Raw genomic sequence first — 56,548 nt, forward strand, 5'->3', positions numbered from 1 at the left:
GATAGGGAAAGCCAAAAAAATAGTGGTACGGACCCCAGTGACGCAGTTTTCTCCTAATGATCAACAAATATGCTAATCCGGTATCTACTATGCTGGTTCCTGCTCGCCATAGTGGCAATTGCGAATGGCATCCTGCGGCAAGCGACATACGGAAATCAGGTATCTGAGCTTACAGCACATCAGATTTCAACAGTGACCGGTATACTGTTCACCGGGCTGGTTATGTGGGTGGTCAGCAGATTCTGGCCTATAGAATCTGCCGCGCAGGCCTGGTTGATAGGTGCTTGCTGGTTGGTGGCCACGATTGCGTTTGAATTCGGGTTCGGTCATTTTGTGGCCGGGCACGCCTGGAGCAGACTGTTGGCAGATTATAATCTATGCAATGGTAGGGTCTGGTCGCTGTTTCTGGTGTGGATTACGGTGATGCCCTATCTGTTTTACAGGTATGGTTGAGCCGTAATTATCCAGGGTCAGATCAAAAAACCGACATCGCACACGCAGTCCATGGATGGTCTTTCTTCTGACCCGATGCCTTGGCAACAGTCCATGGCTTAATCAAACTGCTCCTGGATGGAACTGGCACAATAGAATCCGGTCTTTGCGATAGCCGCTTCCCGCTCCATACAGCTTTTCCAGTCAGATATTCGCGTTATCTCTACTGGCACTGAATTGAAGTCGATCCAGTAGAAGTGGCGTTTGCTCGCCGATGAGGTGGCGTGCCCGAACTCGTTGAAATGGTGCTGTCCGGGAACGCAATGGCTTTCCAGAATATTAACCCGAGCCGTGGTAAAGATCCCTTCCACCAGTTTCTGCTTTACTTCGCACTGCTCCTGGTTAGCAGTCTCAACGAATGATGCACTGACGTTACCCGCCGCATTTTGAGTAAGCAGTATCAGGAGGAAAAATGTATTCATGACGCTATGTTACTGGAACGCCATCGGACCGGTACAGTGGATATGTGACACAGAGGGTAGCGAGCAAGCACGGTACGTCGTGCGTGTTCATACCGTTCTTGACCAGGGGGTAATAGGGGAGAGATCACGCTCTCCCAGCCGGGTTGAATAGAAACCGTGGTCTGTCCCGAATGGCACTTACTTAAGGCGAACTGCAGGATTTCCGTCATTCCATCCTTAGGTCCGTAAACGGTGCATCCCTGCACCACTCCTCCGGCCTGTGCCGGGATGACGGTGGTTCTTGGTTAAGCAAGTGACATTCTGGTCTGTCCCCCGATTTGTCTCATGTTGCAGCGATTTGTAAATCTCAACCACCCCGGATGATCGGCGCTACAGCCACGGTACTGTACAGACTGAGGCAAAATAGAAATTGCCGGAACTATAATTGAAAAGTGGCGTGACCGGCTGACCAATATCTCCCGGTTTCGGCCTATCCATCCACTTCTGAATGGTGAGTGCGGGGTGTCAGGCTAACCGCGGAAACTCTCGCGTACAGCTTGTACGGGCCGGTCAATGAATACATATATTCTGCTACTGAGAGGAATTAATGTCGGCGGGCGAAACTCGCTGCCCATGCGGGAGCTGGTTGTTCTCCTCGAAGACCTCGAATGCCGAAATGTCAGAACCTATATTCAGAGTGGGAACGTGGTGCTTCAAACAGGCAAAGGTGCGTCCAGCCTTGCAAAGCAAATCAGTTCTGAGGTCAAAAAGCACCATGGCTTTGAACCGCACGCTCTGGTACTACAGTTGCAAGAATTTGAAGCGGCAATTGCAACGAACCCGTTCCGTGAAGCGGAATCGGATCCCAAGGGCCTGCATTTGGGCTTTCTGGATTCAGTGCCACCAAATCCCGACTTGAGGAAACTGGAAGCCTTGAAAGCCAACAGTGAGCGGTTTCAACTGATCGACAAGGTGTTCTATCTGTACGCACCAGAAGGGGTAGGTAGGTCCAGGCTTGCGGCGAGCAGCGAGAGTTTACTCGGGGTAACAATGACTGATCGGAATTGGCGGACCGTCTGTAAAATCCACGACATGGTGGAGGAATCAGATCAATGACACCCAAAATGTCGTGGGAGAGAGACGTTTTTGCGTCACGCGCTACACTCCAAAGACACCCCGTCTACTCCAGCGTTGCGCGGTGCCGGTCCACTCTGGCTTCGCCCTCCGTCAGCCCCTGAACGCCCACGTCACGGCGTCTGCAGGCTGTACGTCGGGGTGAATTGATCGGAAAAAGGAGATTGTGATGTCCAGTGAAACAGGTACGGTTCGGCTACACCGGGTACTGCGGGCACCAGCCGAGCGGGTCTATAAGGCGTTTACGGATAAAAGTGCTTTGGAGCGTTGGCTCCCTCCGTTCGGATTTACCGGCACGATCCACGCTATTGATGTCCGGGTAGGTGGCGGCTATCGGATGTCTTTCACGAACTTTGGTACCGGAAGCAGTCATTCGTTTACGGTCGAATATGTCGAGCTGGTGCCGAATGAACGGATTCGACACACAGATCGCTTCGACGACGCAAACCTCCCTGGTGAAATGCTTGTTTCAATCGACCTCAACGCCGTCTCCTGTGGGACGGATATCAACATTGTTCAGGAAGGCATTCCCTCGGTAATCCCGGTGGAAATGTGCTACCTGGGGTGGCAAGAGTCACTTGAGCAGCTTGCCCGGCTCGTTGAGCCGGATATTCCTGACAATGGTTGAGCAAAATACAAAAAATGGTCCTCCAACTGTAAGCAGCTGGTATCGCGGGTGTCCTGGTACTTGCTAAGTCGAGCGGGCGGGTCTAGGCGGGCCACAAAAGCTACGCGCTGCTCAGCTTTTGCCCCGGCTAACCTTTAACGTCAGTCAAGCACAAAAAGGAAACTATATGACCTCTACAGAGATTGGCGATTTCCATGTCGCATCGAAGGACGTCCCATGGAAGATATTGCGCGATGGCTACCACTTCAAACTGCTGCGCACCTGTTCTGTTACGGGTAGTTGGGTTGCGTTGTTTCGAACAGTGGCAGGTGCTTCAGTGCCACCTCATAAGCATATTGGGGCCGCCGAGTATTTTGTCTTGAAGGGAAAAATAGAGATTCGAGGTGGTGTTGAGAATGGAGGTAGGACTATAGGGGACAGACCACGTTTTTCGAGTCGGGTTGACCAAGCAGGTAGGTTGGGGTGAGTGGAACGAACCCCAACGATCGATGGTTCCGTTAAGTGCCCCATGTTGGGGTTCGCAGGCTCACCCCAACCTACCAAGCTGGTTGGAGCCTGATGGGTGGGCATGTATTCCCTGCCCATGCGCATAAAGCAGCAGACAAGAGACTAACCAGCAGGATGACGGAAGAACGACATAACAGCCAAGCCCCCGAAGCCCTGATGCTAATCGGCACTCACTGTACACATTGTCCGGCGGTGTTGAACAGCCTTGCGGAACTGGTGAAGCAGGGTGTGCTGTCAAAACTCGAAGTGATCAATCTGGAGCAACGCCCCGAGGTTGTGCAACAACTGGGTGTGCGCTCGGTGCCCTGGATGCGTATCGGTCCCTTCGAACTCACCGGGCAGCGCAGCCTGGCGGAGTTGCGGCAGTGGGCGCAGACGTCTGCCTCAGCGGATGGAATCCGGGATTATATCGAGGCCATGCTGGCTGAAGGCGAGATGGAGCGGGTCTTGGCGATGATTGCCAAGGACGCCGGCGTCATGGCACGGGTGATCGAACTGCTTGATGATGCCGATGCCAGGATCAATGTGCGCCTGGGTATTGGTGTGATCATGGAGGAGTACCAAGGCCAGCCGCTGTTGCAGGAATATATTCCACAAATTGGAGAACTGACCCGACATGCGGATCCACGGGTGCGTGGCGATGCCTGTCACTACCTGGCGCTGAGTCACAGCCGCGATGCGAGGATCTTCATCGCCCCCTTGCTGAATGACGAGAACGCCGATGTGCGCGAGGTTGCCGGGGAGAGCCTGCTGGCTCTGGATGATTAGCCAGAGAGTTCGGCAGAGTTCGAGGTCAGCGTAACAACTACTTCCAATTGTTACTCTGACCCGAATGGCACTTACTTAAGGCGAATTGCAGGATTTTCGTCATTCCGGCGCAGGCCGGAATCCAGGAATACCGCCACCATCAAGCAGTCTGGATCCCGGCCTGCGCCGGGATGACGGTGGTTCTTGGCTTAATTAAGTGCCATTCCCCTCTGACCCGAATGCTACTTAGTTAAGCGATAACTGACTGTAATAGCAGAAAAAAGGCTGGTTCCGGTGATATGATGCAGTCACCAAACGAACACCTGTCACCGAAGGAACCAGCCTACATGCATCCTAGTCAACACGTCCGCCTACAGCAACAAAAAATTGTTAGCCGTCGAGCTAAAAACAGTGACTCCTATGAATTTTTCAACTTGATCACCGGCCCAGAGTTTCTGGATCGAGTCGAATCCTTGTTGCCTGAGCATCGCGAACGATTATTCCCGCCCACGGAGACCCTGTCGATGTTTCTGGCACAGGCAATGAGTGCGGACCGCTCTTGTCAAAAGGCCGTCGACGATGCCGCCATCAAGCGATTGGTAGGAGGATTGCCAACCTGCAGTACTCATACGGGGGCCTACTGCCAGGCACGATCACGCTTGCCATTGGAGATGATCTCGAGTTTGACTCTCCACACAGGGCGTCTAATGAGCAGATCAACACCCTTGAAATGGCGCTGGCAGGGTCGACCAATCCGCTTGGTGGATGGTACCACCGTTGCGCTACCCGACACCCAACGCAACCAGTCGGTTTATCCTCAGCCCAACAGTCAACAGCCCGGCCTTGGATTCCCCCAGTGTCGCTTGGTCGGCATGATCTGTTTGGGCAGTGGAGCCGTACTCAATGCCGCCCTGGGGCCTTGCCGGGGAAAGGGCAGCGACGAGCAAACTTTGCTCAGATCGATACTCGACACCTTGGAATCGGGCGATATTCTGCTCGGCGATGCCTTCTATGCCACCTATTTTCTGCTGTGTCAGTTACAGCAACTGGGCGTGGATGCGGTCTTTGAGCAACAGGGATCACGGCGGCGCAGCACAGACTTCAGGCGAGGCCACCGGCTGGGTGAGCGTGATCACCTGATCGAGCTGTGCAAGCCGAAGCGCAAACCTGATTGGATGAGTCAGACTGAGTATGATCTGGCTCCGGCGACGTTGAAAGTCCGCGAGTTGATGACTGGAGGCAAACTGTTGGTGACCACCCTGTGTTGTCCGAAACGTACGAGTAAAGCAGCGCTGAAGATACTCTATAGAGAGCGTTGGCATGTCGAGTTGGATTTCCGCAACATCAAGACAACACTGGGCATGGAAATGTTGAGTTGCCGCTCGCCAGAGATGGCGGAAAAAGAAATATGGGTCTATTTGCTGGCCTACAACCTGATTCGCTTACTGATGGCGCAGGCTGCTCTGTTAGCCGATATCCTACCTCGCCAACTCAGTTTTAAACACACTTTGCAGTTATGGGTTGGGTGGCGATGGAGTGAATATGGGAGTGATGACTATGAAAAATTATCCGTATTTTTCAGCCTGATCGCTCAGCAACGGACCGGAAAGCAGCCGGGTCGTGTTGAGCCTCGCGCGATAAAACGAAGACCTAAACCCTTCCCGTTGCTGACAAAATCACGTCAACTTGCGAGGGAAGAAATACGCCTATATGGCCATCCTAAAAAGCTTAACTAAGTAGCATTCCCCTCTGACCCCGAATTCCATCCGAATCCCCTCAGGCAGGATGTGCCCAGAGTTGACGCTCCGCGGTTTATTCATGGAGTGCGCGGCCGCCAAGGAGTCGGCGGGCGATCTCGGTGGTCTGGTAATTGGCGCGTTCGGTCGGGGAGTGGGCCGCCAGGTAACGGACCACCGCGACCAGGATGTGTCGGCCGGTGTCGTGGTTGCCCCACTCCTGGAACTGCCGCACCCCCGCTTCGAGTAACTGGTAGGCGTGGAAGCCGGCGTCCTCGCGCAACAGTGCCCGGCTCAGGGTCACGATGAGTGGATCGGGCGGGTGGCCGAGCAGCAGGTAACGGGCCACCAGTCGCGCCGCCGCGTCAACCTGGCGCTGGCGGTCAAAGCTATCCAGGAGTTGCGTCAGCAGGGTGCTGGGCTCCGTGGGTAGATCATCCAGTCGGTTGCCGTGCTCCCCGGGAAGCGCTGCCGGCGGCACATTGAGATAGCGGGTGAGATAGACCGCCATGGCACCGTGGAAGAGACCGCGCACCACCTCGGGATGCGTCGTCGCGTCGTTGGCTCCAGCTTCGATACGTTTGATCGCCTGATGCAGCGCGTGGCAGTAAGTGAAGGCATGGTGTGCGGTCTCCCAGTCGCCATGCTCGTTGGAGATGCCGAAGCGGGCGATGCGCAAGGCCGCGGCGTAGGCGAGCGCGCGCCCGAGGTCGGTGCCGGTGGCCCCCGCGCGGATCGCCGCCTTGAGCGCGTCCACGATGCCGGCCGGCTCGGCGTCGAGCAGTGTTTGTGCCAGGGCGGCGTGGTGGTGCCATGGTGCTTGGTCGCGCTTCATCGCCGCCCATGTCTGCAGTTCGCTTGTCTTCAGTTCGTTGGCAGCGCTCTCCAGCAGTAAAACCAGGTCTGTCGGCTGGCGCCATTCCGGGGATTCCTCGGCTCCGCGGGCGACCACCATCTGCCCGATGACGGTCGGCAGCACGGCCGCGGCGTGCTCCCAGCCGATCAGATCCAGGCATTCGAACGCCTTGTTGATGAAGTCGAGGGAGTGGCCGCCATCGGCGAAGATACGGTCGGTCTCGGCCGTGAACAGGAGGTCCGCCAGCGCCGTGGCCGAGGTGCCGGCGGCGATTGCCGTGTGTACCGTTCGCTCCGCCCCGGAGCGGTGACGCACCGCGTTCCAACGGCGCAGCCAGCGCTTCAGTTGGGTGGTCTCCGGCATGCTCGTCATCGGCGCGGGATCGCGGCGCGGGGCCCGGTCGGTGCAGTCACCCGCCACACGCCGCACGCCGTGGAACAGCGCCAGACAGGTCTCTTCCTCCGGCAGCAGGGGCAACAGATTGCCAAGGGCGGTGAGGATCGTCATGCCGGTTCCCCAGCCATCCCGGTTGCGGGCGCCGAACAGGGCCGCCTGACGCAGGATATCGACCGGAGCCACACCGGCCGCGAGCAGGCCGCGTATCGCCTTGGCGATAACCAGGCCGAGGTTATGGGCCATACCGTCGTCGAGCCTCCGGCGCCAGTGCGCCGTCGGGTCGGGATAGCCGAAGGCGGGCTTGACCCATACCTCGGCACCGCGTACCTCGACCGGACAGTTGGGCACATCGTCGGCCCACAAATCGAACGTGCAGCCGCTTGAGAGATCGAAGCGCGCATGGTGCCAGTGGCAAGTCAGGATGCCATCCTCGACGCTGCCGCGGTCCAGCGGGAAGCCCATGTGGGGACAACGGTTGTCCAGCGCAAAAACCTGACCACGATCATGGACGATGAGCACCGGGCGATGGCGGCCGGTAACCAGCAGGCGGCCCTTGGCCTCAAGCTCCTCCAGTGTGCAGGCAAGAATAAAATCGGACTTTCCGTCTTTCATGGCGCCTCCATCGAGGGTGGCGTGCGTTGCTGAATGCCGCTATGCAAGGGCTAAACCCACTAGCTGCATTCATCATGGTCCAATGATTTGTTTCGCCCGGTTATCCGCCGGATGAAACAGACATGTTGCATAGTTTCCTGGAATGCACCGCTGGTGAAGTCCAGCATTGCACCCGTAGGCGCGGCGCCCCGCCGCGATTTCGGCACGGGGTGGGCCTCCTACAGGTCGATTTTTGCAACGATCGGGTAAATGGATGATTACTGAGTTAGATCAGGACGCAGCGGCGAGGTTCGCGGTGGAACGCAAGAGTTCGGTCGGGGTAACAACTACTTCCAGTTGTTACCCCGACCGAACTCTTGCAGGCTCGCTAAATGCCCGTAATCAGAAACTCGATCGCCGCGAGGATCTCCTCGCGCGGCTGTTTCTTCCACGCTCTTCCCCCCGCTGACGCCCCATTGGGGCGTCAGGCCAGGAGGAAGCGCACTCAATACTCAGTGTTTGAGTTGCGTTTGATGCACGATGCGCATGTAGGGTTTGGGGGCCTTCCACCCCTCGGGGAAGTTCCGCTTGGCGTCTTCATCCGAGACGGCCGGAACAATGATGACGTCTTCACCCATATGCCAGTTCACCGGTGTGGCGACCTGGTATGCGGCGGTCAGTTGACAGGAGTCCAGGGTCCGCAGGATCTCATCGAAATTGCGTCCGGTGCTCATGGGATAGGTGAGCATCACCTTGATCTTCCTGTCCGGACCGACAATGAATACCGAGCGCACGGTTGCGTTGTCCACCGCGGTCCGGGAACGGGCGTCGTCGCCGGCATTGGGATGGATCATGTCGTAGAGCTTGGCCACCTTCAGGTTGGTGTCACCGATTAACGGATAGTTCAGGGCGTGACCCTGGGTTTCCTCGATATCCTTGGCCCAGCGCTGGTGGTCTTCCACCGGGTCCACGCTGAGACCGAGGATTTTGCAGTTGCGTTTGTCGAATTCGGGCTTCAGGCCCGCCAGATAGCCCAGTTCCGTGGTGCAGACCGGGGTGAAGTCCTTGGGATGGGAGAACAGGATTGCCCAGCCGTTGCCGAGCCATTGGTGAAACTTGATCTTCCCGTGGGTGGATTCCGCAACGAAATCAGGGGCTTCGTCGCCGAGTCGTAAAGTCATGGTATTCCTCCTCTGCCCGTCGGGGCTGACGCATTGCTCAATGCATCAAAAATAATAGTTGAGTATTTCACTGGGGCAAAGGTTTTACATGGATCCGATGATAAATTGCACGCCATACAGGGTCAGCATACCCGCCGCGATGGCGCCAATTACGTTGTTCCACCAGACACCCACGATCAACACGGCCAAGGCGGCCAGCAACCGGGACGGTTCGGGTTGACCGCCGGTGGCATTCGGCCAGATCACCAGCGGGGTGATCAGTGCCGGAATGACGCTGACCGCCACATAACGCAGATGACGCAACAGCCATTCCGGCAGCGGGCGCCCACCGATCAGGCCGAGAAAGGAGAGACGGATCAGGTAGGTGCCGATGCCAAGGCCGATGATAACGATCCAGATGGTGCCGTTGTCCGGGCTCATGCTGAGTGCTCCGTCAATGTGATAATTGCGAGTTCAGTGAGCTTGTCAGCGTTCATGGCAAGGCGCGCCTCGCCGGCAATGGCCGGCTCCCTTGGCAAGAGGCGCAACGCCGTCCATGGGCGCTGACAAGCTCACCCTTCGGGCGTCCCTGTGGCGTTCCGCAGCCGCGTTGCAGCGCTTGACAAGGAAACCCGACATTGCCGGCGCACTGCGCCTTGCTGCAAAACGCCACAGGGACGCTGAATCCGTAATTATCACGTTGACGGAGCACTAGTGCTCCTTCACCCACAGCTCGGTCCGCGCACCGGTCATCATCGCGCCCACCGCGGCCACCAGCAACCAGAGGTTGTAAGGCATCCAGGCCAGCAACAGCGCCAGGGTGACCGATGTCAGTGCCGCCGCCAGGTGGGGCAGGCTGCGCAGCATCGGCGCCACCAGGGAGATAAAGCAGATCGGGATGGCGAAGTCGAGCGCGTAGGATTCCGGAATCGACTTGCCGATCAGCGCACCCAGCAGGGAGAAACCGTACCAGAACGGGCAGATGCTGGCGGCGGCGCCGAAATAGTAGGCCAGCTTCTCTGTTATCGGTCGCTCGGGGGCGTGTTCGTACTGCCTGATGGAAACCGCAAAGGTCTGGTCGACCATGAAATAGGAGGCCAGCAGGCGGGTTCTCAGCGACGCCTTCCCGAGGTGGGGTACCAGCGCGGCGGAGTACATCGCCATACGCAGGTTTACCGCCAGGGAGACCAGAATGACGATGAAGGTGGGCGTGTGATCATCCAGCAGTGCCAGCGCGGTAAATTGCGCGGCCCCGGCGATCACCAGCACGGTCATCGACATGGTCTGGATCAGATCGAGACCGGTCTCCCCGGCCGCCACCCCGAACAGCAGGCCGAACGGGGCGACCACCAGGATGAAAGGGCTGCAATCGAGAAATCCCCTCCAGAAGGTGCGATGGGTGGTGGACATTGTTGTTGTTAATTCCGTTTAGGCGGCGAGCGATGATACCGGATTTTGTCGGCCGGATGTCGAGCGTTGGCGGCGCGGGTATGGCGGCCCGATCCGCCAGCATTCAAGGTTGCCATGCTACGCTTTGCGATCCCGCTCGTCGAGTGGCTGGGAAAGGCTGCGACGGGTTGATTAAACGGGGATAACGCGAGATCTTCAACCATGTAAACGCCGGGTTTTTCCATGGGTTCCCATCTTTATCGTCAATGCTCCCGCCGGGCTTTGGCATGCCGCTTGTATTGACTGCCCAACGGGGCGGCGTGTGTAAAACTCAGGTCAACAGGAGGGTTGATTTGGTGGCCACACGGCACAGGGCGGCCACACTTCAGAACGGAATTCAGACTACACTTGAGTCATTGATGGTCGGCAATCCGACGCGGCTTATCGGCTAATCCAAACCCACCCAAAATTCAGGCGGTGGCAGGGAAACAGATGGCAATGGAAAGTCAACGAGCCCGACAGGCAATCAACCGTTTTCTCGATCAATTGGCGCGCGCAAGCCCGGGCGAAAAACTGAGTGCGCGGGGACGACTCGAGCTGTTTCATACCATCGAGAATGCCCTGGCCACCCACCGGGTTATCGACAGCGAAGTCAGGACCCGGCAGGTGACTATTCTGTTCTCGGACCTGCGTGGTTTCACGCAGATTGCCGGGCAACTGCCGCCCACCGAGTTGATCGGTCTGCTGAACCGCTATTTTACGCGCATGAACCACATCATTCACGCGCATCATGGCCTGGTGGACAAGTTCATGGGCGATGCCATCATGGTGCTCTTCGGTCTGCCGGAGGCAGGTGACGATGATCTACTCAACGCCCTGCGCTGTGCCACCGAAATGCAGTGCGCGATGGACGAATTCAACCAGGTCAATCGCGATATGGGACTGCCGAGTCTCTACATGGGTATCGGTGTCAACACCGGTGAGGTGGTGGTGGGCAATGTCGGTTCGGAGTACCACAGTGAATTCACGGTCATTGGCGACCAGGTCAACCTCGCCTCGCGGGTGGAGGCGCATTCGCTACGCGGTCAGATCCTGCTCAGCGAGAACAGCTTCGGACTCGCCGAGCGGTCGATAGAGGTTGCCAGGCCGCGTCGGGTCTATATCAAGGGCATGCGCGACCCGGTGAATCTCTACGAGTTACGGGCGGTCACCCGGCCGGCACTGCTGCGGGTACCGAGCCGAGAAGTGCGCAGCGGTCCGCGCGTTGATGTCGACTTTCCGTTCCATTTCCATATCGTACGGGGCAAGGGGGTCTCCAGGAAACGCTATCTCGGTCACGCCCTCGACCTCAGCTACCACGGTCTGCGCGGCCGCGTGGCTTATCCAATGGAGCGGATACACGAAGTGAAACTCTCTTTCCTGGATAACTTGCTCTCCAGTGACGCGGAGGAGATCTACGCCAAGGTGCTTTCCACCACACCGCGTGATCATGGGTACGAGGTCACCGCCGAGTTCACCGCGTTGCCGCCGGCCGCGGAGAGCGTTATCCACCACTTCGTCGACCGCCTGGTGGAAGGCAGTTAAGGCGGTCCGCCTCGGCATGGGGCCGGGTAGCCGCGAACAGGCCTTTCAGTTCTCCCCTCCGGTGCTGGCCCCCTCCGCAATGGGGAAGTAAATCAGCGTCCTGCCGTTACTCGCTCAGCGACACCATAACCACACCGAGGAAGCGCCCCGCCTCGCCGCCGGTCACCGCCCGGTGGTCGAAGGTGAGCGACAGCGGCAGCAGCCGGTGCACCGCCGCTGTGCCGTTCACCGGGACCACGGCGTCGTAGCTGTGTCCGGCGCCGAGGATGGCCACGGTGGGTGGCACCACCACGGGATTGGCGTGGCGGCCGGCGATGGTGCCGAAGTTGGAGAGGGTGAAGGTGTTGCCGCGCAGCTTGTCCGGAGCGATGCTGCGTTCCTTGACCGCCTGTTTGAGGCGGTTCAGCTCCTCCCGCAGTTGGCCGGCGGCATACTGGCCGACATCTGCAATGACCGGGACAAACAGGCCGTCCGAGGTGTCGGTGGCGATGCCCAGGTGCACCTTTTTCAGCAGGCGTCGGCCGATGGCATGGGCGTCGTACCAGGCGTTCAGTGACGGCTCCGCCTCGCAGGCCGCCAGGATCGCCTGGATCAGCCGCACGGAGACGTCTTCATTCGCCTTCCAGTGCTGGATATCCACCACGTCGAACAGGGTCACCGGCACCACTTCGGCGTGCGCCTGGGCCATGCTGCGCGCCATGGAACGTCTAACCCCGCGCAGCAACTCCATGGGGCCGACCTCGGCGAGGATCCGGGCCACCCGCTGTACATCGGTGGCGGTGACCGTATCCTTGGGGCCAGTGGGGGTGACGATCGAGAGGTCCACATCCAGTTGCCTGGCCAGGGCCCGCACCGCCGGCGTCGTCTTGATCCCGCCGCCGCCGCGGCTGGTGATCTCGCTGGCCCGCTCCTTGATCACCCCGGTGCCGCTTTTGACCTCGCCCACCACCGTGCCGCTGTCCTCCCGGGCCGGTTTGGCCGATTCCGTCGCCGCGGCTTCGCCCGCGACCCGGAACTCCACCAGGGGATCACCCACCTGCACGATGTCGCCATCCTCGCCGTAACATTTGGCGATGACGCCGGCCTCGGGTGAGGGGATCTCAACAATCGCCTTGGCGGTCTCCACCGACAGCAGCAGCTGCCCCTGTTGGACAGTGTCGCCGGGTTTCACCTGCCAGGAGACGATCTCCGCCTCCTGCAGTCCTTCGCCCAGGTCGGGCAAGTTGAATAGCTTCATGCGGCACCTCCCTGTGCCGCACCCTGACGGGCGGCCTTCGGCCTTGAAAATCGGCTCTCCTGACGATTTTTCATGCGAACTCCATGGTCTGTCTGACCGCACTGAGAATACGTTCGGTACTCGGCATGTAGTGCCCCTCCAGGCGGAACATCGGCATCACCGTATCGAACCCGGTGACCCGGCGGATCGGCGCGAACAGGGACATCAGGCCCTCCTCGGCCAGGCGGGCGGCGATCTCGGCGCTGACGCTGCAGGTGCGGGCCGCCTCCTGCACGATGACACAGCGGCCGGTGCGGCCAACCGATTCCAGGATGGTCTGCATGTCGATCGGCTTGATGGTGGCCAGGTCGATCACCTCGGCATCGATCCCCTCGTCGGCCAGCTGCTCGGCCGCCTGCAGGGTCTCGTGCAGCATCGCTCCCCAGCTCACCAGGGTGATGTCGCTGCCCGGGCGCAGCACGAAACAGGTGTCCAGCGGCAGCGCCTCGCCATTGTCCTCCACCGCCTGTTTCATCAGCCGGTAGACCCGCTTCGGCTCCAGGAACACCACCGGGTCAGGATTGCGGATCGCCGCCAGCAGCAGGCCGTAGGCACGGGTGGGGGAGGAGGGGATCACCACGCGGAGGCCGGGGATGTGGGCGAACATCGCCTCGGTGCTCTCGGAGTGGTGTTCGGGGGCGTGGATACCGCCGCCGTAGGGGGCGCGCAGCACCATCGGGCAGGTGATGCGGCCGCGGGTGCGGTTGCGCAGGCGCGAGGCGTGGCTCACCATCTGGTCGATGGTGGGATAGATGAAGCCCATGAACTGGATCTCGGCCACCGGGTGCAGTCCCTGGGCGGCCATGCCCACCGCCGCGCCGACGATCATGTTCTCTGCCAGCGGGGTGTCCAGCACCCGCTCCTCGCCGTATTTCTCCAGCAGTCCGACGGTGGCGCGGAATACGCCGCCGTTGATGCCGATATCCTGTCCCAGGACCACCATGTCGGGATCCCGCGCCATCTCGTGCATGAGGGCCAGATTGACCGCCTCGACCAGGGTGATGTCAGTCATTGTTCGACTCCTTGCCCGCGACCCCGCTTTCGACCAGGCGGCGCTGGTCCCGCAGTTCCCCAGGCAGTTCGGCATAGAGGGAATCGAACATGCTGGTCGGTTTGGGGGGTTCGCTGTCGAGGTAATGGCGCACCTCCTGTTCGATCTCCTCCTTGCATGCCCGGATCAGTTCGTCCTCCTGTGACTCGCTCCACATGTCGGCATTCATCATGAACCGTTTCAGGCGGGCCACCGGCTCCAGTTTCCAGTGCGCCTGCAGCTCCTCGTCGGAGCGGTAGCGGGTGGCATCGTCGGCGGTGGTGTGGTGACAGAGCCGGTAGCTGAGCGCCTCGATGACCGTCGGGCCGCCGCCGTTGCGCGCGGTCTCGATCGCCTCGGCCACGAAGTGGCGCACCGCGAGGGCGTCGTTACCGTCGATCTGCAGGCCGGGGATGCCGGCGGCGATCGCCTTCTGCGCCAGGGTCTCCGACCGGGTCTGGATGGCGCGCGGCACCGAGATGGCCCACTGGTTGTTGTTGATGACGAACACCAGCGGCAGGTGCCACATGCCGGCCAGGTTGATCGCCTCGTAGAAGTCCCCCTTGGAGGTGCCGCCGTCCCCCAGCAGGCAGACCACCACCCGGGGCTGCTTGCGGTACTTGACCGCAAACGCCACGCCGGCGGCCTGGGTGGTGTGGGTGGAGATGGGGACGCAGATGGGGAAGTCGTCTCCCAGCTCCGGGTTGGCCATGCCGCGCTCGTCACCGCCCCAGTAGAGCAGCAGATCGCGGATGCGGAAGTGGCGGAACAGCAGGGCGCCGTTCTCGCGGAAGCTGGGGATGATGATGTCTTCCGGGCGCATGGCGTGGCCGACACCGGCGCCGATCGCCTCCTGCCCGAGGGAGGAGGCGAAGGTGCCGATCTGGCCGGTACGCTGCAGGGCAATGGCGCGCTCGTCGTAGAGACGGGTCAGCACCATGTTGCGATAGAGGGCGTGCAGGGCGTCCCGGTCCTCTGCCAGGGGGGGTAGATTACCTTCCGGCTGACCATCGGGTCCGAGGAATCGGTGTGATTCGATATTGAATGTGATTGCCTGATTCAAATCTGACCTCCTGTGCTGCAAGCACCCAAGCTGTGCCAGATGGAAGATCTGTGGCCCTGACGGGCTCCGGGTATTTCACGACAGATTCGACAGATCGTTTTGTTTATTCTCCCGCAGCTTGTCGCTTGCCGGTACGGGATGGACCCCGTGGGGCGGTTTGCCGGGGCGCTTCACGGTCGCATGCGCTGGTACCTGGCCGCATGGCGACTGAAAGATCACTACCCGAAAGTCTAGTACATCTGAACCAAAAGATTGTTGGCATATCGATGGATTTGAGCACGCGCCGCGGTGACGGTGCCTGTACAATGCGGCGATTGTCACTGGTCGCTCATTGCATTTATGGTTACACCCGAATCCGTTACCGTTTCCCTCTCCACCTTCACCCTGATCGCCCTGGCGGAGATCGGTGACAAGAGCCAACTGGTCTGCATGACGCTGGCCGCGCGGCACCGCCACTGGCCGGTTATCCTCGGGGCGTCGCTGGCCTTCGTGGTGCTCAATCTGCTGGCGGTGCTGTTCGGTGCCGGGGTGGCGGCCTGGGTGCCGGAACGGCTGATGGCCGGGATCGTAGCGCTGCTGTTCGGCGGCTTCGGCATCCATGCGCTGATGAGCCGGGAGTCGGACGATGACGAGGCGGTAGCCGAGCGGCCGGGACACGGCATTTTTTTCACCACCCTGCTGCTGATCCTGGTGGCCGAATTCGGCGACAAGACACAGATCGCGGTGGCGGGGCTGGCCGGCAGCCTGGCGCCGCTGCCGGTGTGGCTCGGTGCCACCACCGCACTGGTGCTGGTCTCGGCGCTCGGAGTTTGGGCCGGACGTACTTTGCTGCAGCGCCTGCCGCTGCACTGGCTGCACCGCATCGGCGGGGCGATCTTCCTGCTGTTCGGACTACTGGCCGCCTGGCGGGCGCTGATGGCGGGGTAATCCCGTCCCCCACAGGCGACGGCAGGGGGGTGCCCTGTGGCCGGCGGACTTAGGGCCCGGGCAAGGCAGGACAATCACCCCGTGAGTAGTTACCTTGCGCGAGCCCTCACCGGTGTGCTGCAAGCGGCTTGGCGTGGCGGTGGAACAGGGAGTAGACGGCCGGGATCAGCACCAGGGTGATTAGAGTGGAGACACTGAGCCCGCCGATCACCGCCCGCGCCAGCGGCGCCTGGGCATCGGCGCCCTCGCCGATACCGAACGCCAGCGGCAGCAGCGCCAGGATGGTGGTCAGGGTGGTCATCAGCACCGGCCGTAGACGGCGCCGTCCCGCCTCGGCCAGCGCCGCGTCGGTAGCCAACCCCGAGCGGCGCAGCCGGCCGGCCTGGTCCACCAGCAGGATGGCATTGTTGACCACGATTCCGCCGAGCATGATGCAGCCGATGGCCGACTGCAGATTCAGGGTGGTGTCGGTGAGGAACAGGGTGAGCAGGACGCCGATGGCCGCCAGCGGCACCGACAGCATCACCACCAGCGGATCGCCCAGTGATTCATACTGGGAGGCCAGCACCATGTAGACCAGCAGCAGCGCCAGCAGCAGGGAGACCAGCAGTTCGCCAAAAGCCTTCTGCTGCTCTTCGAAGTTGCCGGCGATCAGCAGGTCATAGCCCATGGGGCGCGGGATCTGGTTGAGCCGGGTCTGAATATCGGCGGCCACCGAACCCAGGTCCCGATCCGCCACGTTGGCGGTGACGGTGATCAGCCGCTGCTGGTCCTTGCGCTCGATGGTGGCCGGGCCCTCGCCCGGGGCGGTCTCCACCAGATTGCGCAGCACCACCAGCTCACCGCCGGGAGTGCGCAGGGTCAGGTCGAGGATCTCTTCCAGGGAGCGCTTTTCCGCATCCTCCAGTTGCACCAGGATCCGGTAGGAGTTCCCCTCGACGCGGAATTCGCCCGCCCGGGAACCGGCCACGGCGGTTTCGATCGCCTGGGTCACGTCGCGCACGCTGAGTCCCAGGTCGCTGATCTTGTCCCGTTTGACATGGATCTCCTGCTGTGGGATGCCCGCTTCGCGACTCAGCTCCACATCGGTCACACCGCTGACGTCGGCGACGGCCGAGGAGACCTGTTGTGCCAGCAGGGCGAGGGTGTCCAGGTCGAATCCGCGCACCTCCACCGTGACGCCCTCCACGCTCGCCAGCAGGCGTTCCAGCAGGAACTGTCCCTGGGGTGCGCGCACCCGGATCTTCAAGCCGGGGATCCGGTTCTCCAGCTGGCGGCGCAGGTCATTGGCGATCTCCTGGTTGGAACGGTCGCGTTGGGTGGCCGGCCGCAGGGAAAGGCGGATCTCGGCGATCGCCCTGGAGCTGCCCCGGGAGCCCGAGGTGACGATGCTGACCACCGAGGAGACGCTTTCCGGGACCGCGGCGTAGACGATCTCCTCCATCAATCGGCTCTGTCGGTCGATCAGGCCCAGACGGGTACCCACCTCCATCTCGCCGCTGATACGGACCTCGCCCTCATCGCTGGGCGGCATGAACTCGGTGCCGATCCAGGGTGCCAGAAACAGGCTGGCGACGAACAGTAACAGCGCCAGGAGTACGGTGACCAGGCGCAGGTGCAGCACCCGCGCCAGCAGGTCGCGATAGCCGTTCTCCATCGCCTCGAAACCGGCCCCGGCACGGGCCGCCAGGCGGGCCCGCCAGCCGGTCCCGCTGGCCACCGGATGTTGTTTGAGCAGCCGCGAACCGAGCATCGGCACCAGGCTCAGGGAGACCAGCAGGGAGCAGAACAGGGCGAACATGACCACATAGGCGAGTTCCTTGAACAGCACCCCGGAAACCCCGCGCACGAAGATCAGCGGCAGGAAGATCACCAGGGTGGTGACGGTACCGGCGACCACCGCCGAGGCCACTTCTCCGGTCCCCTTGATGGCCGCCGCCGTGGGAGAGTCGGCGGTCTCCTGCTGGCGCCGGAAGATGTTCTCCAGCACCACCACCGAGCTGTCCACCATCATGCCCACACCCAGTGCCAGGCCGCCCAGGGTCATCAGATTGAGGGTGAAGCCGCCGAAGTAGAGCAGGCCGAAGGTGGCGAGCATGGAGATCGGGATGGCCAGGGAGATCACCAGAGTACTGCGCAGGTTGCGCAGGAAGAACAGCAGAACCAGGATCGCCAGGGAGCCGCCGTACAGCACCGACCGGGCCACGTTGGCAATGGCACGCTCGATGAAGTTTCCCTGATTGATCACCGGGGTGATGTGGATCTGCGGGAAGGCCAGGTTGACCGCCGCCACCTCCTGCAGCACCCGGCGCGCCACCTCTACGGTATTTGCGCCGGACTGCTTGCGGATGGCGACGCGCACCCCCTGTTCGCCGTTGACGCGGATGACGCGGGTCGGTTTTTCATAGGTGTCGCGGACCCGCGCGATCTGGCCGAGGGTGATCACCGCCCCCTCGCGCTGGGCCACCACGGTATCGCGAATCTGCTCCAGATCGATAAACTCGGCCGGGGCGCGCAGCGTGACCTGATAGCGTCCCTGTTCTATCTTGCCGGCCGGCAGGTCGAGGTTGGCATCGCGGATGGTCGACAGCATGTCGTTCAGGGGCAGGCCCAGGGCGTTGAGCTTGGCCGGGTCCAGTTCCACCCGCACCTCGCGGTTGAAGCCGCCCCACGGGTCCACCTGGGCCACGCCCGGCACGCGGGCGAAACGGTAGCGGATCTGCTGCTCGATGATCTGGGTGAGTTCCACCGGGTCCAGTTTGCTGGAGATGCCCAGGATCACCACCGGATAGCTGTCGACGTCGAATTTGCTCACCCGGGGTCCGACAACGTCGTCGGGCAACTCGCTGACCTCATCCTCCAGGGTGGCTTGTACCTCGACCGCCGTGTTGTCGATATCGGTGCCCCAGCCGAAGCTGACCCTCACCCGGCTGTTGCCCTCGTAAGAGTTGGAGGTCATCTCCTCCACCCCCGGCACGGTGGCGATGATCTCTTCCACGATCTGGGTCACCAGCCGTTCCATGACCATCGGATCGGCCCCTTCATATTCGGTGCGGACGGTGAGGGTGGGTAGCTCTATGCTGGGCAACAGGTCGATCTGCAGGCGGCTCAGGGCCACGGAACCCAGCACCACCACGATCAACGCCAGCATGCTGGTGAAGACGGGACGGCGTACGCTTGCCCGGGCCAGGTTCATGGACGGGTACCCGTGGCTTCCCGGGCGATGCGGATAGGGGAACCGTCATCCAGCAGTTGCTGGCCCAGGACCACCACCTGTCCCGTGAGTGGCTCACCCGTGACTTGCACCCGGCTGCCTTGCTGAATGCCAAGCGTCACCGGTCGCCAGTTGACTGTTTCGCCATCAGTGGAGACGACAAACACACCGCTCCTGCCATCCCGGGTAATCAGCGCCTGTTCCGGAATGATAACGGCGTCGTCCGCCTGCTCCAGGGTCACCGTGACGCGCACAAACATGCCCGGTTTGAGTCTCAGCAGGGGGTTTGTAACCCGCAGTTCCACCTGCGCCTGGCGGGTGCTTTCACGAAACACCGGGGAGATGCGAACTACGGTACCGCTAAAGGATTCGCCCGGGTAAGCGTCGGTTGTCAGGTTGGCGCTCTGACCCTGTTGCAGCAAGGCGTAATCCCGTTCGGTGACAAAGAACACCACGGTGATCGGGTCGAGTTCCACGATGCGCAGCAGCGGGGTATTGGCGCTGACGGTTTCTCCTTCATCGACATAGCGCTCCGCTACCACCCGCTGTTCGCTGTCGCCACGCCAACTGGCGGTGACCGTGGTATAGCCGAGCCGGATGCGGGCACCTTCCAGCGCCGACTCTGCCCTGGTGACCTGCGCCCGGGTCACCTCCACGTGAACCTGTTTTGTCAGCTGGTCGGCCTTGGCGGCATCGCTCTGGGACTCGGAACTGACGCCACGCTGACGCAGCTTGTCTATCCGTTGCAGTTCACGCTCGGCTATTTTCAGCTGGCTCTGCGCCTCGGCCAGGTTGGCCCGCGCCACCGCCAGCTCCGCCTCTGCCTGGCGCACCAACTGCACATATTCATCATTGTCCAGCTGTGCCACCACCTGGCCGGGGGAGACCAGGTCGGCCAGATCCACGTTCAGCTGCTCTATGCGGCCGCTGACCTTGGGGGCCACCACGGTCTCGGTCTGTGCCTGAAGGGTGCCGGAGAAGGTACGCTGCTGCTGGATGCTGTCCTGTTGAACCGATGCCACCTCGACCGGAATTGGCCGGGTCGCCATGTCGCGCGAGGAGAATTTTTGGCCGGATTCCAACAGCCGCTGATAGACCTGCCAGCCGAGCGCGGCAGACAGGATCAATACCATCAGTATAAAAAAACCGCTTTTTTTTCCCATGGGGTCTTGCACCGGCAGCGTGTTGATAGGTGGCACAGAGGTCTACGCGGAGTTTATAGGAAAATGAAGACCGCCGAAGCCCCTCAGAAAGAATCGCTCGCTGCCGGTACCTCGACGATCGTCACCATGCCCCGCGCTGCCGTGCTACCGGGATTGTGATAGTTGTGATGGATGTTGCCGCGGAAATGGGCACTGTCACCCCGCTTCAGTGCGATTCGCTCTCCGGCCACCTCCAGGGTGACCGCTCCCTCGAGGATGAAGAGGTACTCCTCGCTTCCCGGGGGGTGGGGCTTGCCGATGTAGCTGGCTCCGGCCGCCAGGGTGAACAGTTGCTGGCTGTAGGCGGGGTTGCCCAGAGGGGAGACGGTGGTGGCGCGGTAGTTGCCGTCACCCGATTCGACCCGGCCCATGTCCGCGTGGTGGATCACCTCCACCCGGTCGTGCTGTTTCTCCAGCAGGTCATCAATGGTGCAGTGGAGCGCCACCGCGATCTTGTGGACGGCCGCCAGGCTGGGGTTGGACTCATCCTTCTCGATGGTCGCCAGGGTGGCACGGGGGATGTTGGCGCTGTCGGCCAGTTGTTGCTGAGTGATCTTGCGCCGGGCGCGTATCTCGCGGATCCGGTTACCGACCAGGTTGGTGATCATGGGACAGACCTCTATGCCCGAAAGGACAACATGAAAACATTAATGTTGCCATTTTGTTTTTTTTGTTGACAGAAGGCAAGTCACTAGACAGAATAACAACATAAATGATGATGTAAGAGATATTTTAAGCGTAACCAATCACTTGTCAGACCGGGTGAGTAGTTACTTTTAAGCACAAATACCCAAGCAGTAGATTCACAGAGGAATTAAGCCATGCCAGTAGTCAACCGCTATATCGATATCGATCAGGTAGAAAAAGAGGCCAAGAAAGACTATATCGATCGCCATTCTCCCTTCATCCACTGTGCCGCCAGCGCCAGCAAGGGCGAGGTGTTCAGCGTCACCGTGCGCATGGGCAATGAATATGCCCATCCGGATGACCATGATCACTACATCCGTTCGGTGCAGCTCTACAACGGCCAGACCCTGCTGGCGGAAGCCAGTTTTCCGCCCGGTACCCTGGGCGGGGAGGGGGCCAAGGGGAACGCCGAGGTGACGTTTAATGTCGTACCCAGTGGTAGCCGGCTGAAACTGAGCGCCATGGCCTACTGCACCAAGCACGGCCTGTGGGAGAGCAATCCGGTGGAAGTGGCTGTCGCCTGATCACCTCCCGGAATCCTGGGCGGTGTCTGTGAGCACCGCCCCTTAACTGCTACAAAACCAACCGATACCCGGAGATTTTTATAATGAGTGTACTCGTTACCAAGCCCGCCCCCGATTTCACCGCCACCGCCGTGATGCCGGACAACGCCTTCGCGGAGATTTCTCTCTCCAGCTACAAGGGCAAGTATGTGGTGTTGTTCTTCTATCCGCTGGACTTCACCTTTGTCTGTCCGTCCGAGCTGATCGCCTTTGATCACCGCCTGGAGGAGTTCAAGAAGCGCAATGTGGAGGTGATCGGCGTCTCGGTGGATTCACACTTCTCACATTTGGCGTGGAAGAATACCGCCATCAACAACGGCGGCATTGGCAACGTTCAATACCCGCTGGTGGCCGATATTTCCAAGGAGATCACCAACGCCTACGATCTGAACACCGGTCCCGGCATCGCCCTGCGTGGCTCGTTCCTGATCGACCGCGAGGGCGTGGTACAGCATCAGGTGGTCAACAACCTGCCGCTGGGACGCAATATCGACGAGATGCTGCGCATGGTGGATGCATTGCAGTTCACCGAGGAGCACGGCGAGGTCTGCCCGGCCGGCTGGCAGCAGGGCCAGGCGGGTATGAAGGGCTCCACCGAGGGAGTGGCTGAGTACCTGGCCGAGCACGCCAAATCCCTGTAACCCAAGCCGCCTGTCCCCGGGGCTTCTCCAGCGAGAGGTCCCGGGATTCACTCCGCCCCCCCTTATCATTAGTACCACTTCAATTTGATAAAGTACTTTTGTAGGTTGGCCAAGCCGGTAGGCGCATGCCATCATCAGGTCCGTAAACGGTACATTGCATCCTCGGCTCCGTTATCGGTACATCCCTGTACCACTCCTCACCGCGGCAATGATGGATGCGCTGTCACTTATCCACCCTACGAAACTGAATCAGCTTTACCCGGCAATATTAAATTGGATGCTTACAAGCAAGCTTCCCTCACGGGAGCGGCTCTGCCGGTTTTTCCCGGCGCCGTGATCGCCAAAAAACCCCGCGAAACCGCACAAGGAAACCGATGATGCAACCCGCGCACTCGTGTCCTGGCTCCCGGAAGAGAAGCCGATGAACCTACCCGATCTACTCGAAGGGCGGCTGCTCAGGCGCTACAAGCGCTTTCTGGCTGATGTCCGGCTTGCCGATGGCAGCGAGGTGACCGCGCACTGCCCCAACACCGGGTCGATGAAAAATTGTGCCGAGCCGGGAAGTCGCGTTTGGCTGCTTGACGTCAACTCACCGCAACGCAAACTGAGATACCGTTGGGAACTGGTGGAGGTGGCGCAGCGCTATCTGGCCTGCATCAATACCGGCCGGGCCAATGCCCTGGTTCGGGAGGCGATCATCGACCGCCGGATAGAGGCCCTGCGTGGCTACGCTACGGTGCTGAGTGAACGGCCGTATGGCGATGAGGGGAGCCGGATCGACCTGCTGTTGACGGAACCCGGTCTGCCTGACTGCTATATCGAGGTAAAAAACGTGACCCTGCTGGTGGGGGAGGGGCTGGGTATCTTTCCCGATGCCGTGACGGCGCGGGGTCGCAAACATTTGCGGGAGTTGATGGGCGTGGTGCGGCAGGGGGCAAGAGGGGTGTTGTTCTTTAATGTGGCCCACAGCGGTATCGAGAGAATTGAACCGGCCTGGGAAATCGATCCGGCCTATGCCGAGACCCTGGCCGAGGCACTGGATGCCGGAGTTGAGGTGCTGGCCCATGGTGTCGACATCAGCCCAGGCCACCTGTGTGTGGGGCGTCCGCTGCCTTTCAGGTTGGGGGGTATTAATATGAATAACCCGGGGAATAATATCGGCCTTATCTAATATGATATTTCATTGATGTAGGTCATTTCCCGCACATGGTCTATAAATATGTTATTAAACAATAGTTTATAGAGATAAAAATGCTGACAAAGCGCAGATTGGAGCTTGACAAATATCACTACTGGGTGTCTTATAGCCCCAATTTTTGCGAATAACCTGACTGATTGTCCGGTTTGAATATCAGTACCTGGTAATTTTTTTTAACTTTGTAAAAATAAGGGGGGTTCATGGACGCCGTAGCTGAACAGAAGTACGACCTGGGTGTTGTACGCTGGTTCACCGTCATGGCTGCAGTCTACTTGTTGGTAGGCGCTCTAGTCGGGGTGTATATCGCCTCAGAGTTGGCTTGGCCGGTGCTTAATTTCGATTTACCGTATATCACCTTCGGACGTCTGCGTCCGTTACATACCAACGCAGTGATTTTTGCCTTTGGCGGCTGCGTTCTCATGGCAACAGCCTTCTATTCGGTACAGCGCACCTGCGGCGTCCGTCTCTGGAGCAACAAGCTGGCCTGGTTCACCTTTATCGGCTGGAACCTGATCATCGTTTCGGCGGTTATCACCCTGCCGCTGGGTATCACCCAGGGTAAGGAGTACGCCGAGCTGGAGTGGCCGATCGATATCGCCATTGCCGTGGTATGGCTCTCCTACGCCATCAACTTCATCATGACCCTGGCCAACCGCAAGAGTTCGCACATCTACGTGTCGAACTGGTTCTTCCTCGGCATGATGGTGATGATCACTTACCTGCATGTGGTCAACAGCCTGGCCATTCCGGTCGGCCTGTTCTCGTCCTACTCGATCTTCTCGGGCGTGCAGGATGCGATGATCCAGTGGTGGTGGGGGCACAACGCCGTAGGTTTCTACCTGACCGCCGGCTTCCTCGGTATCATGTACTACTTCGTTCCCAAGCAGGCGGGTCGCCCCGTTTACTCCTACCGTTTGTCGGTGATCCACTTCTGGGCCCTGATGTTCGGTTATGTCTGGCTGGGTGCGCACCACCTGCAATACACCGCCCTGCCTGACTGGACCGGCTCGCTCGGTGCGGCCATCTCGCTTGCCATGATCATCCCCTCCTGGGGTGGCGCGGTGAACGGCATGATGACCCTCTCGGGTGCCTGGGACAAACTGCGTACCGATTATGTTCTGCGGTTCCTGATCATGTCCCTGGCCTTCTACGCCATGTCCACCTTTGAAGGGCCGGTGATGTCGATCAAGACCGTCAACGCGCTCTCCCATTACACGGACTGGACTGTTGGTCATGTGCATTCCGGTGCCCTGGGTTGGGTTGCCATGGTGGGTATCGGTGCCATCTACCATCTGATGGTCAACGTATTCCATGTGCAGATGTGGTCGGTAAAACTGATCAATGCACACTTCTGGACTGCCACCATCGGCACCGTGATCTATATCGTGGCCATGTGGGTATCCGGCATCATGCAGGGTCTGATGTGGCGCGCTTATGACGAGTACGGCACCCTGGCCTATACCTTCGCAGAGTCTGTTGAAGCGATGCACCCCTACTATGCCATGCGCGCCGTCGGCGGCATGGTCTTCCTGGCGGGTGCGGCGCTCATGGTGTTCAACATCATCATGACCGTAATACAGGCCAACGCTCAGGGCAGTGTGCGGCAGGCACGCTCCGTAACCGCTGCAGCGTCTGCATAAGGGGAGTTTAAAAAATGGCAATGCAAGAGAAAATGGAAAGAAACGTCTGGGGCCTGCTGATTGTGCTCGCCCTGGCACTCAGTGTGGGTGGTATTGTTGAGATCGTGCCGCTGTTCTATCTGGACAGCACCATGGAGCACAACAAAAACCCCGAGATCGTCTGGCAACGGCAGGCGGGTCAGGCCCTGGCCACCCACCAGCCGGGAGATGGCATGCGTCCTTACAGCGCGCTGGAGCTGGCCGGTCGTAAGGTCTACATCCGCGAAGGCTGCTATCTCTGTCACTCGCAGATGGTGCGTCCCTTCCGTGATGAGAAGGAGCGTTATGGCCACTACTCGCTGGCGTCCGAGTCTATGTACGACCACCCCTTCCAGTGGGGCTCCAAGCGTACTGGTCCGGATGTCGCCAGACTGGGTGGCAAATACTCCGATGACTGGCATCGCAAGCACCTGCGGGCACCCCGCTCCGTGGTACCCGAGTCGGTGATGCCCAACTATCCGTGGCTGCAGCACGCGGTGCTGGACGGTGCAACCGTGCAGTCCCATATGCGCGGCATGCAGCGAGTCGGTGTTCCCTATACCGAAGCGGATATCGAGGCGGCCCCGGAACTGTTGAGGGATAAGAGCGAAGAGGATGCGGTAGTCGCTTTCCTTCAGGTGCTCGGAACCATGGTCAAGCTGGACGAAAGCAAGGTCTACCGTGAATAGTCTCAAAGACTATTTCTCTATGGACTTTCAGGCGATGACCACCAACGACTGGGTGGGTACCATCCTTACCGTGGTCATCTTCCTGCTGATGCTTGGTCTTTATGTTTATGTCTTGCGTCCGAAGAAACGGGACCACTTCGAAAAACAGAAGCATATCCCGATGGATGACGAACAGATAAATAGCGGAGATAAAAATGGCGGATAACAATCCATTTCCTGGTGAAAACAATACCGGACATATTTGGGACGATAATCTGCGGGAGCTGGATAACCCGCCTCCACGCTGGTGGATGATCGCCTTCTGGGCCTCCATTATCTGGGTGGCGGGCTACGGGATCCTCTATCCCATGATTCCCGGTCTGACCGGTTACACAAAGGGGATTATGGGCTGGACCCAGATCGGCGAGTACCAGGAAGGCGTTGCCGAAGTTGAGAAGGTTCGCGGCGAGTTCGAGGCGCAGCTGCAAGGGATGACAGCCAAGGAGATCCTGGCCAATGAAGGGCTCTCCAGCTATACCATCGCCTCGGCAAAGGTGCTGTTCGGTGACAACTGCGCGGCCTGCCACGGCTCCAACGGTCAGGGTGGTCCCGGTTTCCCGGTGATCGCCGATGACGACTGGCTGTATGGTGGCGCCGTGGAAACCATCGAGCAGACCATCACCAACGGGCGGATGGGCGTCATGCCCGCACACGCCAAGCTGTTGAGCGAGGGCGAGGTCGACAAGCTGGCAGCGGCGGTGATGTCCGGTAATCCGGCCGCGGAACCGCTGTACATGGAGAAGGCGTGTTTCGCCTGCCACGGACCCGACGGTAGAGGCATGCAGGCACTGGGTTCCGCCAATCTGACCGACGCCGTCTGGCGCTTTAACGAAGCGGATCAGCAAGCCAGCGTCAAGCAGACCATCCGGCACGGTGTCAACGACACCTCCGATCCCATGAGCCGGGCGGCGGTGATGCCCAAGTTTGGCGACCGTCTGTCGGCGAATGAGATCAAGAAACTGGCGGTCTACGTGTACAAGCTGGGCGGTGGTCAGTAAGTCAGTGTGTCAAACCCGCCGCGCGGTGATCGCTCTCCGTGCGGCGGGAACTTAGGATCTGTCCATAAATAGCTATCGCATCTTGCTGGTCTTTTCGTCCACCTTCGGCGTTACGGCAAGACTTACATAAAATGACTATGCGCGCCTTGCCGTTCCTTGAAGGCAAACGAAAATCCGGCGCAATATGCGGTAGTTATTTCTTACCAGATCCTTACAGTTAATCTGTATCTGGGGAGGTATATGATGAATGTGGATACCGTAGTGATTGGATCCGCGGTTACCGTGGTACTTTGTGTGGTGATCGTGGGGTATATCGGCTTCAAGGTAAAGGCACTGATCAACAAGGATGCGAAAAGCCACAAGGAGTAACCCTCTATTTCATAAGTATATAAAAAAGGGGGGTGAACCCCCTTTTTTAATGGTGATATAATACGCCGCTGATATTGACAAATCGCATTTTTTTCGCCCCGCCCTTTCAGTAAACTGATACCCGATAAGTTGCGATTGATTGACGCATGGTTATGGGATATGCGTGGCAGTTCCCGCATGGTTTTAGAGGAGTGATTCCGTTGAGCGACAATCCACAATCAAGGCATGATGCTGTAGTCGATGAATTGTACGCGGAGGCGGTACACTGGGAAATCAATACCGGGGAAGAGACGATCCACGCGAAACGGGTTCCCGGCAAGTGGCGAATCTTGAAGTGGCTGGCGAGTCTGGTGTGGGTGCCGTTCTTTCTGGGACCCTACCTGCGCTGGGATGACCGTCAGGCGATTCTGTTTGACATCCCCAACCGCCAGTTTCATCTGCTGGGCATCACCATCCTGCCGCAGGATTTCTGGATGCTCTCCCTGCTGCTGCTGTTCTTTGCCATTCTGCTGGCGGTGGTGACCGCCCTGGCGGGCCGCGTTTGGTGTGGTTTTTTCTGCTTTCAGACGGTATGGACCGACGTGTTCACCTGGCTGGAAGAAAAGCTGGAAGGTCCGCCGCAAAAACGCAAGAAGCTGGACCAGGGGGCACTGACCTTCACCAAGGTGAGGATCAAGGTGACCAAACACACCCTGTGGCTGGTGATCGGAGCGCTGACCGGCATCTCTTTCGTGGCCTGGTTCACCGACGCCTACCAGCTCTGGGTCGACCTGTTCAGATTCAACCTGGGTGCCACCGCGGTGGTGACCATCCTGCTATTTATCGCCGGCACCTATGTCCTGGCCGGATACCTCCGGGAGCAGGCCTGCTTCTGGCTCTGTCCCTACGCCCGCATCCAGGGCGTGATGGTGGATAACACAACCGCCGTCCCTACCTATGATTTCCATCGCGGTGAGCCGCGTGGGCGGGTGAAGAAGGGGGGCGGTGAGGCGCAACGCACGACCGGCGACTGTGTCGACTGTAATCAGTGTGTGGCGGTCTGCCCCACAGGTGTGGATATCCGCCAGGGTCAGCAGGAGGGGTGTATCACCTGCGCCCTCTGTATTGACGCCTGCGACGCGGTGATGGAAAAACTGGACAGACCCAAAGGCCTGATCCGTTATGAATCGCTGGATGTGTTGAATGGCAAGGAGGAGCGGCCGCTGTATAAACGCCCCAGGGTCTGGGTCTACAGTTTGGTGCTGTTGCTGTCGCTGACCGGTATCGGCTACGGCATGGCGACCCTGGATGCGATCGAGATCAAGGTGATCCATTCCCGGCAGCCGCTGTATGTATTGCAGAGTGACGGCTCTATTCAGAACAAGTACACCATTAAAGTACTCAACAAGCTGACAGAGGATCTGCAGGTGACCATCACCGCTCCGGATGTTGAAGGGCTGGTGCTGGTGGGTGCGGATGAACCGGTGACGGCGCGTAAGGGCATGGTGACGGCCCGGACAGTGTTCGTGCGTATCCCACGTGAAAAAATAACCGCGGAGTCTCAACCGATGGTGTTTTTTGCCGAGACCACTGACAGCAGTGGTGAATTGCTGGTGAGTAAACGGGAGAGCGTATTCATCGCACCCAGGTAGTTAGTGGTGATGGCGCGCTAGAAATGGGAAAAACGTAACGGCTGCGGCGGTACTCGGGCGAGTGCCCGGGGTTCTGCCGCATGAGGTTCAAATGATCGAGATGACCGAGATGATCGAAAAACAGTCTCCCTGGCGCAACCCCTGGGTTCAGGGCTGGATCGGCTTGCTGGTGGTGTTCCTGGCTGCCAATATGGTGATGGTTTATCTGGCCGTGACCAGCGCCCCGGGCCTGGTGGTGGATGATTACTATGAGCGTGGTCAGGACTACGAAAATAACATGCTCAAGCGGCAGGCGCGAAACCCCGGCTGGCAGATGAAGGTCATTGCGCCGGAGCGTGTGGATGTGGCCATACCGGCACGCTATGGGGTCAGGATTACCGGCAAGGACGGCTACCCTGTGACGCCTGAGTCGGTTACGTTCTACGCCTACCGGCCTGCCGATGCCCAACAGGACTTCTCTGTCCCCATGCAGGTAACCGACTCCGGTGTGTATGAAGCCGATATCAGCTTTCCCATCCTGGGTGTGTGGGATATCCTTATCAGCGCAAAGCATGGGGACGATGAATACAATCTGTCGCACAGGGTAAGCGCGGGAGTCAATTGAGTCTGAAACCGTGTTTTCACTGCACCCTGCCGGTCCCGGCGGATGCGGAAGTGGTGTCGCCGATCAAGGGCGAGCAACGCAGCTTCTGCTGTATCGGCTGCAAATCGGTCTGTGAAGCGATTTATTCCGCCGGTCTTGAAGGGTTTTATCAGCGCATGTATGACGGTACGGCGCTGGCACCGCCGCCTGATCTGCCCAGGGAGCTGGCCCTCTACGACCTGGATGAGGTGCAGGAGGAGTTTGTCGACAGCCTGGGCGAGACCCGGGAGATCCATCTCCTGGTGGAGGGCATCCACTGTGCCGCCTGTGTCTGGTTGATCGAACACTCACTGCTGAATCTCGCCGGTGTCAGTCAGGCACGGGTCAACCTCTCCGGGCGTCGCTTGCATGTGGTCTGGGATAACGGCCGCCTGAAACTCTCGTCCATCATCCGCCGCCTGGGGCAGATCGGTTATGCCGCCGTTCCTTACGATCCCGACGCCGCGGAGGATCGCCTGAGGCGTGAGAACCGACATCTGCTCTATCGCATGGGCTTTGCCGGATTCACCATGATGAACCTGCTGTGGATCTCCATCGCGCTGTATAGCGGTGCCGACAGGGGAGAATTCCGCGGCCTGTTTCAGTGGGTCGGTTTCGCCCTGGCGACGCCGACCCTGGTCTATTCGGGCTATCCGTTCTTCAGGGGCGCCTGGTCCGGCATCCGCCATCTCCATCTGGGCATGGATGTGCCGATTGCCATCGGCGCCGGCATCACCTATCTCTACTCGACCTACGTGATGCTGAGTGGCTCGGTCACCGGCGAGGTCTATTATGACACGGTGGTCAATTTTATCTTTGTGATCCTGGTCGGGCGCTATCTGGAGGCGATATCCAAGCGTCAGGCGGTGGCCTCGACCCAGCGGCTGCTGGATCTGCAGCCGCGGGTGGCCACGCTGCTGTCGGATGCGGGGGAAAAAGTGGTCCCTATCCGCTCGGTGAAACAGGGTGACCGGGTGTTGGTCAGACCCGGTGAGCGTATCCCGGTCGATGGGGTGGTGTTGCAGGGGCAGAGCGCGGTGGATGAGGGGATGCTGACCGGCGAGTCGGTCCCGGTAGCGAAATCGCCCATGATGCCGGTCTCGGCCGGCACCATCAACGGACACGGTGCATTGCAGGTCGAGGTGACCGGCCTGCTGAAGGATAGCGCCCTCGGGCGCATCATCCGCCTGGTGGAGGAGGCGCAGGCGAGCAAGGCGCCGATCCAGTGTGTGGCGGATCGGATCGTGCCCTGGTTTGTCGCCATCACCATCGGCCTGGCCACGGCCACTTTCTTCTGGTGGCTGGATACCGATTTCGAGATCGCCTTGATGGCGGCGACGGCCGTGCTGATCATTACCTGTCCCTGCGCCTTTGGTCTGGCGACGCCCATGTCCATTGCGGTCGCCACCGGCCTGGGGGCACGCCACGGCATCCTGATCAGAAACGGCGACGTGCTGGAGCGTTTCTCATCCATCGATCATTTTGTGTTCGATAAAACGGGCACGTTGACGGAAGGGGCGATGCGGGTCACCGCGATCGGGAGCGGGACCTCGGAATGGCACCCGGGCGAACCGGTTAATGCGGAGATACACCAGCTGCTGGGGCAGCTCCTGGCGGTTGAGCAGTTCTCGGAACACCCGGTGGCGGCGGCCCTGACGGCGTGTGCCGAGTCGATCGGTTGGAAACCGCAACAGTTTAAGGTGGAGGATTTCGTCAACCGGCCCGGTTATGGTGTCTCGGCCCTGGTCGAGGGTGCGGCGGTTGTGGTCGGCAATGCCGCCTGGCTGCGCGAGCACGGTGTCACACCCGATCCCACCCACCGGCAACTGGCCGAGCGTCTGGACCGGAGCGGCAGCGGTTCTCTGCACTGTGCGGTGAACGGGGTGGAGGTTGCCCTGATCGGCGTGGAGGACCCGCTGCGGAAGGATGCGGCGGCACTGGTGGCCGATCTAAAACGTGAGGGCATGGCGCTCACCATGCTCAGCGGCGACCGCCAGGTAACGGCGGAGGCGATCGCCGACCGTCTGGGCGGCATGCCGGTGATTGCCGAGGTGCTGCCGGAGCAGAAGGATCAGGTGATTGACCGGCTGCAACGGAACGAGCACCGGGTGGCGATGGTGGGTGACGGGGTCAACGACGCCCCGGCACTGGTGCGGGCCGATGTGGGCATAGCGCTGGGTTCGGGTACCGATGTCTCCATCGCCAGTGCCGATATTGTGCTGATGAGCAGTGAATTGGATAAGGTGCGGCTGGCCTCGTCACTGTCCCGGCGGACCTTGCGCACCATTCGCCAGAATATCGCTATCTCCATCGCGTATAATCTGATTATGGTGCCGCTGGCGATGTCGGCATTGGTGACGCCACTGGTGGCTGCCATCTCGATGCCGATCAGCTCACTGCTGGTGATCGGGAATGCGGCGCGCATTCGCACCCTGTTCAAGGGCAGGCAATAATCCCGGAATAATGGCCGACTATAAGGGCTCGCGCAAAAATAAGTTTCGGTATTCGGTCGCCACTGGACCCCGCCGGCGGCGATACGCTTTTTGGCAAGGGAGCGGCCATTGCCTGCAAAGCGTGCCTTGCCGGCGTGGCCCAGTAACGCTCTCGGTACTACGAAATTATTCTTGCGCGAGCCCTAACGCAACTGGAGAAGCTGGATGGATGTGATCTACGGTTTGATTCCCGGCATGCTGATCCTCGGCCTGGTGGGGGTGGTGATTTTCTTCTGGGCCGCCAAAAGTGGGCAGTTCGAGGACCTGGAAGGAGAGGCCAATCGCATCCTGATGGATGAGGACCTGACTGAAACCCGGACTGAAATCAACACCTCCCCGGCGGAGGATGAGGAAGCGACGGACGGCACTCCGAACAAAACGGATAAACCAGCGGATAGCGCCTGATGTTGATACTTTTCATGCCGTACAGCGGACTCGCCCATGAACCTGAATGATCCGTTCGGACGCGTGCAACAGAAGCAGCAGCGCAGTTATGACTCCCTGCGACGCTCGCTGCTGGAGGCGGGGGTGAATACCCGTGCCGCTGCCGAGTCCGTGCTGCGCGACCTGATACGGCGCGCCGTGGTGGTAACGCTGATAACCGCGGCGGTGCTGCTGGTGCTGCCGCAGATGGGCGCGGCGGCGCTGATGCTGGCGTTTGTCATCCTCTTCTGGCTGCTGGCGACGACCATCAATGGCTACAGCCTGGTGAGGCGTTTCATCCGTGAGGAGTTATCCGGCCCGACATGATATTGCACGGTGTAACTACTCACCCGGTCTGTAAGTGATTGGCCTGCCTTGCCGGCCTCACACGATGGCGTGTCTCCTCGAATCCGGCCCCATTTTCAGCGCCTGCCCAAGCCGCTCCCGGCCATCCATGGCCTCCGCGGCATAAGTCCATCCCTGGACAAAACTCGCTTCGCTCAAACAAGGGCAGGCTTGAATCTGAAAAAGGGGCCGGATTCGAGGCGTCATCAAGATCGGCCAACAAGGCAGGCCAATCACCCCGTGAGTAGTTACTGCACGGTTACAGTTGGCCGGACTCCGACCCAGTGGCGCCTGATTCATTTTGTAGCGGCTTCAGCACCCGGTCGAAATCTGCCGGGTTGACATACTGAAACACCTCTTTCCCTTCGGGATTGACGGCAATGTCGAGACCCTTCGCCGGATAGAGCCAGTGTATTACCGGCGCGTCCGGTTCCGCTATCCTGCTTTCCGGTTCACCAAAACGAGTGCTGATCAGCGCCTCATCCAGATCGGCGCCGGGTATATAGGTAATGACGGCGATCTTCTCCCGGGTCAGTGCCTCCATGTCGCTGCTGGAGAGTTCCACCTTTTTGGTGCCACTGCCCATGTTGCTGATCCGTTCGCCCTGAGCGAACATCCGCGCCGCCGTACGCTCCGGGAGATCCAGGGTGAGCACGACATCGGCCTTGAGGCCGCTGAGATAGATGCGCTGGAAATAGACCTCGACCATATAACGGCTGTCCGGGGTCAGGAAGAGGTTGGCCTTGCCCTGGGACTGGAAGCTTTGACGGGCCTGCGCCAGGTCGCTTCTGCCCAGTTCGATCCCGAATACACTGAGCGTGCCCTGGTCATCCAGCCGCAGATTCCACGGCAGTTTGGGGTCCTCGTCGACGGTGCGCCCGCCCGGCAGCAGGATCGCCGCGGCCAGGGCGATCAGGGTCACTGCCAATATGCTAAGAATGATTTTGCGTTCCACCTATTGTACCTGCTTATGGACGGCTGTCATTGACTCAACAACAGGCTGAATATCCGTGGGGCGTTGTGAATTGTCATGTCGACCAACCACATCGGGCTGTTATTCTAACCGACAATGGTTGCGGATAATATGGGGTTGCGGTTATGGGTAATACACTCTGGTTTATCAGCCTGCTGAAGGATCATCCCTGGGCTGGTTTTCTGATCGGTTTTGCCTTTGTCACGGTCATGTTCGGGTCGAAGAATCTGATCGTCTACTTCTACTCCCGCTCCCAGGAGAAACAGCACAACAAGCCGAAATGAGGCTGGCCTACCCCCCCAGAAACAGCCGTTCCACCTCGGGGTTTTTCAACAACTCGTCGCCGCGACCGGCCAGCGCCACCTGACCGGAGACCAGCACGTATCCGATGTCGGCAAACTCCAGACCCTTGGTGGCGTTCTGCTCCACCAATACGATGGTTTTGCCATCCTGATGCTGCAGGTCGTCGAGGATCCCGAACACCATGTCGATATAGCGGGGTTCGAGTCCGATGGACGGCTCGTCCACCAGCAGCGCTTCGGGCTGCATGATCAAGGCGCGCGAGATCTCCAGCAGCCGCCGCTCGCCGCCGGACAGCACCCCGGCCCGTTGCTGTCGCCGCTCCGCCAGGCGGGGATATTTATCCAGTACCCGTTCGGTGGCCTCACGCACCGCCTGGCGGTCGTTCAACAGGTAGCCTCCCATGTTCAGATTTTCCTCCACCGTCATGTCGGGGAAGACCGAGTTGTCCTGCAGGATATAGGCGATGCGGGCGTGGCGCAGTTTATCCTTTGGGCTGAGATGGGTGATCTCGGTGTCGCCCATGTAAATGCGTCCGCCACGGATATTGGTGAAGCCGTAGACTGTATGCAACACGGTGGATTTGCCCGCGCCATTGGGGCCGATCAGGCAGAGCGATTGACCCTGGCCCACATAGAGATCGATCCGGTGCAGGATCTCCATGCGCCCATAGCCGGCCGTCAGCGACTCGATGCGCAACCGGGGTGCCCCGTCGGCCAATGCCATCATCGCCTCACGCTTCGGCCCCCGAGCGGCGATGCGCCCGGCTGCACGTGCCACCTCATCGACCGACAACGCGCTCTCCACGCGACCCAGTGCGGCGTCGGTTTTTACCCGATTCCCGCTCATTGGACCCCCAGATAGGCGTCAATGACCCGTTGGTCGGTACGGATCTGCTCCGGGGTTCCCGAGGCCAGCAGCCGGCCGCGGGACAGGCAATGCAGCTCCTGGGCCAGATTCATGATCACGCTCATATTGTGTTCGATCACCAGGAGAGTGATGCCGAGGCGTTCGTTGACCCGCTGCAGCCGCTCGATGATGCCGTTGATCAGGGTGGGATTGATTCCCGCGGTGGGCTCGTCGAGCAGCAACAGTTTGGGTTCATTCATCAACGCCATGGCAAACTCCAGCAGCTTCTGCTGGCCGAATGAAAGATCCCCCGCCAGCAGGTGGCGCTTACTGTAGAGGCCGGCAAACTCCAGCAGCGCCTCGGCCTTGTCCCGGTCTTCGCGCGGACAGTGCGCCAGCATATGCCACAGCCCCTGATGGCTATGCGGGGTGCTGATGAGCATGTTCTGCACACAATCCATGAGGCCGTAGATGCGGGTCTGCTGGAAGGTGCGCAACAACCCGAGACGGGCGATCTGCGGCACCCGCAGCCGGGTGATCTCCCGCTCTTCAAAGCGGATCGATCCGGCATCGATGGGATAGTAACCAACGATGGCGTTGAACAGCGTGGTCTTGCCCGAACCGTTGGGACCGATCAGCCCGATGATGCCGCCTTCGGGTACGCTCAGGCTGATCGCCTCATTGGCCACGATACCGCCGAAGCGTTTGCTGACCCCCTGTACCTCAAGCAGGGTGGTCATCGGGTCTCCTCGCCACCCTGGCGGTCGGTATCCACATGCTGGCCGAACCGCTGGGGCCAGGTTTCACGCACCCAACCCAGGATCCCCTGGGGGAAGAACACCACGATCAACACGATGAGGGCGCCCAGGGCCACCCGCTGCCAGCCGAACAGGAAATTCCAGAACAGCTCCTGGGTGAGGTGAAACACGGCGGCGCCCAGCACCGGGCCCCAGATGGTGCCCTTGCCCCCCAGGATGGCCATGAGGATCATCCAGACACCGAAGGTGGCGCCGGAGAAGGCCACGTCGCGCGGATCAATAAAGCCGATCAGGTTGCCCACGGCGCCGCCTGTCAGGGCGAGAAAAAAGGCCGCTACGCACCAGGCCACCGTCTTGTAGCGCGTGGTGTGCAGCCCCATCGCCTCCGCCTTGTCCTCGTCGTCGCGGATGGCGTTGATAGCCAGTCCGAAGCGGCCCTGGTACAAGCGGCGCAAGGTGAAGAAGCCCGTGCCGGTAATGGTCAGCGACAGGAAATAGTAAAACAGGTCGCGCTCGCCGATCCCGCCCGGATATTGCGGCGTGACCATGCCCGAGCCGGCCCCGAGATACTCCCAGCCACCGGCAATCTCGCCGGCCGCCACCCCAAGCCCCAGGGTGCAGATGGCGAAGTAGTGGCCGCGCATGCCCAGTACCCCCGCACCCAGCAGCGCCGAGACCGCGGTGCTGAGCAGGGCCGCGCACAGCAGGCCCAGAGCGAGGGCGGTGAAATAGTCCAGCCCGGAATCGCGTTGAACGACGGCGCAGGCGTAAGCACCAATGCCGAAGAACAAAACGTTGCCAAAAGAGTTGTAGCCCATTTGCCCGCCCAGCAGGTCCCAGGTTAGGGCAAACACCACCATCACCCAGAGGAAGGTGAACTGGGTGATGAAATTGGGCAGCAGCCAGGGGATGAGCAGGGCTGCTACACCGATCCCGGTTATCAACAGGTATTCGTAGACCGGCGCGCGGTTCATTTCAGGTACTGCCGCTTGCGGCCCAACAGGAGGTTGCGGGCCAGCAGAATGACGACCAGCAGTGTGAACACGAAGGCGGCCTGGTACTCCACCCCCAACACAAACCCGGCAAAGTTTTCCGCGGCGCCGAGCCCCAGGCCGGCAGCGATAACCCCCAACAGATTCCCCAGCCCGGCCACCACCACGATCATGAAGGAGCGAATGGTGTAGACCAGGCCGAAATAGGGATGAATGATCCAGGTCATCGCCACCAGGGCACCGGCGGCTCCACAGATGGCGGCATTCAGGGCGAAGGTGGTGGCATAGACCCGGTCGGTGTCGATGCCCATGATGCGCGCCGCGCGGGCGTTCTGCGCAGTCGCCCGGATGGCCTGTCCCAGACGTGACTTTTTCAGAAACAGCCACAACGCACCGCCGGTCAGCACCGCGATCAGGGCCGCGGCCAGCTTGATGTTGGCGATGGTGACCATGCCGTCGAACAGGAAACTGGTCCCCAGTTCGCCCTCGGCCGTGCGCACGTCGGCACCGAACATCTGGTTGGCCAGTTGCTGCAGCAGGATGCTGATGCCGAAGGTAGCCAGCAGCGAGATGAACAGGTCGCGGTCGACAATGCGAAAGATCACCAGCCGATAGATCAGCCAGCCGAGCAGATACAGCAACAAGGCCGCCAGCGGCACGCCCAGCATGGGATGGATCCCGGCCTCGGCCAACAGCACCGCGACAAAGCCACCCAGCATGACGTACTCGCCCTGGGACACGTTGATGATATTCATCACCCCCCAGACCAGGGCCATACCGTAGGCCGCGAGGGCAAAAATGGCACCCGCCAGCAGGCCATCCAGCAGGAGTTGCACCAGCAGGATGGGTGCGTCAACCAGAATGGTGATGTTGTCCATGGCAGGCTCCCGATGATAACCGGGGCATCGACCGATGCCCCGGTGTTGTTAACTGGTCCCCGCCTCAGGGCTGACGCTGCGCCCAGGGCGGCGTCGGGTGGCGCAGCTCGGACGAGGCCCACTTGGTGGGCGCCACCACCTTGTATTCGCCATCCTGTACCTGATACAACACCATCGGCTTGGCAATGTTCTTGCCGCTATCGTCAAAGTCGATATGGCCGTAGAAGGTCTCACGGTCGGTGGTGGCGAGGGCGTCGCGCACCTTCTCCTTGTCGATCGAGCCGGCACGCTGAAAGGCATCCACAAAGGTCAGTACCGTGGCGGTGCTCTCGGCGGCCTGGTAGGGCGGTGCGTAGTTATAGGTGGTTTCAAACAGCTGGGCGTACTCCTCGGCGGTGCCGAACCATTCGTCTTTATAACTTAGGGTTCGGTCCCACTGGGAGGCACACAACGCGTACTCGGCGGTCTTGCCAAATTTGTCGATCACCTGGGCCGAGTCGCAGTGGGTCAGGGCCAGCATCGGCACATCAATTTTCATCTCAGACACTTGGCGAATGGCCAATGCCGCCCCCTTGGCATGCCCCGAGACCACCAGCAGGTCGGGTTTGAGGGCGCGCACCTTGGTCAGCGAGGTCGACATGTCGTTGATCTCCGGGGGGAGCTTGTCGTCGATCACCATCTTCATGCCGTGGCGTTTGGCATCGTCCAGCACTCCTGCGCGTACATCCTGCGAGAAGGGGTCGTTTTCAAACACGCCGGCGATGCGCACACTGGACGGTTCCTTGCCCATGGCGGACGCACGTTCCGCGGCCAGATCGACTGCCGATTGAAGGTATTGCTCGGAGGTGGAGAGGACCGCGAACAGATAGCGGTAGCCCTGATCGAACAGGGCGCGCGAGGCGCCGTTGCCCTCCACCATGGGCACCCGGTACTTCTCGGTGACCGGTGCGATCGCCTTGGTGAGCCCGGAGCTGTAGGGCCCCAGGATGAAATTCACCTTGTCCTGGTTGACCAGCCGTTCGATCAACTGGGTGCCGCGCGCCGGGGTGGACTCATCATCGTAATAGATGATCTTCAATTCATAGGTGTTGTCGCCCACCTTGATACCGCCGGTCTCGTTGATCCGTGCAACGGCCAGATCGTAGCCGTTCTTGGTGTGCATGCCGTTGGTGGAGTATTTGCCGGTAAAAGAGACGGCGGCACCCAGGGTAATCGTCTCCGCGGCATATACGCCGGTAGTTGCCAGGGCAGACCATGCCAGGGTGAATGCGCATAGCGTCGGCAGGATTTTAGTCGTCCTGAACATCGTCGCGTCCTCCTTTTGGTAGGGAAGTCCGGGGTTGGCCGGTATACGTGGGACAGCGTTTTGGAAAGGTCACTGGCGCGTCCGTCCCGAAGCAGGAGATGAAACATCGGCCGAATCCGGCCGATTGAGTCATTATTCTCATAGTAGAACAGCCGGCTGGGAACGCAAGCGCGTGCCGGCGGCCAGCCAATCGTTCACAGCGTCAACTGGCAGGAGGTGGACCGGCCAGGCCTGCCCGGATCACCCTGATGCATTCCGTCCCCGCAAGTGATACTTTATGTCGCCATTATCGGGGGAGCGGACATGAAGTTTGATATCAGTGAGCAGGAGAGCAGTCGGGCCAAGGTGCCTCATGAGATTTTTCTCACCAATCTGGTGGGCAACCATATTCTCTGGTTTATCGCCTCGCTGGGGCTGGTCCGTTCCTACTGGCAGCCGCTCGCCCTGGTGCCCCTGGTCTCCATTCTGCTGCTCGGCTATACCCTGTGGCGGGCGAAACGGGCCAAAACCGTCGACTCCTGGTATGTGATGTGCCACTGGCAGCTGTGTGCCGCACGCAGCCGGGTCTTTATCCTGACCTTGAGCGTGTTCGGTTTTATCGCCTTTCTCGGCTGGGTGGGATTCACCTATTTGGGGATGAAACAGGTGGCGGTGATGGCGCTGATCGGCGGGGTCGGGGTGCTCCCGGTGATGGTCACCGTGCTGATACTGATCCTGATGGAATCCGATGCCCTGCATCAGGCGGCGCTGCACAAGCTGCCGAAACGGATGATCGAACAATATCCGAATCCGGATATCGAGGTGCTGGAGGAGTAGGAGCGGCTCGGCCGTGAAATCGTGTTCGCCGGATCAGGGGTTGGTGTGAGGGACGAACCCCGACATCATGGTTGGACGGAATTACCTTGGGGTTCGCAAGCTCACCCCAACCTACCAACTGCCGGCCCTATGACATCAGCCGTGTCGCGCTCCACAGGGTATAGACTCCGAACAACATCACCGTCACGCCAGCCACCTTGCGTGCCGTTTGCGAGCGGGCAAGTCGTGCGGCGGCACCGGCCATCAACCCGATCGCCAGCAGGTTGGGCAGGGTGCCGAGGGCGAAGGCGAACATCAGCGCGGCGCCCTGCAGCGCGCCACCCGATGACACCGCATTGATCAGCATGGTGTAGACCAGGCCGCACGGCAACCAGCCCCAAAGCATGCCGATGGCCAGCGCCTGGGCCGGGGATTGCACTGGCATCAGCTTGCGTCCAATCGGTTCAATGCGCCGCCACAACAGACCGCCCACCCGTTCCACCCGGTTCAACACCATCCACCAGCCGGCCAGATAGAGCCCCAGCAGGACCATGAACAGGCCTGCCAGCAGCAGCAGTGCCTGCTGTGCCGCCTGGATCGGCATCAGCTCCGCCAGCAGCAGGCCGAGTCCGCCCATGATGGCGCCGGCGGTCACATAGCTGAGCAGGCGGCCCAGGTTGTAGGAGAGCTGGAACGGCAGCTGTGTGGCGAGAGAGCGGCGATCGGTCTCAGGCAGGCCGAAGGTGAGGGCGCCGACGATGCCGCCGCACATGCCGATGCAGTGGACACCGCCGAGCAGGCCGACGATAAAGGCGCTGAAGTAGGGGAGCAGAGATTCCATGGGGAAGCAAGGATATCAGACCGGACGTCTCATTGCGTGGTGATTCTGATCAGATCCTTCGCCATGCCCTCGACCTCGTGGGGGGCGCTGAACAGCGCCTGGAACTCTCCCCGGGGATTGGTCAGGATGATGGCGGTGGAGTGGTCCATGAGATAACCCATGGCGCTGTTTTCCGTATCCACGCGGGCATGCAGTACGCCCAGTTGCCGGGTCAGTTTATCCAGTTCCCGCCGCTCGCCGGTGACGCCGAGAAATGCCGGGTCGAAATAGGTCACGTAATCGGCCAGCACCTGTGGTGTATCCCGCTCCGGATCGATGGTGACAAAGGCGGTTTTGATCGGCATGTCGGGCGACGCCTGTCTCAGGCGGTCAGCCAGCCGGGCCAGCAGGGCGAGGGTGGTGGGACAGACGTCGGGACAACGGGTGTAGCCGAACGAGAGCAGGTGCCAGGCCCCTTTGATCGACTCCTGGGAGAACTCGCCGCCGCCATGGGTGGTCAGGCGGAAGGGGGCGAGTGGCCGGGGGGCTGGAATCAGCGTGCCGCTGGTCAGCTGTGGCACTGCCGTTCCGTCCATTGGTTGCTCCGCCTGTCTGAGGAGCAGACCGGCGCTCAGCCCGACGACCATCAAAATGAGGGCGAGCGGGATCAGCCAGGGTCGTTTCGGGTTATTGCCGGTGGTCGGTTGCATGGTTGTTCCTATGTAACTATTCACGGGGTGATTAGCCTGCCTTGCCGGCCTCACACGATGGCTTGTTTCCTCGAATCCGGCCCCATTTTCAGCGCCTGCCCAAACTCGCTTCGCTCAGACAAGGGCAGGCTTGAATCTGAAAACGGGGCCGGATTAGAGGCGCCATCAAGATCGGCCAACAAGTCAGGCCAATCAATTGCAGACCGGTTGAGTAGTTATATTCCTATATCACTCAATCCTATAGGCGCGTTTCAGCTGCCAGTTCAGGGTCAGCAGGGTCAGTAGCAGCAGGACGGCGACCCCATTATGGGCCACCGCCACCGGCAGTGGCAGATGGCCCAGCACGTTGGTGATTCCCAGCCCCAGTTGCAGCAGCAACAGCAGGCCGATGGCCCAGGCCAGTCGCTGGGTGATGGCTGCCCGCCCGGTCCGGTAGAGCAGCACCGCCAGCAGCAGCAGATAGAGGGCGGTCACCAGCGCACCCACGCGGTGGACCAGGTGAATGGCGGTGCGTGCCTCGGCGCTGAGGATACCGTATTCGTAATTGATGCCGGTGCCGTGCCACAGGGTGAAGGCCTGGGCGAAATCCATGCCCGGCCACCAGAGGCCGGAGTGGCAGGTGGGGAACTCGCTGCAGCCGATGGCCGCGTAGTTGGTGCTGGTCCAGCCACCCAGGGTGATCTGCAGCAGCAGTATTACCAGGCCGATCCTGGCCAACAGCAGCAGCCGGCCGGGGCGGTGGATGACATAGCGGTTCATCCCCGGGCCGTACAGGCGCAGGGTCAGGATCCAGAGCAGGGCGGCGGTGATAAATCCCCCCAAAAGATGGGAGGTGACGATGGCCGGCTTAACCAGTAGAGTAACCGTCCACATGCCGAGGGCGGCCTGCAGGGCGACGATCAGCACCAGCAGCCAGGGCAGCAGGCGGGGGTGTTCGGAGGGCTTTCCACGGCCCAGGGAGCGTAGCGCCAGGAACAGAATCGCCAGTCCCAGGGTGCCGGCCAGGTAGCGATGGGCCATCTCCTTCCACGCCTTGTGCACCTCGACCGGCCGGCCGGGGTAGGCGCTGTTGGCGGAGCTGATCTGCGGTTCGCTGGTGGGTGCAATCAGGTTACCATAGCAGCCCGGCCAGTCGGGGCAACCAAGCCCCGCATCGGAGAGCCGGACATAGGCGCCCAGCACGATCACCAGTAGCGCCAGCAGGGTGACGGCGAGGGCATAGCGGGCGTGTGTCAGTGACGGGTTGTGCATGGCCATTTTGGTGAATCAGCGCCTTTTCCGAAGATTATTTATATAGATCAAAGAGGTGGGAGACAAGTGCTTGAATCCTTGAGTCAGACACGACAGCGGGAAGCGCGGCGCTGGCTGCAGCTGGGGGTGCTGGCGCTGGCCATTGCCGGTCTGTTCGCCATCTTGCTGGTGCTCTCCCGCTCCCCCGGCATGGAGCGCTTTTTTCCCTGGATCGATTTCTTCCACACCGCGCTGGTGGTGCATGTGGATCAGTCGGTATTGATCTGGTCGCTGGCCCTGGCCGGGGTCATCTGGTCCCTGGCCGGGGTGCCGGAGCCGCGGCCGGGGATAACCCGGGTCGCTGTCGGTCTCACCCTGGCCGGTACGCTCGCCATCGCGTTTGCGGCCTTCAGCGGCGAGGGGGCGCCGCTGATGAACAACTATGTCCCGGTACTGCAGCGGCCGCTGTTCTTTACCGGCCTGGGCCTGGTGGGGGGCGGTGTGCTGCTGCGTCTGGGGTTGCTGCTGATGAGGATCCGTCCGGCGGATTTCAGCGCCGATCAGACCGGTCTGGTGAACGTGGCCGCCCTCACCGTGGCGGTGGCCTGCGCCATGGCGGCGGCGGTGTTGTTCTACACCTGGCTGCACATGCCGGCCGGGCTGGATGGCGTCGCCTATTACGAGTACCTGTTCTGGGGGGCGGGGCATGTGCTGCAGTTCGCCTATACCCAGATGCTGCTGCTGGCCTGGCTGCTGTTGCTCAGTGCCGGCGGTGTGCGCCTCGCGGTATCGCCGCGGCTGATCAACGGCCTGCTGCTGCTGGGGCTGCTGCCGGTGCTTTGGACCTTTGTCATCTACCTGAATCATGCGCCGGTCTCTGCCGGGATGCGCATCGCCTTTACCCGTCTGATGCAGTATGGCGGTGGTATTCCGGCCATCCCGGTTGGTCTGCTGGTGCTTTATGCGTTGTTTAAAAACCGTCGGGTGGAGAGTGCGGCGGAGCGCCCGTTGCGCCTGGCGCTCTGGTTCTCGCTGCTGCTGTTTGCCTCCGGCGGCTTGCTGGCGATGCTGATCCGTGGCGTCAATACGGTGATCCCGGCCCATTATCATGGCTCCATCGTGGGTGTGACCCTGGCCCTGATGGGCTTTGCCTATCTGCTGCTCCCGGCGCTGGGTTATGCCCGGGTGGAGGGGCGGCTGGCCACGGTGCAACCGATCGTCTACGGGGTGGGGCAGATACTGCATATCACCGGTCTGGCATTTTCCGGGTTTCTCGGCATCCAGCGCAAGACCGCCGGAGCCGCCCAGGGGCTGGAGAGCATCCAGGCGAAGCTGGCCATGGGCGTCATGGGCATCGGTGGCCTGCTGGCGGTGATCGGCGGCATTCTGTTCGTCTGGATCATGCTGCGGGCCTTCTGGCGGGGCCCGGTCGCGCACGCGGCCGACCGGGCAGGCCTCGAGCCACTGTGATTCGCTAACCGAGTTCCGGCATCAGCAGGACCAGGTAGTGGTCCGCCAGCAGCAGTGTGAACAGCAGGCTCAGGTAGACAATGGAGTAGCCGAAGGTCTTCATGGCATGCCGGTTGTCGTCACTGCGCCAGAGCACGCAGGCGTGGTAGACGAATCCCACCCCGAGGATGAAGGCACCGACCAGGTAGAGATAGCCGCTCATGTGGATCACGAACGGCATCAGGGAGACCGCCAGCAGCATCAGGCTGTAGAGCAGGATCTGCTGCTTGGTGAAGGCCACGCCGTGGGTCACCGGCAGCATCGGGATGCTGGCGCGGGCGTACTCCTTGCGACGGTGGATGGCCAGTGGCCAGAAGTGCGGCGGCGTCCAGACAAACACGATCAACAGCAACAGGAACGCCTCCAGGGGAACGTTGTTGGTGATGGCGCACCAGCCGAGCAGCGGCGGCGCGGCGCCGGCCAGTCCGCCCCAGACGATGTTCTGCGGTGTGGTGCGTTTCAGGTAGAGGGTGTAGATGAAGGCATAGCCGATCAGCGCCAGGAAGGTGAGGCCGGCGGTCAGCAGATTCACCTGGGTCACCAGCAGCAGCATGGAGACCACGCCCAGCAGCAGCGCGAAGCTGGCGGCATGCGGGGTGTCCATGCGCCCGCTGGGGATGGGGCGTCGGCTGGTCCGCTCCATCAGGGCGTCGATACGCTGGTCCAGGATGTGATTGATCACCGCGCCGCAGGCGGCGGCCAGGGAGATGCCCGCCAGACCGAACAGCAGCGGCTGCAGCGGTATCGCCCCGGGGGTCGACAGCAGCATCCCCACCAGGGCGGTAAAGGCGATCAACAGGACGACCTTGGGTTTGGTCATCTCATAATAACGACGCCAGGTGATGGCGCCCTGATTGAGGATTGTGAGTTCACCCGTGGCCATTGTTTACTCCTGTGGTCCAGTTGCTTGATGCCTTGAGCAGCGTCTCAAGATCTTTAAGGATGTCCTTCTTCGGGCTGCTCGCGCTGTAGCCCATCATCAACATGCCGCGCGGATCCGCCAGGTAGATGGCATTGTCGTGATCGGTTCCGCTCACCGCAAACAAGCGGTCGAATTGCGTCTGTTGATCCGTGGGCAGGTACAGTACCTGTGCCCCCTCGGCGAACCCGCTCGCCTCGCCCATCGCCCCGTCGGCCGTGGGCGATTCCTGGATCAGCAGCCGTTCGACCCGGAGCCGCTCCGCGCCGAGCGCGCGTCTGATCTGCCGCAGCGCCAGCAGTTGTTGTCGACAGCCGTTGTCACAGGTGCCGCTGTTGCGGGATATCAGTATCCATTTGCCCGACAGCGTATCCCAGTCAAACGGCTGTTGCCGGTCATCCTTCAGTCTCAGCGACTGCAGCGGTCGGGGGGGCGATACCAGGGTGCCGTGGTTTTTCTGTTTCTCCGGCAGCCACTGTGGATTCATGATGTAGAGCCAGCCGGCCGTGGGCGGCAGGCCGAACAGCAGAACCAGCAGCAGCAACGGTAGATAGGACCGGCCGGTGGTGACGGATGGCATCAGCAGTTCTCCTCCGCAGTTACCAGAGAGGATAGCCGCGTCAGCGAAAGTCTCAACCAGAGTGCCAGTGAGAGCAGGCCGAAAGCGAACCACTGGATTGCATATCCGAGGTGCATCCCCTCGCCGGGCCGGGCCGTGGCCCAGGCGCGCACGAAGCCGTGCGGGGAGTCGGGAGACTGCAGAATAATAAATGGAAAAATATCAAACCCGGTCCAGACCCGATAGTTTTCCAGGGTCAGAAAGGGCCAGAGAGTGGAGGCGTGCGGATCGAAGGCAAGTTCGATTGCCGGGGCCGAGGGTATGCTGGTTTCACCGGTCAGGGTGATGTTCCCGGTTGGCGTTTCGATCCTGGGCGGGCGGTTGTTCACCGCCGCCACCCAGCCCCGGTTGACCAGCAGATGCCGGTCACTGCCGAGCAGGCGCAACGGCGTGATGACATGAAATCCCGGTTTGCCGAGATGCTTGCGATTGCTGATCAGCAGCTGTCCGGCCGGGACAAAGTGGCCGCTGACCGAAAGCGTGCGGTACTCCAGCGCTTCGGCCGTCGCCGGTTCTTTGGGGATTGCCAGGGGTGGGAGCTTGCGCCGGGTTTCCATGGTATCGGCAGTGGTGCGTTTCTGTTGGGCGCGATCCAGTTGCCAGAAACCGAGTCCGACGAACAGCGGCAGCAGCACCAACAGCAAAAGCAGTGTGGGCATCGGATGTGGCTGAAATCGCAATGTCGGTATCTGCATGGCGGTCTATAGTATGGGGATGGGTGTAGCGTGGCTGTCCCGTGCCCCGGTTGTAATTCGGCAATCGGAGAGATCCAGGGGATTTATCCGATAGCCTCTTTTGAAATAGTGGCCTTTAAAATAGTGGCACAAATTGGTGAAATTGCTCCTGTTTTAAAGATCCGCGCCGGCTGATCAGCCGACGGCGGCAAACCCCTGTGTGGATATAGACCCGAAGCTAATGCTTGCCCGGTTGATGATTCCCACGGGAGAAGAGAGGACGTCATGGATATTATTTTCAAGTTGCCGATCATTCTGGTGCTCGTCTTTATACTGTTTTCACTCTTCCAGGGGATGTATTACCTGGCCAAGGATGATGGAAAAAACGACAAGACCCGGGTAGTGAAGGCGCTGACCGTTCGTATCGTCCTCTCGTTTGTGCTCTTCTCCCTGCTCCTGCTCGGCTATTTCACCGGCATGTTGCAGCCGCACGGGGTGTAGCATGTTGTGCCCGCCGCCAGGCTCTACGGCGCCCACGGGGCGCCCTATGACCGGTTTTCGGGGTAGGATGCCGGTGAGCTTGCGAACCGCATCATTGGCTGGCCGCTGGACCGATGCGGTTCGTTTTACTCACCGCATCCTACGGCTTGTAGTTTTGCGGGCGAATAAGCCGGCAGGCGCATGCCATCCCCAGGTACGTAAACGATACATCCTTGTACCACGCCTTATCCTTCAAAAGTACTTTATCAAATTGAAGTGGTACTAGAACCAGTAGACAAAGATAAACAGACCCAACCAGACCACGTCCACGAAATGCCAGTACCAGGCCACCGCCTCGAAGGCGAAGTGGTTGTGGGCGCTGAAATGGCCCTTCAGGCTGCGCCCGAGGATGGCCATCAACATGATCGCGCCCATGGTGACGTGGAAACCGTGGAAGCCGGTTAGCATGTAGAAGGTGGAGCCATAGACGCCCGACTCCAGGGTCAGGTTCAACGCCCCGTAGGCGTGAAAATATTCATACGCCTGAAAGACCACGAACAGCAGTCCGAGGGCGATGGTGGCCATCAGGCCGCGTACCAGGGTCTTCTGGTCGTCCTGTTTCAGCCCCCAGTGCGCCCAGGTGATGGTGGCGCCGCTGGAGAGCAGCAGCAGGGTATTCAGGGCCGGGATGCCCCAGGCGCCCATGGGGGTGAAAGTGCCCCCCAATGCCCCCGGTCCGTGACTCGGCCAGGCCGGATTGAACTGGCTGTAGAGAATCTCCCGGGTGGCGCCCAGATAGCCGTCGCCGCCGAGCCAGGGCAGGGCGACGTTGCGGATGTAGAACAGGGCGCCGAAAAAGGCGAGGAAGAAGAACACCTCGGAGGCGATGAACCAGAACATGCCCATGCGGAAGGAGCGGTCCACCTGCCGGTTGTAGCGGTCGGCCAGGTTCTCGGCAATCACGTCACGGAACCAGCCGAACAGCAGGTAGGCAAACAGCAGCAGGCCGCCGATGACGATATATCTCCCCACCGCCACCCCGTTCATCGTCAGTGCCGCGCCGATCAGCGTGGTCAACAGCGAGACCATGCCGACGATGGGCCAGGGACTGGGTTCAGGGATGAAGTAGGCTGTCTGTTGCTCTGTCGATGACATGGTCTCAATCCTGATGTGGTGTTAGGGGATCAGCCCTTCTCATGCCTGGCTGATTCAGGTGCTGATACAGGTGCTGGGGTTTCCGGTTTCATGAGGCTGTAGGAGAGCGTTAAGGAGCGGATATCCGGCGGCAGATCGGGGGAGATCATAAAACGCAACGGCATCTCGACTGACGCGCCGCCCGCCAGGGTCTGCCGGTTGAAGCAGAAGCACTCCAGCTTGTTCAGGAACGCGGTCGCCTGCCAGGGTGCCACACTGGGGATGGCCTGACCGGTAACCGATGCACTGCTGCGATTGCGGGCGGCAAAGTTGACTTGATAAAGCTTGCCGGGATGTACCTGCAGATTGCGCTCCAGCGGCTGGAAATCCCAGGGCAGGTTGGGGTGTACCGAGGTATCGAACTTGATGGTGATCAGGCGCGAATCCGCGCGGCCTGGCAGCGGCTCGGCCACCGCCTCACCGGCGCTGCGCAGGCTGACGGACTGGATGCCGGTCACCTGGCAGAGCAGGTCATAGAGCGGTACCAGGGCAAAACCGAAGCCGAACATGCCAAGCACCAGCAGCGACAGCAGCCAGACGGTGCGTCGTTTGTTGCGTGCCTGGGCCTCGGGGTTCATTTCGCCGCCTCTCCCAATATCTGAAAAATATTCTGCCAGAACGGGAACGAGGTGATCAGCACCAGCAGGGCGAAGCCAGACAGGATCAGTGCCAGGCGGATATTTTTCCGTCGCAGTTGCGGGTCGTGCGGATTCATGCGGACTGCTCCTGGCGGATCGGCGGCGGTGTCTCCCAGGTGTGGAAGGGCGGCGGCGAGGCGACTTCCCACTCCAGACCACGCGCGCCTTCCCAGACCCGGCTGGGGGCCGGCTCTCCACCGCGGATGGTCTTGATGACGATGTAGAGCAGCAGCAGATGACTGAAGCCGAAGATCATCGCGCCAATGCTGGAGATGACATTGAACTCGGTGAACATGACGTTGTAGTCGATAATCCGCCGTGGCATGCCGGCCAGGCCGAGAAAATGCTGGGGGAAGAAGGTGAGATTGAAACCGGTGACGTTGATCCAGAAAAAGATTTTACCCAGCCGTTCGTCATACATGTGGCCGGTCCACTTGGGCAGCCAGTAGAACACCCCGGCGAACAGCCCGAACACGGCGCCGGGCATCAGTACATAATGGAAATGGGCCACCACGAACATGCTGTCGTGGTACTGCATGTCGGCCGGCACCACCGCCAGCATCACGCCACTGAGACCGCCAAAGGTAAACATCAGGATAATGGCCACGGCAAATAGCATCGGCGTCTCGAAGCTCATGGCGCCGCGCCACATGGTGGCGATGAAGTTGAAGATCATCAGGCCGACCGGAATGGAGATGATAATGGTGCCGATCATGAAATAACTGACCGCACCCAGGGACATGCCGATGGTGTACTGGTGATGGGCCCACACCACCATGCCGATGGTGCCGACCGCGATCATGGCGCCGACCATCGACTTGTAGCCGAACAGCGGTTTGCGCGCGAACGTGGGGATCACGTGGGAGAGTACGCCGATGGAGGGCAGCAGCAGCACGTAAACCTCGGGATGGCCAAAGAACCAGAACAGGTGCTGGAACAGCACCGGATCGCCGCCGCCGGCGGCATCGAAGAAACTGGTACCGAAGTGGCGGTCGAACAACAGCATGGTGACGCCGCCGGCCAAAACCGGGACCACCAGGATCAGCAGGAAGGCGGTGACCAGCCAGGTCCAGCAGAAGATCGGCATTTTCATCAGGGTCATGCCGGGGGCGCGCATGTTGAGCAGGGTGACGATGATGTTGATCGACGCCAGCACCGAGGAGATGCCCAGCAGGTGGATGGCGAAGATCAGGAAGTCCATGGACATGCCGACCTGGATGGAGAGCGGGGGATAGAGGGTCCAGCCGGTATTGATCTGGCTGCCGCCGCCGGGGAAGAAGGGGACCACGAACGAGAGGATCAGCATGGTGCCGGCCGCCGGCAGAATCCAGAAGCTGAGATTGTTCATGCGCGGCAGCGCCATGTCCGGGGCGCCGATCATCAGCGGGATCATCCAGTTGGCCAGCCCCGCGGCGGCCGGCATCACCGAGCCGAAGATCATCAGCAGGGCGTGGTTGGTCACCAGGTTGTTGTAGAGGTCGGGATCCAGCAACTGGATGCCGGGCTGAAACAGTTCGGCGCGGATCAGCATGGCGCTGGCGCCGCCCATGAACAGCATCGCCAGGGCGAACAGCAGGTAGAGGGTGCCGATATCCTTGTGGTTGGTGCTGAACAGCCAGCGCCGCCATCCCGTCGGGTTGGCGTGATGGTGGGGGACGTCATGCAGGGTGCTGGTATGGCTCATGTTCCTCTACTCCTTCAGCGGGCCAGGGCGACGTCGGTGGGCTGTACCGTATCCCCGGTCCTGTTGTCCCAGGCGTTGCGCTCGTAGGTGATGATGGCGGCGATCTCCAGATCGTTCAGCGACCCCCAGGCCTGCATCGCGGTCCCCGGTTTGCCGTTGATCACCAAGTTGAAGTGCGCCTCGATCGGACCATTGACGATGGCGGATCCGTTCAGGGGCGGGAAGGCCGGCGGCAGACCCTGGCCGGTCAGTTGATGGCAGGCGGCGCATTTGGTTTCGTAGAGTGTCTTGCCCTTGGCCATCAGCTCCTCACGGCTCCAGGTTTTGGTCGCGGCCGCCTCGGCCGCGGCGGCCACTTTGATCGCCTGTTGATCCGCTACCCAGGCCTGGAATTTTTCCTCTGAGATCGATTCCACCACCAACGGCATGCGCGAGTGCCAGGTGCCGCACAGTTCCGCGCACTGGCCGCGGAACACCCCCTCGCGATTGAGTTCGGACCAGGTCTCGGTAACATACCCGGGGATCGCGTCCTTCTTGAACGCCAGTTCCGGCACCCAGAAGGCGTGCAACACGTCGGCCGAGGTATGCAGGAAACGGATCTTGGTGTTGGTCGGCAGTACCAGGCGGTTATCCACCTCCCGGAGATAGAGATCGCCGGCCTGCTCTTGGGGGGTGTAGCGGCTCTCCACCTTGATGCCGTAATCGAGATAATCGAACTCCCACCACCACTGATGACCGGTCACCTTCACGTCCATCAGCTTTTCACCCTTCGGCACGTCCCAGACCTTTTTCAGTACCGCGTCGGCATTGCTGGCGATGGTCAGATCCACCCCCAGCACCAGCGCCGGCACGATGACCCAGGACCAATTGCCGAACCAGGTGTTGTGGAATTGCTGATCCGCCGGATAGCCACGGCTTTTTCGATGGAAATAGAGCGAGTAGATGACGATGGAGAAGACCACGAGCAGCAGAAAGGTTGCGATCTGCATGGTCAGCATATGGATGTCGTAGATCTCCTGGGCGACATCCGCGGCCGGTGGAGGGAAGTTTATGCCGTACTCTGCCTGGGTTGAATGCGTAACGCTCAGCCCGGCGACCAATCCGGTGATTAGCGGAATGAGTCCGCTAACTGTGGTAAATCTCCTGCACATAACTACTCTTCCCCTCTTGATCACACGCGAATGACTACGGGTCAGATATTAAGCTGCATATCCTGATTGATTGTTGGTTTGTCCCAGGGTCCGTTATTGTTAATTTGGATGTTACGCCAGTGCCCTCTGAGGCAGGTGGTATGTCCCGTCTCCAGTGGGTGCTGAATAGTTACAGTTGTATCCGAGATCCGGGATATCAGGTCACTGTTTATGCCTGAACTTAATTATTTGTGCGCCCAGTATCCGGTCTGCGTACGCTATTGGCAACCCCACGGGAATCAGGGAAAACGGGCTGGTGGTCGGTCTTGGCGGCAATCCGAGTTGCCGGACGGTTATCCGGTGTCGTCGCACCATTACCCTGTCCCGAGTAGTTTTAAAGTCAGTATGGTTCATTCGTTGCAAAAGGCAACATGCCCCCGGTGGCGGAACAACGGGCGCATAGCGGAGCTGATCCGCTAATACCACTCATTTTATGGGCTTGAAGATTGGCGGGGCGCTGATTATAAGTTGAAAGACGGCGATACCCATCAGGCCGGCGCATGGACAGTGATCACGTCTCCCGGGACGCGATCCGGCCGACAACACCCCCGTTCGGCCCCGGTCGACGCGGTTGCACAAACAGCAGGAGGTTGAAATGACGCACCATCAGCACACCGCGCTCGACCATACAGATCTGCCCATCAGTCTACCGCGGATCAATTACCTAACCCTGGACCATCCGTGGCGCTGGATAGCCGCGGGATGGCATGACCTCAAGGCGGCGCCCGCTATCAGCCTCTCCTACGGCGCCGTTTTTGTACTGTCGAGTTTTCTGCTGACGGGGGTCCTGATCTCCCTCGGCATGGTCTTTTTCATCCCGGCGCTGGTGGCCGGTTTCTTCCTGATTTCACCACTGCTGGCCATCGGACTGTATGACGTCAGCCGCTCACTCGCCCGCGGCAAGACGCCGACATTTCGCGGGAGTCTGCTCTCCTGGCAACGGGCGCCATTCAATCTTCTTGCCATGGGGCTGGTGCTGATGCTGGCCTACCTCATCTGGATGATGCTGGCCAACATGGTGTTTGCGATATTCTATTCCGGCATCACGCCCGATTTTGATTCCGCGCTCAATGTGCTGTTCCTGTCGGGGGCCAGTCCCACGTTCATGGCCGCGGGCATACTCAGCGGCGGGGTGATCGCCTTTGCCGTGTTCTGCATCAGCGTCATCTCGGTGCCCATGATCCTGGACCGGGATGCCGATGTGATGAGCGCGGTGATCAGCAGTGTCCGTTGCGTGCTGAACAATCCAAAACCGCTGCTGCTCTGGGCCGCCCTGATCGTCATGTTCGTGGGCCTGGGCCTGGCGACGATGTTTATCGGACTGGTGCTGTTCATGCCGCTGATCGGTCACGCCAGCTGGCACGCCTACCACGACCTGGTGCGAGTGCAAACCGAATCGAACTAACCCCTGCCATGCCGGGGCTGCCTCGCGTGCCCCGGCCTGTGTGCCCCCACCTCCCGGTTCCGCCCAACCCCCGAATCTGCATGGAAAAACGGAACCGTCCTGCCGCGGCCCGACCGGTGGTCCGATATGGCCTGAAGGGGTGGGATATCCTATACTACGCTGCTTTGCCACTGCCGGATGTCGACCGAATCGCCCAGGTGGCGTGGTCCGTCACCGCGTCGGATCGCTGTTCCGGTAGTGAAGTATATTTTTCAGGCGCTAAGCACGGCAGACCAAGGTATCCCAATGATCAAGATTAATGAAAACTATCAGAAGCTGCAGGCTTCCTATCTTTTTTCGAATATTGCCAAGCGCGTTAATGCCTTTCAGCAAGCCAATCCGGACAAATCGCTGATCAAGCTGGGTATCGGCGATGTCACCCGGGCGCTGCCGGATGCCTGCGTCAAGGCCTTTCACCTGGCGGTGGACGAGATGGCCCAGGATACGACCTTCCGTGGTTACGGTCCGGAGCAGGGGTACGATTTTCTGCGCGAGGCGATTGCCAAAAACGATTTTCAGGCGCGTGGTGCGCGGGTCGAGGCCGATGAGGTGTTTGTCAGTGACGGCGCCAAGTGCGACAGCGGCAATTTTCAGGAGATCTTCTCCACCGATATCATTGTAGCCATCCCGGATCCGGTCTACCCGGTCTATGTGGATACCAATGTGATGGCCGGACGCAGTGGTGCCTGGAATGCCGAACAGGGGCGCTATGAAGGCCTGGTCTATCTGGACGGCAACCGCGACAACGGCTTCATCCCGGATCTGCCGGACCGGCCGGTCGATCTGATCTATCTCTGCTTTCCCAACAACCCGGCCGGCTCCACCGCGACCCGGGAACAGCTGAAACAGTGGGTGGATTATGCCAGGGCCAACAAGTCACTGATCCTGTTTGATGCCGCCTACGAGGCGTTTGTGCAGGATGAGACTCTGCCCCGTTCCATCTACGAGGTCGAAGGTGCCCGCGAGGTGGCGATCGAGTTCCGCAGCTTCTCCAAGACCGCCGGTTTCACCGGCACCCGCTGTGCCTACACGGTGGTGCCGAAGGAGTGCATGGCCTACACCGAGGCGGGTGAGCCGGTCTCCGTGCATGCCCTGTGGAACCGCCGTCACACCACCAAGTTCAACAGTGTCTCCTATCCGGTACAGCGCGCCGCCGAGGCGGTCTACAGCGCCGAGGGGCAGGCGCAGGTGAAGGAGCTGGTCGGCTACTATCTGAACAATGCAAAATACATCCGCGAAAAGATGGAGGCGCTCGGCTACGACTGTATCGGCGGGGTCAACTCCCCTTACATCTGGATCGACAGCAAATGCGACTCCTGGGAGTTTTTCGATCGCCTGTTGAACGAGGCGGCGGTGGTCTGTACCCCGGGTGCCGGGTTCGGCAAGTGCGGCGAAGGCTATATCCGCATCAGCGCGTTCAACAGCTTTGACAAGGTGGTCGAGGCGATGGAACGGATCGGCTGCATTCTCTAGATCCGGCAGTCAATGTTTATTATTCAATCCTGGCCCCGTCCGGCCTGACCGGCGGGGCCGACAGCAGCGAGTTTTCGGAAACCGACCATGCCCATTTCCAGTGATTTTGCACAGCGCCTCTACCCGCAGCTCGATAATATTGCGGAACACTTCGGCACCCCGTTCCATCTCTATGACGAACAGGGTATCCGCGACACCGGCGAGACGCTGAACCGACTCTTTTCCGGGATCGAGGGATTCAAGGAGTATTTCGCCGTCAAGGCACTGCCCAATCCGCGCATCCTCGAAATCATGCGCTCCCTCGGTTTCGGTTTCGACTGCAGCTCGACCGCCGAACTGCAGCTCAGCCGGGCCACCGGGGCGCGCGGCGAGGAGATCATGTTCACCTCCAACAATACCAGTCAGACCGATTTCCAGGCCGCGGCGGCGGATGGCGGCTGCGTGTTGAACCTGGATGACATCAGCCTGGTGGACAAGGTGCCGGAGATGCCGGAGCTGATCTGTTTCCGCTACAACCCGGGTGCGCGGCGTAGCGGCAACAGCATTATCGGCACCCCGGCGGAGGCCAAGTACGGGGTCTCCCATGAACAGTTGCTGGTCGCCTACCGCAAGGCGCAGGCCCGTGGCGCAAAGCGCTTCGGACTGCACACCATGCTGGCCTCCAATGAGCTGAATTACAGCTATATGGTGGAGACCGCGCGGATGCTGCTGGAGACCGTGGAGTGGCTCTCCGCGGAACTGGGCATCCAGTTTGAATTCGTCAATATCGGTGGCGGACTGGGCATTCCCTATCGCCCCGAGGACCGGCCGTTGGACATCGAGGCCATGGCGAAAGAGATCACCGCGCTGTTCGACGCATTCAAACAGCGCCACGGCTACGCCCTGCGCATGTATGTGGAGAGCGGTCGTTATATCACCGGCCCCCACGGCGTACTGGTGACCCGGGCGATCAACCGCAAGGAGATCTACCGCACCTATGTCGGTGTCGATGCCTGCATGTCGGCACTGATGCGCCCCGGCATGTACGGCGCCTATCACCATATCACCGTGCCCGGCCGTTCCGGTGGGGATGAGGTGGTGGATGTGGCCGGCTCCCTGTGCGAGAACAACGACAAATTCGCCATTCAGCGCACCTTGCCGCGGATCAGCGACGGGGATCTCCTCTGCATCCATGACACCGGCGCCCACGGCCACGCCATGGGGTTCAACTACAACGGCAAGCCGCGACCCAAGGAGCTGCTGCTGCGTAGCGACGGGACGGTCGAGCTGATCCGCCGGGAGGAGACCCTGGAGGACCTGTTCGCCACGCTTCAATTTGAACCGGACAATTTTGCACCGGCTTCCTCATAACTGTCCCGGTGTTTGAGGATTTTTGCCGCGAATGAACGCGAATCATATTTGAATTGATCGAGAGGGGTTGTAGGGTGGATAAGCCCGAAGGGCGCATCCACCAGCAGCTGTTGCCCGGTGGATATGCTTCGCATATCCACCCTACGGCTTCATCCAGGGTAATTCACTGTCTCGAAGCCATCGTAGGGTGGGTTAGCGGCGCAAAAGCTCGATACTTCCAGGCCATGACAACATCCGAGCGCCGCGTAACCCACCGGGTTCCCGATCGGCAAACGGTGGGTTACGGCGCGCGCATGATGCAATGCAAACGGCGATCTCCTGTGCAAGGCGCGCCTAACCCACCCTACACTTTCAAAGCGCGATCCAGATCAGCACGCCGCCCAGCAGTAGTCGGTAGATGACGAACGGCAGCATGCCGATGCGGCCGATCAGGCGCAGGAAAAGTTGGATGCAGAGGTAGGCAGAGACAAAGGAGAGCAGGGCGCCGGATATCATCGCCTGCCAGTCGACCGGTGCCGGGTTGGTCGCCAGTTCGAATGTCACCAGACTGCCGGACATCAGGATGGTCGGGATCGACAGCAGAAAGGAGAAGCGCGCCGCCGCCTCCCGGGTCAGCCCCAGCATCATGCCGGCGGTCATGGTGATGCCCGACCGGGAGGTGCCGGGTATCAGTGCCAGCACCTGAAACAGGCCGATGGTCAGGGCGTCACGCCAGCCGGCCGAGTATTCATCGCGTGCCTGGACACCTTTATGGTCATACCAGAGCAGCAGCAGGGCAAACAGGATGGTGGTTGCCGCGATCACCCAGATCGAGCGCAGATCGTGTTCCACCAATGAGATAAACAGCTCCCCGGCAATCATGATCGGCAGGGTCGCCAGGATCAGCAGCCAGACCATGCGCGAGTTCGCCGTTCGGGGTCCGCCGCGGCGCAGGGAACGCAAAAAATCAGCCGCCATATTCAGCAGTTCCCGGCGGAAGAAGGTGGTTACCGCCAGCAGCGATCCCAGATGCACCGCCACGTCGAACGCCAGCCCCTGATCCTGATAACCGAGCAGCATCGGCGTGAGGATGAGA

The 56,548-nt window shown here is 60.4% G+C and carries 56 protein-coding genes (1 of these 56 cut by a window edge); 27 read left to right on the top strand and 29 right to left on the bottom strand.

Going from position 1 to position 56,548, the window contains the following annotated elements:
- Positions 1-551: 551 nt before the first annotated feature.
- The gene (locus NPX02_RS07290; protein WP_260292822.1) at positions 552-914 is read right to left on the bottom strand and encodes a hypothetical protein; all 363 of its coding nucleotides are present in this window, start codon (positions 912-914) and stop codon (positions 552-554) included.
- A gap of 552 nt (positions 915-1,466) precedes the next feature.
- Between NPX02_RS07290 and NPX02_RS07295 the strand changes: the two genes are divergently transcribed.
- The 5 genes from NPX02_RS07295 (at position 1,467) to NPX02_RS07310 (ending at position 5,645) form a co-directional block, all read left to right on the top strand.
- A complete protein-coding gene (locus tag NPX02_RS07295) occupies positions 1,467-2,009 on the top strand; it encodes a DUF1697 domain-containing protein (protein ID WP_260292823.1) in 543 nt (180 codons plus the stop codon).
- 187 nt (positions 2,010-2,196) lie between these two features.
- Positions 2,197-2,655 (top strand): SRPBCC family protein, encoded by a 459-nt coding sequence (locus NPX02_RS07300; protein ID WP_260292824.1) that lies wholly within the window; start codon positions 2,197-2,199, stop codon positions 2,653-2,655.
- Positions 2,656-2,821: 166 nt separating this feature from the next.
- Positions 2,822-3,121 (top strand): cupin domain-containing protein, encoded by a 300-nt coding sequence (locus NPX02_RS21595; RefSeq protein ID WP_418067323.1) that lies wholly within the window; start codon positions 2,822-2,824, stop codon positions 3,119-3,121.
- 155 nt (positions 3,122-3,276) lie between these two features.
- Positions 3,277-3,930, top strand: a complete 654-nt coding sequence (locus tag NPX02_RS07305) for a thioredoxin family protein (RefSeq protein ID WP_260292825.1) — start codon at positions 3,277-3,279, stop codon at positions 3,928-3,930.
- A gap of 326 nt (positions 3,931-4,256) precedes the next feature.
- Positions 4,257-5,645 (top strand): IS4 family transposase, encoded by a 1,389-nt coding sequence (locus NPX02_RS07310; protein WP_260292826.1) that lies wholly within the window; start codon positions 4,257-4,259, stop codon positions 5,643-5,645.
- 76 nt (positions 5,646-5,721) lie between these two features.
- Here NPX02_RS07310 and NPX02_RS07315 read toward each other — a convergent pair whose 3' ends face one another.
- The 4 genes from NPX02_RS07315 to NPX02_RS07330 form a co-directional block, all read right to left on the bottom strand.
- Complete coding sequence (locus NPX02_RS07315; protein WP_260292827.1) at positions 5,722-7,509, bottom strand: Rieske (2Fe-2S) protein; 1,788 nt, start codon at positions 7,507-7,509, stop codon at positions 5,722-5,724.
- A gap of 491 nt (positions 7,510-8,000) precedes the next feature.
- Positions 8,001-8,669: a peroxiredoxin gene (locus NPX02_RS07320; RefSeq protein WP_260292828.1), complete on the bottom strand. Its 669-nt coding sequence runs from the start codon at positions 8,667-8,669 to the stop codon at positions 8,001-8,003.
- A gap of 84 nt (positions 8,670-8,753) precedes the next feature.
- On the bottom strand, positions 8,754-9,089 hold the full coding sequence (locus tag NPX02_RS07325) for an AzlD domain-containing protein (RefSeq protein WP_260292829.1): 336 nt from the start codon (positions 9,087-9,089) through the stop codon (positions 8,754-8,756).
- Positions 9,090-9,359: 270 nt separating this feature from the next.
- The gene (locus NPX02_RS07330) at positions 9,360-10,058 is read right to left on the bottom strand and encodes an AzlC family ABC transporter permease (protein ID WP_260292830.1); all 699 of its coding nucleotides are present in this window, start codon (positions 10,056-10,058) and stop codon (positions 9,360-9,362) included.
- Between the two features lie 477 nt (positions 10,059-10,535).
- Here NPX02_RS07330 and NPX02_RS07335 point away from each other — a divergent pair, with 477 nt between their 5' ends.
- Positions 10,536-11,621, top strand: a complete 1,086-nt coding sequence (locus NPX02_RS07335; protein ID WP_260292831.1) for an adenylate/guanylate cyclase domain-containing protein — start codon at positions 10,536-10,538, stop codon at positions 11,619-11,621.
- A gap of 106 nt (positions 11,622-11,727) precedes the next feature.
- Here the strand turns inward: NPX02_RS07335 and NPX02_RS07340 are convergent, their stop codons facing one another.
- From NPX02_RS07340 to pdhA, 3 genes are all read right to left on the bottom strand, one after another.
- Positions 11,728-12,858, bottom strand: coding sequence for a dihydrolipoamide acetyltransferase family protein (locus NPX02_RS07340; protein ID WP_260292832.1), 1,131 nt, complete (start codon positions 12,856-12,858; stop codon positions 11,728-11,730).
- A gap of 70 nt (positions 12,859-12,928) precedes the next feature.
- Positions 12,929-13,909, bottom strand: coding sequence for an alpha-ketoacid dehydrogenase subunit beta (locus NPX02_RS07345; RefSeq protein ID WP_260292833.1), 981 nt, complete (start codon positions 13,907-13,909; stop codon positions 12,929-12,931).
- Complete coding sequence (gene pdhA, locus NPX02_RS07350; protein WP_260292834.1) at positions 13,902-14,990, bottom strand: pyruvate dehydrogenase (acetyl-transferring) E1 component subunit alpha; 1,089 nt, start codon at positions 14,988-14,990, stop codon at positions 13,902-13,904. The genes NPX02_RS07345 and pdhA overlap by 8 nt, the downstream gene beginning before the upstream one ends.
- 339 nt (positions 14,991-15,329) lie before the next feature.
- On the opposite strand from pdhA, the gene NPX02_RS07355 reads away from it, so the two are divergent.
- Complete coding sequence (locus NPX02_RS07355; RefSeq protein WP_260292835.1) at positions 15,330-15,917, top strand: TMEM165/GDT1 family protein; 588 nt, start codon at positions 15,330-15,332, stop codon at positions 15,915-15,917.
- A 106-nt stretch (positions 15,918-16,023) separates the two neighbouring features.
- Here NPX02_RS07355 and NPX02_RS07360 read toward each other — a convergent pair whose 3' ends face one another.
- From NPX02_RS07360 to NPX02_RS07370, 3 genes are all read right to left on the bottom strand, one after another.
- Positions 16,024-19,113, bottom strand: a complete 3,090-nt coding sequence (locus tag NPX02_RS07360) for an efflux RND transporter permease subunit (protein ID WP_260292836.1) — start codon at positions 19,111-19,113, stop codon at positions 16,024-16,026.
- Positions 19,110-20,294, bottom strand: a complete 1,185-nt coding sequence (locus tag NPX02_RS07365) for an efflux RND transporter periplasmic adaptor subunit (RefSeq protein WP_260292837.1) — start codon at positions 20,292-20,294, stop codon at positions 19,110-19,112. Before NPX02_RS07365 ends, NPX02_RS07360 begins: the two co-directional genes overlap by 4 nt.
- An 83-nt stretch (positions 20,295-20,377) precedes the next feature.
- Positions 20,378-20,941 carry an XRE family transcriptional regulator gene (locus tag NPX02_RS07370; RefSeq protein WP_260292838.1) on the bottom strand — a complete coding sequence of 188 codons (564 nt, stop codon included), beginning with the start codon at positions 20,939-20,941 and terminating at the stop codon, positions 20,378-20,380.
- Between the two features lie 213 nt (positions 20,942-21,154).
- Between NPX02_RS07370 and NPX02_RS07375 the strand changes: the two genes are divergently transcribed.
- The 13 genes from NPX02_RS07375 (at position 21,155) to NPX02_RS07435 (ending at position 32,670) form a co-directional block, all read left to right on the top strand.
- Positions 21,155-21,544, top strand: coding sequence for a class II SORL domain-containing protein (locus NPX02_RS07375; RefSeq protein WP_260292839.1), 390 nt, complete (start codon positions 21,155-21,157; stop codon positions 21,542-21,544).
- An 83-nt stretch (positions 21,545-21,627) separates the two neighbouring features.
- Positions 21,628-22,224: a peroxiredoxin gene (locus NPX02_RS07380; RefSeq protein WP_260292840.1), complete on the top strand. Its 597-nt coding sequence runs from the start codon at positions 21,628-21,630 to the stop codon at positions 22,222-22,224.
- A gap of 421 nt (positions 22,225-22,645) precedes the next feature.
- Positions 22,646-23,395, top strand: a complete 750-nt coding sequence (gene sfsA / locus NPX02_RS07385; RefSeq protein ID WP_260292841.1) for a DNA/RNA nuclease SfsA — start codon at positions 22,646-22,648, stop codon at positions 23,393-23,395.
- A gap of 227 nt (positions 23,396-23,622) precedes the next feature.
- Positions 23,623-25,062 carry a cytochrome-c oxidase, cbb3-type subunit I gene (gene ccoN / locus NPX02_RS07390; RefSeq protein WP_260292842.1) on the top strand — a complete coding sequence of 480 codons (1,440 nt, stop codon included), beginning with the start codon at positions 23,623-23,625 and terminating at the stop codon, positions 25,060-25,062.
- A gap of 14 nt (positions 25,063-25,076) precedes the next feature.
- Positions 25,077-25,769, top strand: a complete 693-nt coding sequence (gene ccoO, locus NPX02_RS07395; RefSeq protein ID WP_260292843.1) for a cytochrome-c oxidase, cbb3-type subunit II — start codon at positions 25,077-25,079, stop codon at positions 25,767-25,769.
- Positions 25,762-25,974: a cbb3-type cytochrome c oxidase subunit 3 gene (locus NPX02_RS07400; RefSeq protein WP_260292844.1), complete on the top strand. Its 213-nt coding sequence runs from the start codon at positions 25,762-25,764 to the stop codon at positions 25,972-25,974. Before ccoO ends, NPX02_RS07400 begins: the two co-directional genes overlap by 8 nt.
- Positions 25,964-26,806, top strand: a complete 843-nt coding sequence (gene ccoP / locus NPX02_RS07405; RefSeq protein WP_260292845.1) for a cytochrome-c oxidase, cbb3-type subunit III — start codon at positions 25,964-25,966, stop codon at positions 26,804-26,806. Before NPX02_RS07400 ends, ccoP begins: the two co-directional genes overlap by 11 nt.
- Positions 26,807-27,049: 243 nt before the next feature.
- On the top strand, positions 27,050-27,175 hold the full coding sequence (locus NPX02_RS07410) for a hypothetical protein (RefSeq protein WP_260292847.1): 126 nt from the start codon (positions 27,050-27,052) through the stop codon (positions 27,173-27,175).
- 200 nt (positions 27,176-27,375) lie between these two features.
- Positions 27,376-28,806, top strand: coding sequence for a cytochrome c oxidase accessory protein CcoG (gene ccoG / locus NPX02_RS07415; protein WP_260292848.1), 1,431 nt, complete (start codon positions 27,376-27,378; stop codon positions 28,804-28,806).
- A gap of 91 nt (positions 28,807-28,897) precedes the next feature.
- Positions 28,898-29,410, top strand: a complete 513-nt coding sequence (locus NPX02_RS07420; RefSeq protein ID WP_260292849.1) for a FixH family protein — start codon at positions 28,898-28,900, stop codon at positions 29,408-29,410.
- Positions 29,407-31,881: a heavy metal translocating P-type ATPase gene (locus NPX02_RS07425; protein WP_260292850.1), complete on the top strand. Its 2,475-nt coding sequence runs from the start codon at positions 29,407-29,409 to the stop codon at positions 31,879-31,881. The genes NPX02_RS07420 and NPX02_RS07425 overlap by 4 nt, the downstream gene beginning before the upstream one ends.
- 204 nt (positions 31,882-32,085) lie before the next feature.
- Complete coding sequence (gene ccoS / locus NPX02_RS07430; RefSeq protein WP_260292851.1) at positions 32,086-32,325, top strand: cbb3-type cytochrome oxidase assembly protein CcoS; 240 nt, start codon at positions 32,086-32,088, stop codon at positions 32,323-32,325.
- 36 nt (positions 32,326-32,361) lie between these two features.
- Positions 32,362-32,670: a hypothetical protein gene (locus NPX02_RS07435; protein WP_260292852.1), complete on the top strand. Its 309-nt coding sequence runs from the start codon at positions 32,362-32,364 to the stop codon at positions 32,668-32,670.
- 277 nt (positions 32,671-32,947) lie between these two features.
- Here NPX02_RS07435 and NPX02_RS07440 read toward each other — a convergent pair whose 3' ends face one another.
- Positions 32,948-33,643 (bottom strand): hypothetical protein, encoded by a 696-nt coding sequence (locus NPX02_RS07440; RefSeq protein WP_260292853.1) that lies wholly within the window; start codon positions 33,641-33,643, stop codon positions 32,948-32,950.
- Positions 33,644-33,786: 143 nt separating this feature from the next.
- On the opposite strand from NPX02_RS07440, the gene NPX02_RS07445 reads away from it, so the two are divergent.
- The gene (locus tag NPX02_RS07445; RefSeq protein WP_260292854.1) at positions 33,787-33,945 is read left to right on the top strand and encodes a hypothetical protein; all 159 of its coding nucleotides are present in this window, start codon (positions 33,787-33,789) and stop codon (positions 33,943-33,945) included.
- A 7-nt stretch (positions 33,946-33,952) separates the two neighbouring features.
- On the opposite strand, the gene NPX02_RS07450 is transcribed toward NPX02_RS07445, so the two are convergent.
- The 5 genes from NPX02_RS07450 to NPX02_RS07470 form a co-directional block, all read right to left on the bottom strand.
- The gene (locus NPX02_RS07450; RefSeq protein ID WP_335342530.1) at positions 33,953-34,810 is read right to left on the bottom strand and encodes an ABC transporter ATP-binding protein; all 858 of its coding nucleotides are present in this window, start codon (positions 34,808-34,810) and stop codon (positions 33,953-33,955) included.
- Entirely contained in the window at positions 34,807-35,550 is a 744-nt protein-coding gene (locus NPX02_RS07455) for an ABC transporter ATP-binding protein (RefSeq protein WP_260292855.1), read from the bottom strand. Before NPX02_RS07455 ends, NPX02_RS07450 begins: the two co-directional genes overlap by 4 nt.
- Positions 35,547-36,542 (bottom strand): branched-chain amino acid ABC transporter permease, encoded by a 996-nt coding sequence (locus NPX02_RS07460; protein ID WP_260292856.1) that lies wholly within the window; start codon positions 36,540-36,542, stop codon positions 35,547-35,549. The genes NPX02_RS07455 and NPX02_RS07460 overlap by 4 nt, the downstream gene beginning before the upstream one ends.
- Positions 36,539-37,438 carry a branched-chain amino acid ABC transporter permease gene (locus NPX02_RS07465; RefSeq protein WP_260292857.1) on the bottom strand — a complete coding sequence of 300 codons (900 nt, stop codon included), beginning with the start codon at positions 37,436-37,438 and terminating at the stop codon, positions 36,539-36,541. The genes NPX02_RS07460 and NPX02_RS07465 overlap by 4 nt, the downstream gene beginning before the upstream one ends.
- 64 nt (positions 37,439-37,502) lie before the next feature.
- Positions 37,503-38,744 (bottom strand): amino acid ABC transporter substrate-binding protein, encoded by a 1,242-nt coding sequence (locus NPX02_RS07470; protein WP_260292858.1) that lies wholly within the window; start codon positions 38,742-38,744, stop codon positions 37,503-37,505.
- A gap of 303 nt (positions 38,745-39,047) precedes the next feature.
- Here NPX02_RS07470 and NPX02_RS07475 point away from each other — a divergent pair, with 303 nt between their 5' ends.
- Positions 39,048-39,560 carry a hypothetical protein gene (locus NPX02_RS07475; RefSeq protein WP_260292859.1) on the top strand — a complete coding sequence of 171 codons (513 nt, stop codon included), beginning with the start codon at positions 39,048-39,050 and terminating at the stop codon, positions 39,558-39,560.
- 127 nt (positions 39,561-39,687) lie between these two features.
- On the opposite strand, the gene NPX02_RS07480 is transcribed toward NPX02_RS07475, so the two are convergent.
- The 3 genes from NPX02_RS07480 to NPX02_RS07490 form a co-directional block, all read right to left on the bottom strand.
- A complete protein-coding gene (locus tag NPX02_RS07480) occupies positions 39,688-40,380 on the bottom strand; it encodes a sulfite exporter TauE/SafE family protein (RefSeq protein WP_260292860.1) in 693 nt (230 codons plus the stop codon).
- A gap of 29 nt (positions 40,381-40,409) precedes the next feature.
- Positions 40,410-41,069, bottom strand: a complete 660-nt coding sequence (locus NPX02_RS07485; protein ID WP_260292861.1) for an SCO family protein — start codon at positions 41,067-41,069, stop codon at positions 40,410-40,412.
- 228 nt (positions 41,070-41,297) lie between these two features.
- Complete coding sequence (locus NPX02_RS07490; protein WP_260292863.1) at positions 41,298-42,326, bottom strand: COX15/CtaA family protein; 1,029 nt, start codon at positions 42,324-42,326, stop codon at positions 41,298-41,300.
- A gap of 72 nt (positions 42,327-42,398) precedes the next feature.
- Here NPX02_RS07490 and NPX02_RS07495 point away from each other — a divergent pair, with 72 nt between their 5' ends.
- Entirely contained in the window at positions 42,399-43,769 is a 1,371-nt protein-coding gene (locus NPX02_RS07495) for a cbb3-type cytochrome c oxidase subunit I (protein ID WP_260292865.1), read from the top strand.
- Positions 43,770-43,773: 4 nt separating this feature from the next.
- Here NPX02_RS07495 and cyoE read toward each other — a convergent pair whose 3' ends face one another.
- The 3 genes from cyoE to NPX02_RS07510 are packed head-to-tail and all read right to left on the bottom strand — an operon-like array spanning position 43,774 to position 46,005.
- Positions 43,774-44,691, bottom strand: a complete 918-nt coding sequence (cyoE, locus tag NPX02_RS07500; protein WP_260292867.1) for a heme o synthase — start codon at positions 44,689-44,691, stop codon at positions 43,774-43,776.
- Entirely contained in the window at positions 44,678-45,307 is a 630-nt protein-coding gene (locus NPX02_RS07505; protein ID WP_260292869.1) for an SCO family protein, read from the bottom strand. Before NPX02_RS07505 ends, cyoE begins: the two co-directional genes overlap by 14 nt.
- Positions 45,307-46,005, bottom strand: a complete 699-nt coding sequence (locus NPX02_RS07510; RefSeq protein WP_260292870.1) for an SURF1 family protein — start codon at positions 46,003-46,005, stop codon at positions 45,307-45,309. The genes NPX02_RS07505 and NPX02_RS07510 overlap by 1 nt, the downstream gene beginning before the upstream one ends.
- Positions 46,006-46,305: 300 nt before the next feature.
- Here NPX02_RS07510 and NPX02_RS07515 point away from each other — a divergent pair, with 300 nt between their 5' ends.
- On the top strand, positions 46,306-46,521 hold the full coding sequence (locus NPX02_RS07515; RefSeq protein WP_260292871.1) for a twin transmembrane helix small protein: 216 nt from the start codon (positions 46,306-46,308) through the stop codon (positions 46,519-46,521).
- A gap of 261 nt (positions 46,522-46,782) precedes the next feature.
- Here NPX02_RS07515 and NPX02_RS07520 read toward each other — a convergent pair whose 3' ends face one another.
- Genes NPX02_RS07520 through coxB form a run of 5 tightly spaced genes read right to left on the bottom strand, consistent with a single transcriptional unit; the run spans position 46,783 to position 51,167 of the window.
- The gene (locus NPX02_RS07520) at positions 46,783-47,655 is read right to left on the bottom strand and encodes a cytochrome c oxidase subunit 3 (RefSeq protein WP_260292872.1); all 873 of its coding nucleotides are present in this window, start codon (positions 47,653-47,655) and stop codon (positions 46,783-46,785) included.
- Positions 47,656-47,684: 29 nt separating this feature from the next.
- On the bottom strand, positions 47,685-48,272 hold the full coding sequence (locus tag NPX02_RS07525) for a cytochrome c oxidase assembly protein (protein WP_260292873.1): 588 nt from the start codon (positions 48,270-48,272) through the stop codon (positions 47,685-47,687).
- Positions 48,269-48,409, bottom strand: coding sequence for a hypothetical protein (locus NPX02_RS07530; RefSeq protein WP_260292874.1), 141 nt, complete (start codon positions 48,407-48,409; stop codon positions 48,269-48,271). The genes NPX02_RS07525 and NPX02_RS07530 overlap by 4 nt, the downstream gene beginning before the upstream one ends.
- Positions 48,406-50,016 (bottom strand): cytochrome c oxidase subunit I, encoded by a 1,611-nt coding sequence (gene ctaD, locus NPX02_RS07535; RefSeq protein ID WP_260292875.1) that lies wholly within the window; start codon positions 50,014-50,016, stop codon positions 48,406-48,408. The genes NPX02_RS07530 and ctaD overlap by 4 nt, the downstream gene beginning before the upstream one ends.
- 14 nt (positions 50,017-50,030) lie before the next feature.
- A complete protein-coding gene (coxB, locus tag NPX02_RS07540; RefSeq protein ID WP_260292876.1) occupies positions 50,031-51,167 on the bottom strand; it encodes a cytochrome c oxidase subunit II in 1,137 nt (378 codons plus the stop codon).
- A gap of 634 nt (positions 51,168-51,801) precedes the next feature.
- On the opposite strand from coxB, the gene NPX02_RS07545 reads away from it, so the two are divergent.
- The 3 genes from NPX02_RS07545 (at position 51,802) to lysA (ending at position 55,473) form a co-directional block, all read left to right on the top strand.
- Positions 51,802-52,611, top strand: coding sequence for a DUF2189 domain-containing protein (locus NPX02_RS07545; protein WP_260292877.1), 810 nt, complete (start codon positions 51,802-51,804; stop codon positions 52,609-52,611).
- A gap of 285 nt (positions 52,612-52,896) precedes the next feature.
- Positions 52,897-54,123 (top strand): LL-diaminopimelate aminotransferase, encoded by a 1,227-nt coding sequence (locus NPX02_RS07550; protein ID WP_260292880.1) that lies wholly within the window; start codon positions 52,897-52,899, stop codon positions 54,121-54,123.
- Positions 54,124-54,210: 87 nt separating this feature from the next.
- Positions 54,211-55,473, top strand: a complete 1,263-nt coding sequence (gene lysA, locus NPX02_RS07555) for a diaminopimelate decarboxylase (protein ID WP_260292881.1) — start codon at positions 54,211-54,213, stop codon at positions 55,471-55,473.
- A 351-nt stretch (positions 55,474-55,824) separates the two neighbouring features.
- On the opposite strand, the gene NPX02_RS07560 is transcribed toward lysA, so the two are convergent.
- On the bottom strand, positions 55,825-56,548 hold the 3' portion of the coding sequence (locus tag NPX02_RS07560; protein WP_260292883.1) for an undecaprenyl-diphosphate phosphatase. It continues 77 nt past the right edge of the window; 724 of the gene's 801 nt are visible here — the last part of the coding sequence; its start codon lies beyond the right edge, outside the window; it ends in the stop codon at positions 55,825-55,827.

It is taken from the genome of Sedimenticola hydrogenitrophicus (genome assembly GCF_025175675.1).
GTDB lineage: Bacteria > Pseudomonadota > Gammaproteobacteria > Chromatiales > Chromatiaceae > Sedimenticola > Sedimenticola hydrogenitrophicus.

Coding starts and splice junctions, on each gene's coding strand:
- NPX02_RS07410 (WP_260292847.1), top strand. CDS start 27,050: ATGAATGTGGATACCGTAGTGATTGGATCCGCGGTTACCGTGGTACTT.
- NPX02_RS07305 (WP_260292825.1), top strand. CDS start 3,277: ATGACGGAAGAACGACATAACAGCCAAGCCCCCGAAGCCCTGATGCTA.
- NPX02_RS07475 (WP_260292859.1), top strand. CDS start 39,048: ATGAAGTTTGATATCAGTGAGCAGGAGAGCAGTCGGGCCAAGGTGCCT.
- NPX02_RS07355 (WP_260292835.1), top strand. CDS start 15,330: ATGGTTACACCCGAATCCGTTACCGTTTCCCTCTCCACCTTCACCCTG.
- NPX02_RS07330 (WP_260292830.1), bottom strand. CDS start 10,058: ATGTCCACCACCCATCGCACCTTCTGGAGGGGATTTCTCGATTGCAGC.
- NPX02_RS07300 (WP_260292824.1), top strand. CDS start 2,197: ATGTCCAGTGAAACAGGTACGGTTCGGCTACACCGGGTACTGCGGGCA.
- NPX02_RS07325 (WP_260292829.1), bottom strand. CDS start 9,089: ATGAGCCCGGACAACGGCACCATCTGGATCGTTATCATCGGCCTTGGC.
- NPX02_RS07510 (WP_260292870.1), bottom strand. CDS start 46,005: ATGCCCACACTGCTTTTGCTGTTGGTGCTGCTGCCGCTGTTCGTCGGA.
- coxB (WP_260292876.1), bottom strand. CDS start 51,167: ATGTGCAGGAGATTTACCACAGTTAGCGGACTCATTCCGCTAATCACC.
- NPX02_RS07345 (WP_260292833.1), bottom strand. CDS start 13,909: ATGACTGACATCACCCTGGTCGAGGCGGTCAATCTGGCCCTCATGCAC.
- NPX02_RS07420 (WP_260292849.1), top strand. CDS start 28,898: ATGATCGAGATGACCGAGATGATCGAAAAACAGTCTCCCTGGCGCAAC.
- NPX02_RS07340 (WP_260292832.1), bottom strand. CDS start 12,858: ATGAAGCTATTCAACTTGCCCGACCTGGGCGAAGGACTGCAGGAGGCG.
- NPX02_RS07370 (WP_260292838.1), bottom strand. CDS start 20,941: ATGATCACCAACCTGGTCGGTAACCGGATCCGCGAGATACGCGCCCGG.
- NPX02_RS07295 (WP_260292823.1), top strand. CDS start 1,467: ATGAATACATATATTCTGCTACTGAGAGGAATTAATGTCGGCGGGCGA.
- NPX02_RS07485 (WP_260292861.1), bottom strand. CDS start 41,069: ATGCAACCGACCACCGGCAATAACCCGAAACGACCCTGGCTGATCCCG.
- NPX02_RS07320 (WP_260292828.1), bottom strand. CDS start 8,669: ATGACTTTACGACTCGGCGACGAAGCCCCTGATTTCGTTGCGGAATCC.
- NPX02_RS07315 (WP_260292827.1), bottom strand. CDS start 7,509: ATGAAAGACGGAAAGTCCGATTTTATTCTTGCCTGCACACTGGAGGAG.
- NPX02_RS07435 (WP_260292852.1), top strand. CDS start 32,362: ATGAACCTGAATGATCCGTTCGGACGCGTGCAACAGAAGCAGCAGCGC.
- cyoE (WP_260292867.1), bottom strand. CDS start 44,691: ATGGCCACGGGTGAACTCACAATCCTCAATCAGGGCGCCATCACCTGG.
- NPX02_RS07550 (WP_260292880.1), top strand. CDS start 52,897: ATGATCAAGATTAATGAAAACTATCAGAAGCTGCAGGCTTCCTATCTT.
- NPX02_RS07460 (WP_260292856.1), bottom strand. CDS start 36,542: ATGAACCGCGCGCCGGTCTACGAATACCTGTTGATAACCGGGATCGGT.
- lysA (WP_260292881.1), top strand. CDS start 54,211: ATGCCCATTTCCAGTGATTTTGCACAGCGCCTCTACCCGCAGCTCGAT.
- NPX02_RS07455 (WP_260292855.1), bottom strand. CDS start 35,550: ATGACCACCCTGCTTGAGGTACAGGGGGTCAGCAAACGCTTCGGCGGT.
- NPX02_RS07290 (WP_260292822.1), bottom strand. CDS start 914: ATGAATACATTTTTCCTCCTGATACTGCTTACTCAAAATGCGGCGGGT.
- NPX02_RS21595 (WP_418067323.1), top strand. CDS start 2,822: ATGACCTCTACAGAGATTGGCGATTTCCATGTCGCATCGAAGGACGTC.
- NPX02_RS07530 (WP_260292874.1), bottom strand. CDS start 48,409: ATGAATCCGCACGACCCGCAACTGCGACGGAAAAATATCCGCCTGGCA.
- NPX02_RS07520 (WP_260292872.1), bottom strand. CDS start 47,655: ATGTCATCGACAGAGCAACAGACAGCCTACTTCATCCCTGAACCCAGT.
- ctaD (WP_260292875.1), bottom strand. CDS start 50,016: ATGAGCCATACCAGCACCCTGCATGACGTCCCCCACCATCACGCCAAC.
- ccoS (WP_260292851.1), top strand. CDS start 32,086: ATGGATGTGATCTACGGTTTGATTCCCGGCATGCTGATCCTCGGCCTG.
- NPX02_RS07505 (WP_260292869.1), bottom strand. CDS start 45,307: ATGCCATCCGTCACCACCGGCCGGTCCTATCTACCGTTGCTGCTGCTG.
- ccoN (WP_260292842.1), top strand. CDS start 23,623: ATGGACGCCGTAGCTGAACAGAAGTACGACCTGGGTGTTGTACGCTGG.
- NPX02_RS07470 (WP_260292858.1), bottom strand. CDS start 38,744: ATGTTCAGGACGACTAAAATCCTGCCGACGCTATGCGCATTCACCCTG.
- NPX02_RS07465 (WP_260292857.1), bottom strand. CDS start 37,438: ATGGACAACATCACCATTCTGGTTGACGCACCCATCCTGCTGGTGCAA.
- NPX02_RS07445 (WP_260292854.1), top strand. CDS start 33,787: ATGGGTAATACACTCTGGTTTATCAGCCTGCTGAAGGATCATCCCTGG.
- NPX02_RS07525 (WP_260292873.1), bottom strand. CDS start 48,272: ATGAACCCCGAGGCCCAGGCACGCAACAAACGACGCACCGTCTGGCTG.
- NPX02_RS07490 (WP_260292863.1), bottom strand. CDS start 42,326: ATGGCCATGCACAACCCGTCACTGACACACGCCCGCTATGCCCTCGCC.
- NPX02_RS07450 (WP_335342530.1), bottom strand. CDS start 34,810: ATGAGCGGGAATCGGGTAAAAACCGACGCCGCACTGGGTCGCGTGGAG.
- ccoP (WP_260292845.1), top strand. CDS start 25,964: ATGGCGGATAACAATCCATTTCCTGGTGAAAACAATACCGGACATATT.
- NPX02_RS07360 (WP_260292836.1), bottom strand. CDS start 19,113: ATGAACCTGGCCCGGGCAAGCGTACGCCGTCCCGTCTTCACCAGCATG.
- sfsA (WP_260292841.1), top strand. CDS start 22,646: ATGAACCTACCCGATCTACTCGAAGGGCGGCTGCTCAGGCGCTACAAG.
- NPX02_RS07480 (WP_260292860.1), bottom strand. CDS start 40,380: ATGGAATCTCTGCTCCCCTACTTCAGCGCCTTTATCGTCGGCCTGCTC.
- NPX02_RS07515 (WP_260292871.1), top strand. CDS start 46,306: ATGGATATTATTTTCAAGTTGCCGATCATTCTGGTGCTCGTCTTTATA.
- NPX02_RS07310 (WP_260292826.1), top strand. CDS start 4,257: ATGCATCCTAGTCAACACGTCCGCCTACAGCAACAAAAAATTGTTAGC.
- NPX02_RS07380 (WP_260292840.1), top strand. CDS start 21,628: ATGAGTGTACTCGTTACCAAGCCCGCCCCCGATTTCACCGCCACCGCC.
- NPX02_RS07365 (WP_260292837.1), bottom strand. CDS start 20,294: ATGGGAAAAAAAAGCGGTTTTTTTATACTGATGGTATTGATCCTGTCT.
- NPX02_RS07375 (WP_260292839.1), top strand. CDS start 21,155: ATGCCAGTAGTCAACCGCTATATCGATATCGATCAGGTAGAAAAAGAG.
- ccoO (WP_260292843.1), top strand. CDS start 25,077: ATGGCAATGCAAGAGAAAATGGAAAGAAACGTCTGGGGCCTGCTGATT.
- NPX02_RS07335 (WP_260292831.1), top strand. CDS start 10,536: ATGGAAAGTCAACGAGCCCGACAGGCAATCAACCGTTTTCTCGATCAA.
- NPX02_RS07545 (WP_260292877.1), top strand. CDS start 51,802: ATGACGCACCATCAGCACACCGCGCTCGACCATACAGATCTGCCCATC.